This is a genomic window from Pseudomonas sp. 9Ag (genome assembly GCF_902506445.1).
GTDB classification, from domain to species: Bacteria; Pseudomonadota; Gammaproteobacteria; order Pseudomonadales; family Pseudomonadaceae; genus Stutzerimonas; species Stutzerimonas stutzeri_AB.
On record NZ_LR733836.1, the window covers coordinates 3,109,279 to 3,166,609 of the forward strand.

Genomic DNA, 57,331 nt, shown 5'->3' on the forward strand with positions numbered 1-57,331 from the left:
ATGAACAGCATCATCGAGCTGTCCGACACGTTGTTGCTCGGCGTGCTGCGCTCGGCCAGCGAAGTCAGCATCTATTACATCGCCGCCAAGATTGCAGCGCTCTCGACCACACTGCTGTTCATCATCAACGGCACCATCGCCCCGGACATCTCCAAGCGCTGGGCACAAGACGACCGCGCCGGTGCATTCGCCATTGTTCGCAAATATTCGCGTTTCATGCTGGCGCTGGCACTGATGATCCTGCTCGCCATCGGCCTGCTACGCGAATACATCCTTGCCGTGTTCGGTCCCGAATACCGCGAGCAAGGCGTCTATCCATTGCTGGTCCTTGCAGTCGGCTACTTCTTTGTCCTGGCCGCAGGCCCTCTGGGCATCTTCATGACCATGACGGGCAATCACCGCCGATACCTTCACAACAACATCGCGGCCTGCGTGATCAACGTAGCCCTCAATCTGATCCTCATCCCGCGCTACGGCGTCAACGGCGCCTGCTTCGCAACCGCCGTGGCGCTGGCGATCAAAAACACCCTGCTCTACGTGCAGTTCAAGAATATCGAAAGGAGTCCGACGCCATGACCGACCGGATAAACGTAATCGCTTACGGAGCCTATGACCGGCACAACTATGGCGATCTGCTCTTCGCAATCGTCCTCAAGCGTTACCTGGAAGCGGATGGTCGCTTTTCGGTAATAGTTGCCGCGACCAAGAAATCCAATCTCTCGAGCTACGGGGCGTTACCCACCGTTCCGCTGAAAAAAGCGCTTGAGGCCACCCGACAGCAGCCGAAAACGATGCTCATCGTGGCGGGCGGCGAGTGCCTCACAGCGCAATGGGAAAGCATCATCGGCTACCTCGCGCCGCAGGCGATCTACTACCCGATCAAGGCCAGCCCCTATCTGATGGGCCACAAGGCGTTCATTCGCCTGAGCCGTCTGTTCACCTCGATTCCTTCTGACATCCCACTGGTCCTGGGTGAGCGCGACCTGCCCGGCTACAAGGTGATGTACAACAGCGTGGGTGGCAACGAGATCAGCCGGAAGAAGCCGCTGATCCATGACGCCATCAAGCGCAACCTCAAGGACTGCACCTACGTGTCCGTGCGTGACCGGGAAACATCGGCCGAGCTGGACAAGCTCGGAGTCGAGCACAACCTGGTACCGGACAGCGCCATCCTCATATCCGACATTTACCCGCAGCAGGTCGATTCGGGCGAGCCCGGCCATATCGTCTTCCATATTTCCGATCATCACGCCAAGCGGCGCATCGAGGCGATCGCTCAGCAACTGACCGAACTCAACGTCAATACCGGGCTCAAGATCGCATTGCTGACCATCGGCAAAGCGCCAGGCCACTCGGATGACGATCCTCTCGACAAGCTGCACAGCCTGCTCGGCGACGAGCGCGCGTACCGTGTCGATAGTGGGAACATCAATGACATCATCCACTGCATTGCCACCAGCAAGCTCTATTGCGGCACCAGCCTGCACGGCGCGATCACCGCGCTTGCCTACGCTGTTCCGCAAATCGCATTGCTGCCGCAGCGCGTGATCAAGCTGTCGAGCTTTCTGGAAACCTGGGTGCCGAAGCAGTCGTGTGGCTTTGCAGAAGTCCCGCAGATCAGCCAGATCGGCACCAACCTGATCAACGTCTTCGGCGATAACCAACGGGCCGAACTACGCGCGGTCGTTGAAGCCATGAAAGGCCGCGTGCGGGCTAACCTCGATCATATGGTCAATCTCTATGACGCAGCGCCCGCCCGGGGTGAGACGAGCAGTAACCAGCAGCGCAAGCCCGAAGCGGTAGCTGCGAGCTGATCGATCAGCTGCGTTATCTGAACAACAAAGCCCGCAGCAGTGCGGGCTTTTTTGTGGCCATCCGCTTGATCAACAGCGCAACTAGCGGGCCGTGGTCAGCGCCCCGCCTCGAGCCGCGTGAAGCTTCTTGTAGCTGTCGATCAGCCGCAGGTGGCGATCGAGCCCTTCAAGCTTGATGCTGGTAGGCGTCAAGCCAAAAAAGCGCACGCTGCCGTCGAGCGAGCCGATCACCGCGTCCATCCGAATATCGCCAAACATTCTGCGGAAGTTCATCTCGAAATCGTCCAGCTGCAGATCCTCGTCCAGCTCCACTTCCAATACGGCGTTCACCGCCTGGTAAAACAAGCCACGCTCAACGGTGTTGTCGTTGAACTGAAGGAAGGCTTCCACCAGCTCTTTGGCGTCTTCGAATCGCTGCAGCGCAAGACAGATCAACAGTTTCAGCTCGAGAATCGTGAGTTGCCCCCAGGCCGTGTTGTCATCGAACTCGATCCCGATCAGCGTCGTGATGTCGGTGTAGTCATCCAGCTCGCTTTCTTCCAGCCGCTCAACAAGTGCTTCCAGGCCGGCATCGTCCAGGCTGTGGAGATTCAGAATATCCGCCCGGAACAGTAGCGCTTTGTTGGTGTTATCCCAGATCAGATCTTCCACCGGGTAGATCTCGGAATAGCCAGGGACGAGGATGCGGCAGGCCTTTGCGCCGAGGTCCTCGTAGATCGCCATGTACACTTCTTTCCCCATCTCCTCGAGGATGCCGAACAAGGTCGCGGCCTCCTTGGCGTTGGCGTCGTCGCCCTCGGCCGTGAAGTCCCATTCAACGAAATCGAAGTCCGCCTTGGAACTGAAGAAACGCCAGGACACCACACCGCTCGAATCGATGAAATGTTCGACGAAGTTGTTCGGCTCGGTCACTGCGTTGCTTTCGAAGGTCGGTTGAGGCAAGTCGTTCAAGCCTTCAAAACTGCGCCCCTGCAACAACTCTGTAAGGCTGCGCTCCAGTGCGACTTCGAAACTGGGGTGAGCACCGAAGGAGGCGAATACACCGCCGGTTCGCGGGTTCATCAAGGTCACGCACATCACCGGAAACTGCCCACCCAGCGAGGCATCCTTTACCAGCACCGGGAAGCCTTGCTCTTCAAGTCCCTGAATACCGGCCACGATGCCAGGGAATTTAGCGAGCACGTCTTGAGGAACATCCGGCAGCGCCATTTCCCCTTCGAGAATCTCCCGCTTCACGGCGCGCTCGAAGATTTCCGACAGGCATTGCACCTGGGCTTCAGCGAGCGTGTTGCCGGCACTCATGCCATTGCTGAGAAACAGGTTCTCGATCAGATTGGATGGGAAATAAACCTTTTCGCCGTCCGATTGGCGTACGAAAGGCAAGGCGCAAATGCCTCGCTCCACGTTGCCAGAGTTGGTGTCGTACAGGTGCGAGCCGCGCAGATCGCCGTCAGCGTTATAGATGTCCAGGCAGTACGCATCGAGTATTTCTTTTGGCAATGCGTCCTTACGGCCAGGCTTGAACCAAAGTTCGTTGGGGTAATGGACAAATTCTGCATTGGAGATGTCCTCACCCCAGAACTGGTCGTTGTAAAAGAAGTTGCAATTAAGTCGTTCGATAAATTCGCCAAGCGCCGACGCTAACGCACTTTCTTTCGTGGCGCCCTTCCCGTTGGTAAAACACATCGGAGAATGGGCATCACGAATATGCAGCGACCACACATTCGGAACGATATTGCGCCACGAAGCGATTTCGATCTTCATGCCCAGATCAGCCAATAGCCCGGACATATTGGCGATAGTTTGCTCAAGCGGCAGGTCTTTGCCGGCAATATAGGTGCTCGTTTCTGATCCCGTGCCGGGTAGCAGCAGCGCCTGAGCGTCGGCGTCAAGGCTCTCGACTTCTTCGATGACGAATTCCGGCCCCGTCTGCACCACTTTCTTCACGGTACAGCGCTCGATTGAACGCAGGATTCCTTGGCGGTCCTTATCGGAAATATCCGCAGGCAACTCGACCTGAATTTTGAATATCTGGTTATAGCGATTATCCGGATCGACAATATTGTTCTGCGACAATCGAATGTTCTCGGTCGGAATACTGCGGGTCTGGCAATACAACTTCACGAAGTACGCTGCGCATAGCGCCGATGAAGCGAGAAAATAATCGAACGGACCCGGTGCCGAACCATCGCCCTTGTAACGAATCGGTTGATCGGCGACCACCGTGAAATCATCAAACTTGGCTTCGAGCCTGAGGTTGTCGAGAAAATTAACCTTGATTTCCATGCGGGATTACCAGAGCGATACATTTGATCGCTATTATCCGGCTTCCGGACAAGAAGTCTTATCCTTTTCCCAATAGGCGCTCGGTGAACAGCCGCTTTTTCAGCCTCTGAAACAGCCACCCAACGTAGCGCGCTGCGCGATCGCCCTTCGGAAAATGAAAAAGGCCCACATCGCTGTGAGCCTTGATTTCATTGGTGCCGGTGAGAGGAGTCGAACCCCCGACCTTCGCATTACGAATGCGCTGCTCTACCTACTGAGCTACACCGGCGCCGAGCGGCGCATTATCGAATTTCGCCGGTGCGGACTCAAGCCCGCACCGGCGAAACTAGCGCTGTCATCGAACGACTTCGATTCAGCGTGGCGCTGCGTTAGATACCTGTAGAGGTACTACCAGTTGTACCAGTCGAGCCGGTTGAACTGGTCGAACCGGTCGAGCGATTACTGTCGCTATTGCTAACCTCGTGCTTTACACGATTCGCGACTTCCTCGCCTTTGGCCGAGGCCTTCTGGTAACCCTCTTCCGCCTTATGACGAAGCTGGTCGGTCATGCGGTCGCTGGCCTCACCGAGCATTTCGTCTTCGCGACGGGACGGCGGCACCGCAGCAGCAATCAGAGCACCAAGTGCGATACCGATCGCACCGAGGGCCAAGGGTTGCTCCTGCAGCAGCTGGTTGAATCCACCGCGCGCACGGTCCGCGCCGCCACGAATTCGAGCCGATGCCTGGCGCCCTGAGTCACTTGCACGCGTCCGGGCACTGCCCAGCGACTCGGATACGCTATGACTCATCTGGCTGGCCTTTTCCTTCATATTGGCGCCTTGTTGCTTCATACCAGCAGTTTTGGCGTGAAGCTTGTCGCCCATGGAAGGACCGTCCGACCCCGAGCTGTAAGCCGTCGTGGTCACATTGGAATGAGGCTGGCGATTCTGCCCTGCCATCATCCAGATCAGTCCGATCGAGGTCAGGACAGTAGGAACCGGATTGGCCTTTACCGTATTGCTCAAGTTACCGAAGAACTCGCCACCGCCGCCTTTGACATAGCCCAGGGCGGTGTCAATCAACTCGCCGGGAGACAGTTTGTTTTCAAGCGCGTGAACAATGTTGCCGATCTCGGTGCGCGTTTGATCAATCTCGCGCTCAAGCTCGTCTGGATCCTTCTGCGCTTCGGCATCAATCTGATTACGTGTGCTCATGATGTGTGCCCCTTCACAGCTTCTTTATCCTTGTTGACCGAATGAATGGTGCGCTCCGGCTTGAACGAGGAAGCCTGAAACTTCTTCTTCCCGGACGAGACCATGATCATCCCGATAACCACCACAACAGCGCCGACGATGAGCGCAGCGAGCCAAGGCTCGACCACGTTGCTCAGTGCGAAGACAGCCGACATCAATAAAACGATGAATCCGCCGAGGAGCACTGCACCGCCGGTAGCGACGCTGCCAGCACCCGCCTTGGTTGCTCGGATCGACTCGCTCATTTCGGCCTTTGCAAGCGCCAGTTCCTTGGTAATCAAGGACGGCACTTCATGAGTCAGCTGCCGAAGCAGCCCACCTACTGAGGTGTCGTTTTCTGGGCGATGGCCAGGCTCCAAAGTCGCATTGGAGGTCGTGGTTGTGGTCGTTGTCTTACGTGGTTCGCTCATGGGAAAAGTCCTCCGTCGGTACCCTTGCCGTCGCGGCTGGTCGTGGAGCCTGTACTGTTGGAACCAGCATTTGACCCTACGCCCAACCCACTACTGGTATTGGCACCCGTACCGGTGCCCGTCCCGCTGGAACCAGCGCCCAGGCCTGTGCCTACGCCGGTTGCCGAACCAGTTCCCAGCCCCGTAGAGCTGCCGGTTGGCGATCGGGAGGTGCTGGTTGCAGACGAAACACCTGCATTGCTGACGCTGCCAACAGAGCCTGACTCGCCTGTACTCAGGCGATCATTCAGCTCGTGTTGGTCGAAGCTGTGATGGCTGCTGGAACCGGTAACGGAACTGGAACTTCCCTGATAGCTGTGATCACCCTGAGAAGCACGCTTGCTGGAAGCTCGAGCGAAACGAGTCAGCCCGAAGCCAAGCGCGATACTGCCGGTAATGAACAACGCTGGATTGTTTCGCGCCATGCGATTCACATCCTGGAAGAGCTCATCGACGTTTTTTCCGCGCAGGCTGTCAGAGAACTGCACCATGCTTTGCGCCATGTCGGAGACATAATTGGACAGTCCAAGACGGTCCTGACCCTCAAGCTCTTGAGCAGCAGCTTTAGCGCTCTGGGCCACTTTCTCAATTTCATCAGCTGCGGTTTCCCGATAGCCTTCCAACTGAGATTTCCCCTGCGTCTTCACCTGGTCGGCTGCCTGACGTGCTGTTGCCTTCGCGTCGTCAGTGACATGACTGGCCGTGCCGGAGCCGGTGTTTTGGGATGCATTGGATGTATGACTGCCACTCGACCCCATTCCCGAACTTGTCGAGCTGGTGGAGCTAGAGCCGGTGGTGCCGGTAGTGGAATCGGGGCCGGTCTTGGGTTGGCCGCCGTAACCAGTAATTTCGTCGTCGGGTGTAGTCATTTGATTCACCTTTTATATGGCTTGGCCGGAAGACCACGGTCCGTAGGAACACAGCAAATGCGGTGGGCCGCGAACTGTGTAGTTTTCGGTGCGCACATATATGGTGACCGGGGGTACATTTTTGAGTTCCATATTTTCAGGACCGCGGCAAGTGCCCTACTCAAGCTAATAAAACTCAACGCAACTTGGATTAACTGACGGCAACGTGATAGCACTTTGTCCACCATTTCTCGCAATACCGCACCATCACTGAGTTAAAGCAAAGCGATAGAAAACAAGCGAAGCGGCAGTATCAGCGATCGCTGTATGTATCTTTGATTGGAAAACTCCGCGTTATCGTTAGGTACAGCGAAACCGCAGCCGACGAGCTGCATCGCAATTCCCTTGAGAACAAATCGCTAGACAATAAAAAACGGGCCCGAAGGCCCGTTCTTTATATCAGTCGCTATTACAGCGGACCGATGGTGGAGCATGTTCTCTTCGCAGCAGCGTGCTTTTGCAGCGGAGCCAACTGAGGACGATGCTTACCACTCGTTACGTCCAGCGCCATGATGTTCTCACCCCAGCGAGGACCCGCTGCCCAGTAGGTGCTCGGGATGCAGTTCGCGTTCAGGTAAGCCAGCAGGTTGTCAGTCGCGACCACAGCAGATGGAGAGAAGTCCGGAATGCCGTGCTCACCAAGGAAACCGCGCAGCTTGTTGGCCTTCAGCCACTCGACCCAAGGCTTGACCCGCTCGACACCCAGCATCGGCGCGAAGGTTTCAGCACGCTTGGTGTAGGTACCCGAGTAGTCAAAGTCCAGATACTGATGCGCTTCATAGACCAGGTTGTTCTTCGGATCACGCATCCACGGATCGTTGATCAGCGAGGTGTTGTACTTCTGCCAGTGGAAGGCGCTGGAGTAACGGTCACCGGCGATCATGATCCACTTGCTCGGATCGATCTTGCGAATCGCCTGGCCTGCGGCCTGTGCAGTCTGTGGCCAGAGGTTGTTACCGGTGTTGTAGGGCTCGTTCATCAGACCGTAGCCATACAGCGCAGGATGCTTGGACACCGCAACCGCGATCTTGCGCCAGGTCTCGGCGAACTGAGCGCGCGGCACTTCCGGCGAGTTAATGACCTTGCCGTAGTAGCGATAGTAGTTGTGCATATCAAGGACGACCTTGATGCCGTACTTCTGCGCGTAATCCAGCGACTGCTTGATGCGACCCAGTTCAGCTGCATCCAGCTCGGTGCCCAGCTTGGGCTGAATACGTTCCCAGAGGAAGCCTAGGCGGATCAACTTGAAGCCGAGCCCTGCGTGACGCTTGTAGTAGGACTCGTCGGCGTAGGTGTAGCCCTTGTTGTAGATGCCCGGAACAGTGCCCGGATCGAACACACCCGAACCGAAGTTAACACCCACAAGATTAATACCGCTGCCATCACTGACTACCGGAGCCGGAGCCGGAGCTGGCGTCGGGGCCGGTGTTGGAGTAGGCGCAGGTGTAACGGCCGCTGGCGGCGTTGTTGTACCAGTGTTGCTGGACACAACACGAATGGTTTTCGGATAGCCAACGCTAGCCGCCGAAAGCTTCGAGCCACTGAGCATGACGGAAAGATGCGCGCCTACATCATAGACAGCCGCAACTTTACGGACTTGGCCATCGGCCAACTGAACCGATGCGCCGACTTTGAACGCAGCCTTGTTGGCACCGGTGTCAGGGATCGAGAAGCCGGCCGCCTTGCGGTAGATGCCATTCTCCCAATCGGAGTTGGAGAAACTGTTCATCGACGCGGTGTAGGTGTTACTAGGCGCCGGGGCTGCCGGAGCTGCCGGAGCGGTTGTGACCGGAGCTGAAGGGGCTGGAGCGCTCGGCGCCGCAGCGGCTGCAGCAACAGTGCTGACAGTGCGTGGCGCGCCGACTTTGTTGCCATCCAACAGACCGCCATCTACATAAATGCTGAGGTTGGCTCCAACCTTATAGACCCTGGAAATCTTACGTACCTGGCCGTCAGCAAACTTGAGCTGAACGCCCGGCTTGAAGGCAGCGATAGAAGCCGAGGTGGCCGGGACGGAAAAGGCTGCCGTACGACGCCAAACGCCGTTAAGGAAATCGGTACTGGTGAACTTGTTGATTGAAGACGTGAAAGCCACCGAGGTAGCCGTGCTGGCTGTTGTTGCAGCAGCCACTTGGCCTGTGAAAGTAACAGCACTGAATACTGCAGCGAGCGCGATGGAACGAACGAGTGCCTTAGGGGCGCCCATAAATACATTGGTATACATGCAGTCTCTCCGGAACTTAATACTTCAAAAGGCCTAAGCCTTTAAAAAAGTGGCGGGAGTTGTAATTAAGTCGTACAGGCGCTTGGGGCAGATGCATCACTCGCGCAACCGGACGAACCGCGTTGCAACGACGCCGGATCACCAGTAGTGAAACCCGGCAATCCGTTGCGTGGCGTCTTTATAATAGGTTTCCAAAACGATTCAAAATTTATTTGGCGGCTTTAGAACGCCAACTCTACGTCACAATTTTGACCAGCCATTAATCCGCTATTAGTTTGTGGCCTAGTGCCACTATCCAAATAGGGTTTAATCCGCTTTAGCACGTTTCGTTTATGGTCCTACCAGCGTCATTTTTTTGGATTTTATCTATCAGCATCAGTGTTAGCTGCTATCAGACCAGCCGACGAACGGTAGGCGTAAGGAAGCCCTGTTTCCGGTCGCTCATAGAGAGAGAGGAAGTAACGTTTCCCAACAGAAACGTTGCTCGCCACCTTTTTGAGCATCAGGAGCGTTCTATGAGTCGAGAACAGTTTGAAGTGGGCGACCACGTCCGCTGGAATTCGGAAGCGGGGCATGTAACGGGACGTATCGTAAAAGTGCACACCAGCGATACCGAATACAAAGGCCACAAGCGACACGCCAGCCCAGATGAACCCCAATACGAGATCGCAAGCGACAAGACCGATCACGTGGCAATGCACAAGGGCAGCGCGCTGAGCAGGGCGAAATGAGTCCACCTCAGCCGCACCGAATCTGGACCATTGGCCACTCAACACGCACACCTGCGGCCCTTGTCGCCTTGCTGGAGCACTACGGCATACGGGCGATAGCCGACGTTCGACGTTTCCCCGGTTCCAGGCGATTTCCGCAATTCATATCGGCAAACCTGCACGCCACGCTCGCCGAGAATGGGATTGCCTATGAGTGGATCGAAACGCTGGGCGGTCGCCGACGAGCTTCACCGGGTCCTAGCGCGAGCGCTTGGCGCAACAGCTCTTTTCGCGGCTACGCCGAACACCTGCACAGCGACGAGTTTGCGAGCGGGCTAGAGCAACTTTTACGGCTGGCTGCCGAGCAACCTACGGCGATGATGTGTGCCGAATTACTCTGGTGGCGATGCCACCGGTCAATGGTGTCCGACGTCTTGAAGCTACGCGGAGTTGAAGTGCTGCACATCCAGGACGAGCAACGTCTGACAGTGCACCCCTATACATCGCCAGCAAGACTCAATAACGGCAAGCTGGTTTACGACGAAGGCGCTGGCCAGCCACTTAAGACATCGGGGCCGGGCATCGACTGAGCGTGTGGACTACATAGGGATCGAGTCGGCATAACTGGCCGGTTTTCACGGCGCTGCGCCAGTAGGCTTAGCGGCTGAAATCACAATCGGAACCGGCGAGGCGAGGCGCATGGATTGTCCGCTACAAAACAGCACTCGCGCACCAGAACTTTTTCTTTAGAGCGACTTCTTATGGCCGGATGCACTCCAAGCGTCATGCCAACGGTCAACTCGGCGCATGACGCGCAGTACGGAACCGCACACGCTGCCTAGGCAGCTCGCTCATAGGAAGAGGAGTTCAAGTGCAAAGCCTCCGTACGGGCAAACTAATCGCAATCCGGCAAAGACTGGCGGGCGACGCCTCCGCCAAAGTGTTCAAGGGTATGGCGACCCTTGCCGTCGGCAACGGCTTGGCCAGAATAGTTGGCCTCGCCTCCATCCCGATCCTCACTCGAATCTACAGCCCGGAGCATTTCGGCGTCCTGTCGGTCTTTACCGCCTTGCTGCTGATTCTTACGCCGCTGATGACGCTGCGCTACGAACTTGCGGTTCCGCTGCCTAGCCGGCATGGCGCAGCCATGACGCTGATGGCATTGGCTGCAGCCTTCGTTGCGGTGACAACGGTATTGGTGAGTACTGTTCTTTGGCTTGCTGGCCCCGTCTTGTTGACCAGCATCTCAATGGAGGCGCTGATTCCGTATCGCTGGATGCTGGCAGTGGCACTGGCAAGCGCTGGCCTCTACGAAGTCTTGTTGATCTGGGCGGTTCGCCGGCGCGCCTATGCGGCTATCGCCCGCACACAGCTGCAGCAGAGCGCCGTTGGCTCGATTGCCAAGGTAGTGTTGGGATTGCTGGGAATGAAGCCCCTCGGGCTTCTGGCTGGCCAGGTGCTGGGAGCTGGCGCGGGGACGTTCAAGCTGGTGCGGTTGTTCAGCGCGGATGTGAGGCGCTACTGGCGGCAGGTCACCTTGCAGCGGGCGTGGTGGCTGTTCAGGCATTACCGGAGTTTTCCAATCTACCGGCTGCCGTCGCAGCTCTTACAGATCTTTTCCAGCCAGGCTCCACTGCTACTGACTGCAGCCCTCTATGACCCAACAACGACCGGACAACTTGGGCTGGCCATGATGACCCTGGCTTTGCCAATGAATCTACTCGGTCACTCGACCAGCAAGGCGTACTACGCCGAAATCGCCACTATAGGACGTAAGCGCCCTGCAGAAATTCGCACGCTGACCTATTCGGTGATCAAAAGGTTGCTGTTACTCGCACTCGCACCGACGCTGCTGCTGTTGCTCTTCGGCGAGCGATTATTTGCGGTGGCGTTCGGCGCAGAATGGGCCGTGGCCGGTGAGATGGCGTCAATACTGGCGATCTATCTGTTGTTTCAGTTCATGCACGCGCCCGCTTCGCATCTGTTGTCGGTGTTCCAGGGTCAGCGGCGGCTGCTGATGCTGAATGTGCAACGCGCAGTGCTTACCGCTGCCTGCTTTGCCAGCGGGCACCTGCTCGAGCTACCGATCACTTCGGTTGTGTTGATCTACGCGGTCACGCTCTCGGCCCACTACCTGTTCAGCCTGGCGATGACGCTACGGGTGATTCCTCGATAGTCGTCGGCGCCGCCCGCCCCTGCTGCCGCGGCCATCCATGGCGATGCGGCCGCAGCGGGACCGTATCAGGGCTCGCGCTTGAGGGCATTCCAGCCGCCTACACGGCGGGCGCTGGATAACGCATTACGCGACAGGTAGAAGAAGAACACCGGTATACCGATGGCATATCGCTTGAATAGCCGGCGCGGCTCGATGAGCATGCGGAACGCCCATTCCAGCCCCAGACGTCGAAAGACCATGGGCGCGCGCGGAAAGCGCTGCGCTGAAAAGTCCAGAATCGCACCGCCACAGATCAGCAGCGCGCGGGTATCCATGGCCTTTTGCAGATGCAGCGCAACGCGCTCCTGCTTGGGCATACCCATCGCCAGCACAATGATGGGATAGCGGCCTGGCACGTGGTGCCGCTGATAGAACTCCAGGTATTCCTCAGGCGCCTTGAAGCCATCAATAGCGTGGAAACGTCTGTCTCCGAACAGGTTGCGCGCACCTTCGCTTAGCCAGGGCTCTCGCGTGCCCATGGCGAACAACTCATAACGATCATGGGATTCACCCACCAGATCTTCAATCAGCTCAGGGATGAAGTCAGACCCGTTGAGGTTAGCCTTCGGATCGCGGCCATTGAATGTGCAGGCCATCTTGATGCCAATCCCATCGCGCAGCAGGTAGTTGACCTGCATAAAACTATCCAACACCGCCGGCTGACGCTGTGCAATGTTGTAGCCGTGCTGATTGAGAAAACCAAGAATCGTCGGCGCTTCGCGCTTTTTCAATTCGGAAATGAAGGGGCCGGCATCCGATTCTTCCAGCAGTTTCAGCTTCCCTATCAAAGGATCCATCCTTTTGGTGAGGGGATTTTTCATAAATAGATTCTCTGTCTGTAACCCATGAAAGTTGTTGGCACCCGATTCCCATCTTGGTCGTCGTGGGCCGCCAAGCAGAAAGATTCGCCTGACAAAAATGAACAATGCCTTCCGGCACCGGACAAACGAAGCAGCCGCAGCCGCGGCATCGTCCAAAAGAGCAGAAAGAGGTAGTGAGATGTTAAGGACACGCAGCGCTTCGAACCGATCAAAAGGAATACTCCTCGGACTCACGGTTGCGCTCTGGAGTGCCGCCAGCTATGCGGAAAATATCGATCTGGTGGGGCTGAACATTGGCGGAGCCGCATTTTCCGGCAATGTCATCCCCGGAAAATATAAAACAAATTATTTCTTCCCCGCGCCCGGCTATTTTGCCAAGTGGAAAGCCAAGGGAATCGAGACCATCCGCTTCCCCATCATGTGGGAGCGTTTGCAGCCAGCATTGAATGCCGAACTTGATGAGGACTATGCAGAACTGATCGACCAAACCCTGCAGCAAGCCGCCCAATACGACATGCGCATCATCCTCGACATCCACAACTATGCCCGATATCGAAAGCAACTCATCGGCACCGAGGCCGTGCCGATCTCGGCTTATGCCGATCTGCTCGAACGTGTTGCCAAACGCTGGAAAGATGAAAAAGGCCTTTATGCCTACGACATCATGAATGAGCCACATGGCGCCGACGAATACTGGCCGGCAGCCGCTCAAGCCGGTATTGATGCCATTAGAAAACATGACCAGAAGCGGCCCCTGCTCATCGAAGGTAACTTCTGGTCCAGCAGTTATCGCTGGCCTAAATTCAATGATCCGTTGCTGCAACTGAAAGACCCCTCCGACAAGTTGATTTTTTCTGCTCACCTGTACATCGATAAACATGGAAGCGGACACTACAAAGAGCCGCTGGAGAAAAATTTTGACACCATGCTAGGCGTCAAACGAGTCAAGCCCTTCATCGACTGGCTGATCAAGCATGACAAACAAGGCCATATCGGTGAATTTGGCATTCCCGCAGACGAACCTCGTTACCTCGAAGCCATGGATAACTTGCTGGCTTATCTTCAGGACCACTGCATCCCTATTACCTATTGGGCAGCAGGTTCCTCGTGGGGCAAATACAAACTATCCATCGAGCCTACCAAGGACGGCCGAGACCGCCCCCAATGGGAAGTGCTCAGCAAGTACGTCGGCCAAGGTGACTGCAGTCGCATTGGCCCTAATCGCTGACTGAATCATTGAACCGGTGGTTGGTTGCACCTTTTCGGTACAACCAATCCCCCGCTCAACTCTTCGATGATGATGCTACTGGCGCCCATTTGCTCAAAAACGACTTAGCCTTCCCGACCAGTTTCGCTTTCAGGCTGTGAGTTTTCCGCAGTGTATTGGCCTTGAGGTTATAGACCTGCCCAGGCACATACATCTCGTTTGTCTCGATGCAGTACACCGGCTTGCGGCTGAGCTTCATGATCTCGACGGCCTGTCTGACTTCGCTCTCGACGAACAACCGTGTCAGCGGCTGCTTGGCATAGACTTCGGCCTTGAACTTGTGGTGAATGTTCAAACGCCGGCGCTCTTCCGCAGTCGGGAGATCAAGCATGTGCAACGTCCCATATTGCACACCGTTGCGCTGCAGCCACTCCTCCGTTTCGGCGCGATACTTCTCCAATCGGCTGGTCACCAAATGCGCGACCTTGACCGAAGGGATGAACAATGGGCGTGTACAGCTCAGAAACTCCCGGTAGTTCGGTCCGTCATCGTTTTCATCGTTGGTCGGATCGACACAGAGCACGCCGTCGATATCCAGGCACGCCTGAGCCAAGAATGGATGGTGCATGATGTTCCACTCGAACACCCGAGGCTGCTCCACGAGCTCCAGATACATGTCTACGTGGTGTCGATTATGCCGCTCGGCAAAAACCGCCATGGTCAGAACCTGACCGCCATAAACGGCGCGGACTTGTTCATCCGCCGCACGCATCGACTTGGCCGAAGAAATACTGTCGTCGACCAGCAGAATCTTTTTCGCATCCCTCGGCTTTACCAGTTCGGCGTGCTTGTAGGTGCGGGTATTACCCTTCTTCAGGTCGTCGTTACGCAGGAAAGAGTAGAGATCTGTCAGCGGCAGATTCTGTTTCAGTGCGATGATGCTGGCGACCAACATCCCACTTCTCGGTATGCCGACTATAAGTTCGACATCATTGGGAATTTTGCTGGCACATTCCGTGCTCAACCGCGACAGATCATTCAGGCTTCGGTAATTCATAGAACTCTCTCCTGCGCCCTGTTCTTTTGACAGTCCATTTTTATTGGATCGGTTACCTGTGTTCAGCGCCCCAACGACGAACGCAATTGTTTGGAATGCGTATGGACGTAATGCAACATGTAGAGCGCCAACGCATTGGGTTTGGAAAACTTCAAAAACCGCTTTCGGATATCCATGTCTTCACGGATCGCTTCGAAACGGCGTTTATGCGAGACACCCGTGGTGTCGAAAATACATAACGGGAAAGACAGCTGAAGCACCTCGGCCTGCAAATCCAGGCCCTGTAGAAACTCAAGCAGCAGGCAATAGTCGGCTGACAGCTTGTAATCCAAGCGGAATTTGAACTGCCGCAGCCGCTCATTTTCGAAGTACATCGTTTGATGGCTCGCCGGTAGACCAAGCGGTGCTCGCTCAATAGGTCGCGCGGCAGTACGCTTCAATTCACCACTGGCTTCCTTGCGATAGAAGTCGCCATAAACAAATTTGGGTTTGACGGTGGCATCGGTTAATTCTTCGTTTATCCGCTCCAGTACGGTCGGATCGGCAAATGAATCGCCACTGTTAAGGAACAGAGTAAAACCAGGCGTTTCAACAGCCCGCTGACGTCCCTTTTCCATTGCGTCATAGATGCCTTTGTCTGGCTCTATGGTGATTTCAGCTTGGCTGTCCTGCAAATTCCTCAACCACTCGCCGCTCCCGTCTTTGGACGCACCGTCTATCACGATCCAGCGGAAGTTCCGGTAAGTCTGGCTGGCCAAGCTCTGATAGGTTTCCTTCAGGCCGTCAAAATTATTCCAGTTTATAGTTACGATACTGAAACTGACCATAATTCACCTGTTCTAGATTTGCATTTAAAGGAGCATCCGCCATCTGCAACTTGGCGTAATAAAGGAAAAATGCAGCAGCCATTCCATACACATCGCCGGAAAACGTCAGTGCGTTGGACAACGTGATATTCAGCATACTGACCACGAATGACAGCTGTAGCGCGGCGAGAAGATTGCCTTTGTCCGAACATTGCCGCATGACCCAAATGAAGCCGCCATAGAACATCAGGACGACAACTGGGGTCAGGAACCCATAGCGGTGATAAACCCCGAATATGCCGACGTCGGCGAGGTAGAAGTGCGAGTTATAGACCCTTGAAAAACCACCATTCCATTGCAGGGACAGCGCGCCCATACCGAAGTAGTTGTTGGTGCTGATAGCGTCGAGAATCACGGAGACAGTTGTGTCACGTACCCCAGGACCGGATGTCGCATCAAATAGCAAGGCGTCGAAGCGCGCGAACTGCTCTTGATAGAACTCCGGAACCATCAGGTACGAAACCACCAGCACCGCCACGCCAAGCGCACTCAGCTTCATCAACGAGTCGATACGCTTGCGGAAAATCCATACTCCGGCCAGCGCCCAGACCAGCATGGTCTGGCGTGTCTGCATGACCAACCACAGGTAGGCGACGAAGTAGAGAAGAATTGCCAACCGGCCGAGGGTGACGCGGTCTTTCATGCTGTACATCACCATGAATACGGCAATGGTCACGAACGGCGAGCCAATACGGAAGCGGTTCGGTCGCAGCAGATCCTCGTACTGCGTCCAGTCATCGACGGTAAAGGAAGCGATCTGGTTCTGAGGAATGATGCCCAGGTAATACGCAAAGCCCAGCGTCGCGCAAAACAGCGCGATATATAAAAAGTATTTCGCCAGCTCTTCCTGGGTGGGAGAAGCCTTGATCAACAGAAACAGCGTCGGGAAGAACACCAGGTACTGAAAGAAGCGTCGCTCTTCCAGCAAGCCATATGCCAGCGGCTGACCGAAGTTCAGGTTGGCGAGTACCGCAGAGATTACCGGCAGCAGGCAGCCCATGAAGATGATCCACAGGCTGGTCTTCGATTGGTAGACCCACTTCCACGCCACGAACAGACAGGCAGTCGCCGCCACCACCAATAGCAGGAACACCTCTTGGAAGTATGCGATCCCGGCTCGCTTGTCATCCGTCAGGAAGAAGCAGGTCGAGTTCAGCAGTAACAGGATGAACAACAGATTCTTGTACGCCAGAACTTTCCTTAACAAGCGCTCTCTCCAGTATCCGATTGACGTGGCGAAACATAGAACCGAGCAGCCCATCCTGATGACCTGGATGAGGCAGCCCACTGCGGCGAAGAAACATGCGCCATGGATGGACAACAGCAGCGGTAGAAAGGTCCGCTGCTGTCAAATGCATCCATGCCAGTCACTATTTCGGTCAGTGGCGTGCCTGATGCTGGTTTTCCACGAACCAGCGATAGGCGTCGCGCAAGCCGTCTTCCAGGCTGATGCTGGACTGCCAGCCCAGCGCCTTGAGGCGGGAAACGTCCATCAGCTTGCGCGGTGTGCCATCCGGCTTGCTGCTGTCGAACTTCAGTTCACCCTGGTATTCGGTGACCCGGGCGATGGTTTCAGCCAATTCACGAATGCTGCAGTCAACACCGGTACCCACATTGATGTGCGAAAGCATCGGCTGGGTATGGGCCTGGTAGGTTTCATCATCCAGCTCCATCACGTGCACGCTGGCAGCGGCCATATCGTCGACGTGCAGGAATTCGCGCTGCGGCTTGCCGCTGCCCCAGATCACTACCTCATCGTCGCCACGCTGGGTCGCCTCGTGGAAGCGTTTGAGCAGCGCAGGCACGACGTGGCTGTTTTCCGGGTGGAAGTTGTCGTTGGGACCGTAAAGGTTGGTCGGCATTACGCTGCGGTAGTCACGCCCGTACTGGCGGTTGTAGCTTTCACAGAGCTTGATACCGGCGATTTTGGCAACCGCATACGGCTCGTTGGTCGGCTCGAGCACACCAGTCACCAGCGCTTCTTCCTTCATCGGCTGCTCGGCGAACTTCGGATAGATGCAAGACGAGCCGAGGAACAGCAACTTGTTCACATCGTTGCAGTGGGCCGCATGAATGATGTTCGCCTCGACCATCAGGTTCTGATAGATGAATTCGGCCGGGTAGGTGTTGTTGGCATGGATGCCGCCCACCTTGGCCGAGGCCATGTAGACCTGATCAATCTTGTTTTCCGCAAAGAAGGCATTGACCGCTGCCTGATCGACCAGGTCCAGCTCTTCACGGCCGCGCGTGATGAGGTTGGTGTATCCCAGCGCCTGCAAGCGTCGGACGATCGCAGAACCCACCATGCCGCGATGTCCCGCAACAAAAACACGTGCGTCACGATTCATATTCAGTTCTCCACACTCACTGGAATTTCAAAGCCGTGCTCTTTGAGCAGGGCATGTCGCTGGGCAACCTTCAGGTCCTCGCGAACCATTTCGGCGCACATTTCCTGCACGCTGATCTCTGGCGTCCAGCCCAACTTGTTCTTGGCGTTGCTCGGGTCGCCGAGCAATGTTTCCACCTCTGCCGGGCGGAAGTACCGCGGATCGATGCGGACCACGACGTCGCCAACGTTGAGAGCTGGCGCCTTGTCCCCGTCGATACCCGCGACGACCGCGACTTCCTCTACCCCGCTGCCTTCGAAGCGCAACTCGATGCCCAGCTCGGCGGCAGACCACTTGATGAACTCACGCACCGAATACTGCACGCCGGTAGCGATGACGAAATCTTCGGCCTGATCCTGCTGCAGCATCATCCACTGCATCCGCACGTAGTCTTTGGCATGGCCCCAGTCGCGCAGTGCATCGAGGTTGCCCATGTGCAGGCAGCTCTCCAGCCCCTGAGCGATGTTCGCCAGGCCACGGGTGATTTTGCGGGTCACGAAGGTTTCGCCACGGCGTGGGGATTCGTGGTTGAAGAGAATCCCGTTGCAGGCATACATGCCGTAGGCTTCGCGGTAGTTCACCGTGATCCAGTAGGCGTAGAGCTTGGCGACTGCATAAGGGGAACGCGGGTAGAACGGCGTGGTTTCCTTCTGCGGAATCTCCTGAACCAGGCCATAGAGCTCTGACGTGGAGGCTTGATAGAAGCGCGTCTTCTTTTCCAGACCCAGCAGGCGAATGGCTTCGAGGATGCGCAAAGCGCCCATACCATCGACATCGGCCGTGTACTCCGGCGACTCGAAGCTGACCGCGACGTGAGATTGCGCGCCGAGGTTGTACACCTCATCCGGCTGAACTTCCTGGATGATGCGGGTCAGGTTCGACGAGTCGGTCAGGTCGCCGTAGTGCAGCACGAAGCTCTGGTCTTCAACGTGACGGTCCTGATAGATGTGGTCGACCCGCTGCGTATTGAACGACGACGCACGGCGCTTGATGCCGTGTACTTCGTAGCCCTTTTCCAGCAGAAACTCAGCGAGATAGGAACCGTCCTGGCCAGTAATTCCGGTGATCAGCGCGCGTTTCTTTTCCATTTCAGAGTACCTGTAGGTTCCAGATGACGAGAGGGGTGTTGAGTTGATGCTGGGACGGCAGCGCAGCGGCGCCCAAGCGCCCTGCTCTGCCATGCAGCTGATTGAATCGATGGTTGGCTGGCGACGTTAACGAGGCGTTACCGCCCTGCCCGGGGCGGACAGACGGTCCGCTCATGCGAGCATCTCCTCGTACAGCGCCTGGTACTGACGGGCAATGACGGGGCTGTCGAAGGTGGTCAGGATTTTTTCTCGCGCATTGAGCACAAGCTGCGGATAGTCTGCCTCTCCGGTGATCCACTCGACGCCTTCTGCCAGACCCTGGGCGTCAAAAGGCGCAGCCTTATAACCGTCGTGCTTGTGCGTCACGATGTCCTTCGGCCCTGTGGCATCGAAGCACACCACGGGGGTTCCGCAGCCCATGGCTTCGGCCAAGGTCTTGCCGAACGCCTCCATCAGGCTCGGCGCGATGAAGACATCTGCCGCCGAATAAAGCAGGCGCAGCGAGATGCTGTCATGCAGGTAGCCGAACGAGGTGTAATCGAAGCCCAAACCGTCAGCGACGGACTGGTCCAGCTTGCCGAAAAAGCACAGGTGATACTTGGCCGGGTCGAGGTGCGTGAGCATCTCCAGATATTTGCCGAAACCCTTGTAGGTGTCTTTGGCACTGGTGCAGCCGGTCAGGATGATCTTCTTCTCGGTCTCGATACCAAGCAGTTGCCGCGCCAGCTGTTTGTCCAGTGGAAAGAACTCACTGGCATCGACGTTGTTGTGGATGGTGCGCACGTCGAAGTCGCGGAACAGGAGACTCTGCCTGGCCTGCTCGGACACCCAGTCGCTGATGCCGATCATCTTCATCGACTCGGGCAGGTACTTGCGCTTGCGGTTGAGTACGAAACGCGACAGGTCTCGGTCGGAGTTGCTGCCGAGCTGATCGCAACTGCCACAGCCGGTGGTGAATTTTTCACAGCCCATGGCGTAGTGGCAGCCGCCAGTCATCGGCCACATGTCGCGCATGGTCCAGACAACGGGCTTGCGCAATTGGGCGAGGTGCTTCATGTCGACGAAGCCACCGTTGACCCAGTGCAGATGCACCACGTCCGCCTCACGGCATGCTGTGCTGTCAGTGAAATCGGCGCCCATGACACCAGCGCTGAACATGCCGGACTGGCGCTTGCGGTAGACGCTGGCGAACGCCTGGTCAGCCTGACTTCTGGCAATGCTGATGATCTTGTCTTTCTTGCTGCGACTGACCGACACCACCGAGGTGTCGCCATGGGTTTGCTGACTGTTGGTGTAGACGCGCGAGTCGACACCCAACGAGCGCAAGCCCTGGTGCAGCCAGTAAGCGCCACGTGCGGCGCCCCCGGTCAGTTCGCCAGCAACCAAATGTAAAACCTTCATCAATCGAAACTCTCTTCTGAATGCTGGGCGTTCTGCTGAGACGCGTACCACCGGCGCGATGCAATCAGCACGATCACCATCAGCGACGAATAGATGACGATGCTCGCGACGGCGAAGGCCTGCACGGTGGCCAGGGCGCTGCCGATTAACAGCGCACCGCCGAACAGCGACAGCACGCGCAAGCTGGTGCTGAATATTTCGAACAACAGGAAGCGCGCCTGCAGCGACAGCGCCGGGACCGCAACCACGCACGGACGCGAAACGAAGATCACGTACTCGGCCAAGGCCAGCCAACGGGCGTACTCGCCAGCCACATGCCACTGGTCACCAAACACCAGTGCAAACAGCCATGGGCCAAACACTGCCACCAGCGAAAACGGCACCAGGCCAACCAGCCCCAGCGCGGCGGTTGCCTTCAGCAGCATCGCGGCGACCGGCTCGCGGTCGTGGATGGCACGGCTGATGCGCGGGTAGTACACATCGGCGACCGACTTACCGATCAGATTGGTTGGCATCGTCAGCGCCTGCTTGCACAGAGCGAAGAAGCCCGCGGCAGCCGGTCCGAAATAGGCAGCAAGCACCAGCGTCGGCAAATGCTGCGACACGGCGTTGATCAACATCACCGGCGCACGAAACCTCGGGAAATCGCTGTGCCTGCGAGCCAGTTCGAGCATGCCGGGGCTGCTCTGCTCGGCGTCTTCCGCGTGGTTATCCGCATGGGGTTTGGCGCGCAGCATGGCCAACGCGAGCATTGCCGCATGCAACGCTTGTTGCAGGGCGGTGGTGCAGACCAACACCAGAGCAGAGGACTGCACCAGACCCGCGACGGTCCGCATCGAGTTGAAGAACAACGAATGCCCCACCGCCACACTTGCGGTGATACGGAAACGCTGGGTGCGAAACAGCCACTGCTGGCAAATCTCAAGCGCAGCGCCGCAGAACATCACGAACGGGATGAGCATCAGGTAGGGCTGAATGATCTCGATCTCGAGCGTTCGGGCAAGCTGATCGCCAAAGAAGTACAGCGCCAGAGCGACCACTGTCGCCAGCGACAACGCAGTAGCCAGAGCCAATCGCACCAGACCTCGCGCATCGCCATCGCGCTTGGGCAGCACGATGGCAATGGGATAGGTCAGCGCCGCTACCGGAATCAGCATCATCGTGACGCTGAGAAAGGTGCCGAGTACCCCATACGCTTCTGGACCATAAATGCGCGTGATCACCGGCATGAACGCCAGGGTGATCGCCTGCGCACCGGCGGTGCCAGTCACCACGGTCAGGATATTGCGCAGCAGCTTGCTGCGCATGCTTGCCTGCAGCAGCGCAGCCAGTCTTTCCCTGACCGGGGACGAAGTGCGCCGCATGCTGGACTGATCGATGGCGCTCACTCGCTGCCCCTCGCTCAGGCCTGGACCGGCTGACGGCCGATGCCGTAATAGCTGAACCCTTCGCGCTTGACCTGCTCGCGGTCGTACTGGTTACGCCCGTCGATGATCAGCGGTGTGTTCAGCAGGCGCTTGAGCGCACGGAAATCCGGACGGCGGAACGGCTTCCATTCGGTGACCAGGCACAGCGCATCGGCATCGATAGCGGCTTCGTATTGTCCCTCGACGATCTGCAGACGGCCGTCGGTAAACCAGCTCTCGGGGAACTCGCGGCGGGCAGTTTCACGGGCAACCGGATCGAACGCGCGCACCTTCGCGCCAGCATTGATCAGGCTGTTGATCAGCACCACGCTTGGCGCCTCGCGCATGTCGTCGGTGCCGGGCTTGAACGCCAGCCCCCAGACCGCAAAGGTGCGGCCGCTCAGGTCGCCATTGAAGTGGGTGGACAGCTTGTTGAACAGCGAATGCTTCTGCTGATCGTTGCGCGATTCCACCGCCTGTAGCAGCTTTGGCTCGAAGTCGTTCTGATGGGCGATGTTGATCAGCGCCTTGACGTCTTTCGGGAAGCAGGAGCCGCCGTAGCCACAGCCGGCATAGATGAAGTGGTAGCCAATGCGCTCGTCAGAGCCGATACCCAGGCGCACATTCTCGACATCCACATCGAGGCGCTCGCAGAGGCTGGCGATCTCGTTCATGAAGGAGATTTTGGTCGCCAGCATGGCATTGGCTGCGTACTTGGTCATTTCCGCATCGCGAATGCCCATGAACATGGTGCGCGGACGATTTCGGATGAAGGGTGCGTACAGCGCGCTCATGACCTGACGAGCGTGCTCGTTGTCAGCACCGATAACGATGCGGTCCGGGTGCATGAAGTCGTTGACCGCCGCACCTTCCTTGAGGAATTCCGGGTTGGAGACGACTGAGAATTCAATGTCGACGCCGCGCGCCTCAAGACGCTCGGCAACCGCTGCGCGCACGAGGTCCGCCGTGCCGACCGGCACTGTCGACTTGTTCACCACGATTGCGGGAGCAGTCAGCGTGTCACCAATCTGCTTGGCGACCTCCAGCACATAGCGCAAATCGGCGGAGCCATCTTCGCCCGGCGGAGTGCCGACAGCGATGAAAAACACTTCGGACTGCTCGACTGCCTCGGTGAGCGACGTGGTGAAGAGCAAGCGGCCGGACTGATGGTTCTCGGTGACGATCTCTTCGAGGCCCGGCTCATAGATCGGCAGAATGCCCTGCTTCAGGTTATCGATTTTGGCCTTGTCGACGTCGACGCAGTAAACCGTGTTACCCATCTCCGCGATACAGGCTCCGGTAACCAGTCCGACGTAGCCGCTTCCAACGACGGTGATATTCATAGCAGGATCCTCGATTCATACATTGATACAGGCGTGCCTCGGCGCGACCCTTTTCGGTGGCCGATGGCGCAAATTCTTCGCTTGGGCAGATAGTCAATCCGGGGTGGGTCCATCGCATGGTTGGACACACCCCGGTAATGGATTGACGAGCCGGTCGTCAGACCGTCTGTGGCTCGCTGTATCCGTAATGGTCGTAGTAGCCACGGAACTGACCGTTCTTCTTGGCTTTCTCGATATCGACGTAGTTGAGTACCACGCCGGTGACCGGTGCATTGCTGTTCTGCAGTTGGCTCACCCCTTTCTGCACATGTGGGATCAGCGTGCTGTCGGACTTGACGACGTAGATCACCGCATCAGCGAGCGTGGACAGAACAGCCGCATCACTGACCGCCTGGCTCGGCGGCGAGTCGATGATGATGCGGTCATAGCGACCCTTGACCACTTCGAGCAGCTTGGCGAAACGCGGTGAAGACAGCAGCTCCAGCGGATTGGAGGGCACTGCACCGGCAGCGATCATGTCGACGTTGCCAACGGTGTGAATGCACTCCTCAAGCTTGGCGTTGCCACCGATCAGGTTCACCAGGCCCGGCGTGCCCGGCTTGAAATCGAACGCCTTGTCGAGCGTCGCACGGCGCAAGTCGGCGTCGATCAACAGCACGCGATGCAGCTGGCCCATGGCGAATGCGAGGTTGGCCGATACCGAACTCTTACCTTCGCCCGGTGCGGTCGAGGTGATCACCAGCACCTGACGAGGCTGGCTTGCCTCGGTCAGCAGCAGGTTGGTGCGGATAGTCCGTACCGCTTCGCAGAAGCGCTTGTCACCGCTGCGTTCGAACAGATGGCTGACTTCCTTGCGCAGCTTGCGCGGCACCTGCGGGACGATACCCATGACAGGCAGACCCAGCTTGGACTCGACTTCTTCAGAGCTCTTGAAGGTGTTGTCGAGAATTTCGCGGATGATCGCCTGGGCGATACCCAGCACCAGTGCCAGGAACAACGCCACCACCAAGATCAGCTTCTTGTTTGGCGCACTGGCCTCGGTTGGCGGGATGGCGGCATCGACTACCCGAGCATTGGTAGAACTGAGATCCGAGGTCGCGGTGGTTTCCTGCAGGCGGGTCATGAAGGTGTCGTAGAGCGCACGATCACTTTCGACCTCCCGCTGCAGGTCACGTACTTTGAACTCTTTACGGGAAATATCCTGAATCCGGCCCTTGTTCTCGTCGAAGGAGGCCTTCAAGGAGTTCTCATTGGCGACGGCCAGCTGATAGTTACGTTCGATGCTGGCGACGACCTGCTCGACCTGCTGTTTCAGGCTGGCGGTGGCAGCATTGAGGTCTGACCGAGCAGAAACCATCGCCGGATGGCGGTTGCCGTAGCGACGCGAAAGATCTTCGACACGCGAACGCGCATGGGCTTGGTCAGCTTTGAATTGCTGGATCAGCGGATGACCCAGAACCGCCGGCACGCTGGCCAGACGCTCCCAGCCCTGGCTGCGCATGGACTCGACCTGGCGGTACTGGCTTTCGGCTTCGGCGCGCTGACGGCGCGCATCAATCATACGATCACCAGTAAGCGACAGCTCGTTGGCACTGATGGTGCCCACACCATCGAGGTCGACCAGCCCTTCCGCATCGAGATAGGCCTGAAGGCGATCTTCCGAAGCCTGCAGGTTCTCACGCAGCGAAACCAGGCGTTCATTCATCCAGCTGGCAGCGGTCATCGACATGTCGACCTTCGCTTCCAGCTGCGCCTCGATATAGGCCTGCGCCAGCCGGTTGGTGGCCTGTGCGGCGGTCAGGTTATCCGCCATGGATACCGACAGATAAACCAGCTGACTCTTACCTTCGACCCAGACTGAAGTACGCTCCATAAACTGCTGGGTGGCGTAATCCATGACCTGCGCTTCGGTGATCGGCTCTGGCTCTTCGCCTGTGACCATATCGATCAGAGCGCCAACATCGACCAGCGGGCCCGGCTGCTGTCGCAGATCGAACTCGGGGTGTTCGGTCAGATTCAGATCGCGGACGACGCGCTCGGCAACGCCACGGCTCTGCATCAGGCTGAGCTGTGTCTGCAGATACTCGCTGAGCTCAACCGGGGTATCGGCTGCCGGCTGGAACGACAACACTGGCGTGCCCTTGCTCTCGATGAGCACCGTGGCGACAGCCTTGTAGATCGGCGTCATGCGCGACAGCAGGAAAACGGTCAGCACCGCGACGACCGCCACGAGCAGGATGATCCCCCACTTGCGCGACCAGACTGCATGCCAGATTTTTTTCAGATCTATGAAGTCACTATCAGCCGCAGGCCCAGCGGGGCGCTGCCATGGTCGATCCGGGCGAACTGGGCTATTCATCAGAAGAATCCTTCATCGATGTTGATCGTGTCGCCAGGGCGAACCAGGGTGTTCATGGTGGCTTTCTCTTCCTCGCGGCTGCCTTGCGAGCCGCGCACGATAGTCATGCGTTTGGTCGAAGCACGCTCGGTCAGCCCGCCAGCAAGCGCAATGGCGCGGTCAAGCGTCAGGCCGGGCTGGAACGGATAACCGCCTGGAAGCTTTACCTCACCGGCGATGTAGAACTCGCGGTAGTTGGCAACCGATACCGATACGCGCGGATCGATCAGATAGCCATCCTTCAGCTTCTCGACCAGGATGTTGCGCACTTCACCTGGGGTTTTGCCGTTGGCGTCCACCTCACCAATGAAGGGAAAGGTGAAAGTGCCAGCGTCTGTCAGGCGAATCTCTTCGAAGGTCAGGTCCGGCTCACCATGCACATTGATGCGAATGACGTCCCCCGAGCCCAACTGGTATTGCGCAGCGGCGGCACCGGCGCTGAACGCCAGCATCAGCAGCAGTGAAAAGAGTTTGAACATGTTCGGGATGCGCATCGGCGGCTCCTCCTTAGGCACTGGTTAACGTCCTACCCGGGCTCAGAGGCTCAGGTCGAAACTCAGCAGATAAACGTTACGGTCGTAGGTTTCCGAGCTCAGACTGGAGTCGTTTTCCGTCCTGAGGTAGGAAAGGGTCACGTCGATCCAACGATCAGGTGACCAGGTCACGCCTGCGCCGTAGCCGGTGCGCTCATCGTCCCGGTTAATCCCTTCGTACTCGCGGTCCGAGAATCGATACAGCAGCTCGGTCGAGATCCGCGACGTCCATTCGTGATCCCAGGAAGCAATGGTGGTCCAGTCATTGATGGTGCTGGCGCCGTCATCACCTTCGTCGAAGGCACGGCGAGAATTGACTGTGAATGCCGAATAGCTACGCGGCTTGTAGGTAACACCGACTTCCCACATGGGGCTGGTAAAGTCTTCGCGCTGATCGCTGTCGAAGTCCTTCCGCTCGGCGCCCAACTTGACTGTGCCGGAGGTCTTGGAGGTTGCATCCCAGGTAGCACCACCCAGCAGCGCCACGTTGGTGCTATCGCGCAGTGCGCTGGAGAGCTTGTAGTCATGATCGGTATGGCGAACTTCGACCAGCGAACGGGTCTTGGAACCCAGCCGATGGAACCAGATGGAGTTGAACATCAAACTGTCGCGCTCTTCCGACGCGTTGATGTTGCCGCTGTTGTGGTAGCGACGCTGCTCGTAATGCGTGCCGAACTCCAGCTGGTTGCGAGCAGTGCGGGCTCCGAAACGATAAGCCGCCTGGGCAACGGCGGTACTGTACTTGTCGTTCTCGGTGTTGATCTCGGTGTCGGCGGTCTCTTCCACGCGGTGGTAGGCGAGACCCCAGGTCAGGCGATGCCGGGAAGTGAATTCCATGGCGCTTCTGAGGCGCAGATGATGGTCGGTGTTACTGGCTTCGGAATCCGAATGGAAGATATCGCTGTTGAACGAGTACTCAAGCTCATACTCGCTGTTGCGATTACCGGTTCCCAGCACGAACGTTGGATTAATACCGGTGACCCAGGATGCCTGCTCATTGTCCGACAGACCGCGGTAGTTGTCGTCGTAGCTTTCGCGCACAACCAGCGTTGGGGTGAACTCGAACCCTCCCAGCTGTATGTACCGGGGTTCGTCGTCCTGTGCCCAGCTCTGAGTGGCTGCAAGGCACAGTAGCGGCAAGCATGGAAGTGTGATCTTCCTCATATAGAATCCCTTCTCGGAGATAAATTGTGGTGCATACCTACCCTCTGGCTGCGTCGCCTGGCTGCTGTGAGGAGGCATAGACACGCAACAGACCGCAAATATCCCAGACAGTTGCACATTCGCTTAGCAGGGCACTTTTCCGGCGCCAACAGCTTTTATCTCGCACCGGCTCTAATCCGGCCGGTTCCTGCACGCTACCGCCCCGGAGAAATGCTCCCGAGGCGAAACATCCTGTCAACATCCACAGGTGAGCCGCGTCAAGCGTTAGACCCAGGGTCGAACGACGGCTTAATCTGACCTTAGCTTAGGTTTTGTTGTTGGCACGGAAGCATGTACGCGTGCGGCGCGGCCCCAGCTTGTCATCACACCGTTGAATCAAGGCCCAGCATTCAGGCGCACATGAGCTGTACTGCAACGGGGAATAAGAAACAGGCCAAGCCTCTACTCGGAACAGCACCGTTCAGACGCCTGCCATGTCTCGTTGCGCCGCTAAGGGTCTCGCGGGCACATCCAGTCGACCGTCTCAACGCACCTTGTAAAGCACCAGCGACCCTTTCTGGACCCAGCCTGATATGAACGAGTTCCATATGGGAACTCGGACGAGTGCGACGGGGATGAGTGGCAGCGGCTAGTGTTTGATCAGACGAGACAGGCCAAAACCTGGCAGATGAGCGAGGTGCTCAAAAACCCGCGCTAGAGGGGTCGGCAAATCGATACGTCGATTCATGATTGGACGCAGGGCAAAACAGGGGGAAAGGAATGCCAAAGTAACTGGCACGGGCGACCCCGAAGGGCCGCCCGCACACCTCAGGCTCGCTCGATACGGTCGGGATGGATAATGATGCGCCCCTGCTTGTACAGGCCACCGATGGCTTTCTTGAAGTTGCCCTTACTGACGCCGAACAGCCGCGCGATTTCATCTGCGGCGGTCTTGTCGCTGACGGGCAGGCTGCCCTGGTTTTCCTGCAGCTTTTGCAGAATCAGCGCCTGCAATGCATCAGCAGCCTCGCTGCCCACTGGTTGAAGGCTCAGGCTGATCTTGCCATCAGGTCTGATTTCCTTGATGTAGCCTTTCTCGCGGATACCGCCACGCAGGAACTTGAAGGCCTCGTTCTTGTGGATCAGCCCCCAGTGCTTGCCGTTAATGATTGCCTTGTGGCCGAGATCGGTGGGCTCGACCACCAGCAGATCAACGGCTTCGCCGACCTTGTAACGCGCAGGCGTCTTGTCCAGATAGCGGTCGAGGCGCGCCGTGGCGGTAATACGACGGGTGTGCTTGTCGAGATAGACGTGCACGACACAGTAGTCACCCTCGTTGAGCGGCCGCTTTTCTTCCGAGTGCGGCAGCAGCAGATCCTTGGGCAGCCCCCAATCGAGAAACAGGCCGATCCGATTGATTTCGACGACTTTCAAGCTGGCGAAATCACCGACCTGGACCTTGGGCTTCTCGGTCGTTGCGATGAGCTTGTCTTCACTGTCCAGATAGATGAAGACGTTCAGCCAGTCATCTACCTCCGTAGGCGTGTTTTTCGGAATGTACCGGTTGGGCAGCAGAATTTCGCCATCCGGACCACCATCCAGATAGAGGCCGAAACCGGTGTGCTTGACGATTTGCAGACTATTGAAGCGCCCGATTGCGGCCATGTAACGATTCCTCTGGGTCGAAGGTGGCGATTCTAGCAGGCCACCCGCTTACCGCGTGCGCGCCGCTATGGCGCCCACGCGATAACCCTTACTGCGGCAGTGCGTAGGCGATCACCGAGTCCCCAGCTTTGGTGCCGAGCGATCCGTGACCACCCGCAACGACCACGACCATCTGCCGGCCCGAACGGCTTTGATAGGTCATCGGTGTCGCCTGGCCACCGGCTGGCAACCGCGCACGCCATAGCTGCTTGCCAGTGGTGACGTCATAGGCACGCACGTAGTAATCCAACGTACTGGAGAGAAATGCCACGCCGCCAGCGGTCATCACAGGCCCGCCCAGGCTCGGCACACCCATTTCGAATGGCAGCGGGACCGGCGCGCGATCACGCACCGTACCGTTCTTGCGCAGCCAATGGGTTTTACCCGTGCGCAGGTCGGCGCCTGCCACATAACCCCATGGCGGTGCCGTGCAAGGCAGACCAATCGGCGACACGAAGGGCTTCAGGTCGACCGCGAACGGCGCGCCGAAGTTTTCGTTCAGGTACGGCTCGCTGTCGGAAACGTAGGTCGTCTCGTCGTTCTCGCGCGGAATCAGCGTTGAAGTAAAGGCCAGATAGGACGGTGCGCTGAACACCATCTGCCTAACCGGATCAACCGCTACGCTGCCCCAGTTGAACACGCCGAAGTTGCCGGGATAGACCAGCGAACCCTGTGTCGAAGGCGGCGTGTAACGGCCCTCGTAACGCAACGAGTTGAACTTGATGTGGCACATCATCTGATCGATGAACGTCGCACCCCACAGATCGGAATCCTGCAGTTTCGGCGGCTCGTACGACAGCGCCGAAACGGGCTGCGTCGCTGCCACATAATCACCCTTCGCTGCGCCCTGCGGTGCTGGCACTTCTCGTACCGGGAGCACTGGCTCACCCGTCCGGCGATCCAGCACATAGATGTCGCCCTGCTTGGTCGGCTGCACCAGGGCCGGCACCATACCCGACTCGGTCTGGATATCGACGAGGCTTGGCTGCGCTGGCACATCCATGTCCCATAGATCGTGATGCACGGTCTGGAACACCCAGCGCACCTGCCCGGTCTCCAAATCCAGCGCGACGACGGACGAAGCGAAACGCTCTGTGTTCTCGCTGCGGTTGCCGCCCCACTGATCCGGAACCTGGTTACCCATTGGCACGAAGACCAGTCCTAACTCCTCATCAGCGCTCGAAATGCTCCAGCTGTTCGGTGTGCTTTCGCTATAGGTTTCGTCCGGCGCGATAGGTGCGGTCTGTTCCGGATTACCCGGATCCCAGTTCCACTTCAGCTCACCGGTGATGACGTCATAAGCACGGATCACGCCGGATGGCTCGGTAGTCGAGACGTTATCGTTGACTGCCCCACCCACGATGACCAAATCGTTCGCGACTACCGGTGGTGACGTTGAGTAGTAGAAGCCATCGGTGATGTTGGGCATGTTTTTCCACAAATTCACCGCGCCGTTTTCACCGAAAGACTCGCAAACTTTTCCGGTATCCGGATCAAGCGCGATCAGCCGTGCATCGGCAGTCGGCATGAAGAGACGTTGCTGACAGGCCTGCCCCTCGACCGGGGTCTCGCTGGCGTGATAAGACAACCCGCGGCATGTCAGATGCTGCCGATTGGTCGAGTCCGGAACCTCCGGATCGAAGCGCCAGCGCTCTTCTCCGGTCTCGGCATCCAACGCAATCACGAAATTATGCGGCGTGCAGATGAAGAGGCTGTCATCGATCTTGAGCGGTGTGACTTCGTAAGTAGTCTCGTTGGGATCGCCCGGACGACGCATATCACCGGTGTGGTAATGCCAGACCTTTTCCAGCCGCTCGACGTTGTTTGGCGTGATCTGCGCCAGCGGTGAATAGCGCGTGCCGTGCTGAGTACGACCGTAAGCGTGCCAATCGCTGGCTGGCACATCGTCCGCAGAGTCCACCCCGGCTGCAGCCGCCACAGCCAGCGGTGGCGGCAGCATGCCCCTGATGTCGTTACTGTCGGTGGTTAACGCATGCAGAGCTGTCGCCCCCCAGAGGGCCACGGCGACCATCAGGGGAATTGCACTACCGCCCCAAGCGCGCGCACCGAAGTGTTGCCAACCCAGTCGCTGAGCAATCCAGGGCGTCAGCAACCACAACCCAAGTGGGCCGATGATGCTAGCGCGGGGGGCCAGCTGCCACCAGTCGAAGCCCACTTCATAGATGGCCCAACCCAGCGCACCGAGCATTACCAGTGCATAAACCCAAAGCGCCGCGCGACGCCGAGCCCACAGCAATCCGCCGGTTAACAGAAAGCCGACTGCGAGGATCGCGAAATACCAGGTACCGCCGAGCGCGATGATTTTCGAACCACCGACGGCAAGCGCCAGGCCCAGGATGATGCACAGGATTGCACTGATGACGACCGCCACTCTCCGCTCCTTATTCCATTGATGGGGCTGGAGATGACGAAACAAATACTTTGCCGCGAGCGTCCCCTGCCTTGTCTTCGTGTCGTGGCAGACCGCCGCTTCGCCAGACCCGATAGTGTGTGGACCGGATGTGAACGAGAATGCTCCCGGGGGAGGGGAAAAATCGAAGACGCACGTGTGCTGGCGACCCAAGCCCTGCTAACGCATCCGCCGCCGATCCGTTTGCTGCCGGACACAGGCTACGGCAACGAGCCAGGCGAACCTGAGCCAGGTAGCAAGCGGGTAGAGAAAATCGAGTCAAGCGAAAAATCGAACAAAATTTAGCCAGATCTGTATAATGTCCGGTTCGACTGACCAAAGGAACCAGATGACGATGGCCTCCAAGACCACCACCGCCAAGCGCAAACCCGAACCCGCCAGCGAAACCAGCGAATCGCTGGCTAGCCAGATGGCAGCCTTTCTGAAGGCCGGCGGCGAAGTACAAAAGATCCCTAACGGGGTCAGCGGCCAGACTCAGGGCCCGTCGCGCCAGATCACCATCAGCAAGAAGTAATCTCCGCAACACCCGACCTACTAAGCGAGCCCCCACTGCTTTTAGCCGTTTGCAGTGGCTCGCCAGGTTTCCCCTTCCGAAGCACCCGAGCCCACCATGACTGACCCGATACGCTTGTCCAAACGCCTCGCCGAGCAGATCGGCTGTTCCCGGCGCGAGGCCGAGCTGTATATCGAGGGAGGCTGGGTCAGCGTCGACGGGCAAGTTATCGAAGCCCCCTATTTCAAGGTAGGCGAGCAGCGCATCGAGCTGCTGCCCGGCGCCACCGCGGCCGAACTGCCACCGGTCACGCTGTTGCTGCACAAGCCAGCCGGCCAGCCCACCGCAGTGGAACCCGGCGATGCGATGAAGCAACTTGCCGATGCCGGCCATTGGAGCGGCGACGGCTCACGCCTGGCGCCCCGCGAACGCCACTTTGCACGCCAGACTGCCATTCTGCCGCTGGAGCAAGACATCAGCGGGTTGATGGTATTCAGCCAGCAACGCGAGGTGATCCGCAAACTGGCCGATCCACGCGACACGCTAGAGCAGGAGTACATCGTCGAAGTCGCTGGCGAGCCCGAGGAAGGCGGGCTGGCGTTGCTGGGCAAGGGCATCGGCCATTGTGGCAAAATCCTGCCCAAGGCCAAGGCCAGCTGGCAGAACGAGACCCGCCTGCGCATCGTGCTCAAGTCGCCGCAAGCCGGCGATCTGCGTCAGCTGTGCGAAGCCATCGGCTTGCAGATGATCAGCTGCAAGCGAATCCGGATAGGCCGCCTGTCGATGGCCAAGCTGCCGGTCGGCGAGTGGCGTTTTCTCGGCGAACATGAACGCTTCTAGCCTAAAGCCGTCTCTTGCATAACCCTGATTGCTCACGCGTTGCGGCCGCTGGACTATGCTGATGTCGATGGCAACGAAAACAAAGCCAGCCGCAGGCCGTCGTCACAGGCCCTGATCGCCGCCCCTCGCCATCCCGAGATAAAGGTTTGCCATGCACAGACTCGTCCTGTTGCTGACGCTCATCCTGTTGCCTTCGGTCTGCGGAGCCCAGCAACGAGTCGAGGTGTGGACGTATCATTTTTCGCCACCGTTCGTTCTCGACGATGCCCAGGGGCTATCGCAGGCCTTCGTCGAACTGCTCAACAACAACGCCGCCAATGATTACCGCTTTCGCTTCGAGCTGGTCAAATTGCCGCGCAAGCGTGTGGACAAGCGCCTGGAGCGGAAGCGGGCCGGCATTCTGCTATGGGCTACCCCGAGCTTTTTCACAGCCGCGCAGACCGCTGACGGAACCTGGTCGGAGCCGCTGCTGACAGATCAGCAAGACTTCGTCTCATTACCCGACGCGCCCGTTGAGTACGAGAACCCCGCGTCGCTAGACAACCTGGTGTTGGGTGGCGTGTTGGGTCACCGATACGAAGGGCTTGAAGCGGATATCGCCAGCGGTGCAATCAAACGCCAGGACGCCCAGGGCGATCTGCAAAACCTCGAGAAGCTGCTGTCGGGTCGTATCAGCACCTTGCTGATCCCGCGCTCTGCCCTGCTCTACTACCGCAAAGAAAAAATGCTTCGAGATTTATACGTCTCGAACATGCCGCTGTATCAGTTCAATCGCCGCGTGTGGATAGCCGACACCCTTGGTCAGCCGGTCATCAGCTACCTCGACCACTTTCTAGAAACCTTGCCAGAGAACCCCGAGTGGCAGATCCTGCTGTTCCGTTACGGACTGCAGCCCATTGCCGCCGCGCATTGAAACAGGCTGAACAGAAACGAAACACGCAGGTCAGAACACGCGCTGACCCACTAAACAATCAAGAGAATAAGGCAGCAATGAAGAACGCACTGGTGATCGGACTGCTCGTTGTCCTGGGCGGCTGCGCCTCACAGCCATGTGATCAACCTGGAAGCGATAGCGCTTGCCGCGCTGAGCGGTTGCTCTACCAGAACGACCTGCTGCAGGCCAAGATTCTGATTTCCATCGGCGACGAAAATGGTTATGAACTCGCCGAGGCGCTACTTGAGCGCAGCGCTCGGATTGATGATCGTGGCGAGACTGAGTTCTACCAGGCCCTGCTGCTGATCCGTCAGGGCCCGCAAGCCGAGCAGGTCCTGCACTTGCTGGAACAGGCCCGCGCAAAGGGTCACCCGCACGCGGTGGCGCTGCTTTACAAGATTTATCAGGATCCCTACCTGCTGAATGAGCGCAACGCCGTCAAAGCCGAACAATATCGCCAAGCCTACGCCGGACTGGACGTTGCGCAGAGCGGCTATCCTTCGTTCGACAAAGCGTTGGAGCTGGTTTCCCAGCTCGTAGAGCCGCCTCCTCCACTCCCGGAAAGAGACGACCCGTGCGTTAATCGGTGCCTCTGACCACCATCACTGCGGCGTAGGCGTCTGCGAAATCTTGGGGTCCTGCTCCCCATCCAGCACCGCCTGCGCTTCGGCTTCAGTGGCGTACGGCCCGGCAATCGTCTGGCCATCGATCTCGACCACCCAACAGGTGACCCAGGTTGGACGCCAGCCCTGAGGTACTTCGTCTCCGGTCAGATGCTTGATCCTGCGTTGCATATCCACCTCCACTAGTAACTCTCAACGTTAGAGCGCCGCGCTTGCGCTGCTCCCTTGAGATAGGACCACAACCTCGAGCATTTTCTCGCAGAAAAACAAGCCGTTGCTGTTTCGTCTCGAACTGACGGGGCGCTTGCGGCTCTATTGAACAGCGCAACCAAAACCCGTTCAGACATCTCGACACAACCAGACGAGGGCTGCAATGCAGATCAGTCAGGCGCTTGTACGACAAACGATTCTGATCCTGCTGGCGTGTGCCGTTGTGCTTACCGGCTGCAGCCGCATGAATCTGGCTTACCGGAATCTGGACCTGCTGATTCCCTGGTCGCTCAACGATTATCTGGACATGAACCGTGACCAGCAGACGCGCTTTCGTGAGCAGCTGCGCGAGCACATCAGCTGGCACTGCCGTACTCAGCTGCCTGGCTATCTGGATCTCATCGAGCAGTTACAGGCACAGGTTCGCCAGGGTTCGCTGGATGAACCCGCGCTCCGGGAGCACTACGAAATCACCCAGAAGGCCATTCAGACGATCGCGCTGGAAATCACACCGACCACCGTTCAACTGCTGCGCGACCTTGATGACAGACAGGTAGAGGAGCTGAATGAACAACTCGAGAGAGATCGCCAGGAGCGCGAGGACAAATACCTGAAACCACCGCTGGACCAGCAAATCGGTAAGCGCACCGACCGCATGCAAGAGCGCGTCGAGCAATGGCTCGGCAATGTCACTGCGGCTCAACGCCAACGCATCCACGAGTGGGCTGAGGCGCTCAACAAGCAGAATCAGCTCTGGCTCGATAACCGAGCGCAATGGCAGCGTTCAATGGTCGATGCCGTGCGCAACCGGGACCAGGCAAACTTTGACGAGCGCATTGCTCGACTGCTCCAGGATCGCGAGGTCTACTGGACCGCGCCCTATCGAGCTGCCTTTCCGGCCGTTGAACAAGCCACAATCGACCTGATTGTCGACCTGTACGACACGGCCGACGCAACCCAGCGTCGTCATATCAATGAGCGCCTGCAGGACATGAGGCGCGATCTTGGCTCTCTGGACTGCTTACCGGCAACGGCTGACTGACTAGCCGCCGCCGGCACGAAGAAGTGCTAACGGCGTCGACTTGCCAGCAGCAGTCCGACCAAGCCCGCGGCGGCAATGCCACCCGCCAGTAACAAACCACGCTGACTTTTCTCGTCGCTGCGCCAGCCACCATCGATGCGTCGCTCACCCAGCGCGGGATGGTAGAGATTGCCGGCCGACGGCGCGACACGCTCGGCACGCCCCAACGCCGCGCCTGTGAGCAGCCCCGACAACCGATCGAAACCTGGCGTGATGAAGTGCGCAAAACGAAGCAGCGTAGCAGTCAGCCCCACCGATGTTGTGTGCCGCGGGTGCAGGGCGAGACTGACCATCGCCTCGGCCACCTGGCGCGGATCACAAAGCGGTGGCGGCGGTTGCAGCGAGCGGCCTGCAAAATTGCCACCGTCCCGAAAACCGGGGGTATCCACCATCGAGGGGTACACATCGCAGACATGGATACCCGGCCACCGCGCCAGCTCGCCCCGCAGCGCATGGGAAAAGCCGCGCAGTCCGAACTTGCTTGCCGAATAGGCCACTGCGTACGGCTGCGGCACCCAGCTGCCCACCGACTGCGTGTTGATCAGCACGCCGCCGTTCTGTTGTTTGAAATACGGTAGAACAACATGGGCACCGCGCAGATAGCCGATCAGATCCGTCTGCACGACCTGTTCGTGGGCATCCAGCGGCGTCTCGTCGAAAGCACCGACTGCACCAACCCCGGCGTTGTTGATCCAGATATCGATACGGCCTCGACCGAACTCGGCCGCCGCACTGGCGAGCTGTTCGACCGAATCGCTGCGCGTCACGTCCGTCGGCACCACCAGTGCCTCGGCGCCCAGGGCTCGGCATTCATTGGCCACTTCGTGCAACGCTTCCTCGTCACGCGCCGCCAGGACGACTCGGGCCTGCTCCCGCGCAAAGGCTTGCGCTGTGGCACGGCCAATACCGCTGGAGGCGCCAGTGATGACCACCACCACGCCGTCGAGTCTGGATTCGCTCATGTTCGCTTCTCCGGTTTGCTGTCAGTCATAAGCTGACACTCACGGCGAGGCAAACATTCCCCCGCACCACGCGCGACGCTGAGTTTCAGACCATCTGCAAAGGCTGGGATCGGGACGGCGGCGGGAAAGCCTTGTCGAGAAGCGCCAGGTCGTCGGCGCTCAATGTCAGCTCCGCTGCGCTGGCGTTAAGTCGCACATGAGCTGAGTTTGATGACTTGGGAATCACCAGCACCTCCGGCTGGCGCAGCGACCATGCCAGCGCAATCTGGGCAGGTTCCACATCATGCCGCCGGGCAATGTCGAGTATGGCCTGATGACGCAATAGACCTCCGCCCTGCCCCAGCGGACAGTAAGCCATGACCGGCATGCCCTGCGCCTGGCACCAGGGCAACAGATCAAACTCGATGCCACGCTCCTGAGGGTTATAGAGCACCTGATTGACCGCACAGTCCGGCGCATCCAGCTCGCGCATGTCATCCAGGTCCAGGTTGGATACGCCCCAACGGCGAATCTTTCCGGCCTCTTTCAAACGCTCGAACGCCTCAACCGTTTCCGCCAGCGGGTATTGGCCGCGCCAGTGCAACAGGTAGAGATCGAGGCAGTCTGTACCGAGACGACGCAGGCTGCGCTCGCAGGCCTCAGGAACACCCTTACGGCTGGCGTTGTGGGGGTAGACCTTGCTGACCAGAAACACCTGGTCGCGGCAGCTGCGGATCGCCTCGCCTACCACCTCTTCGGCACCGCCTTCAGCGTACATCTCTGCGGTATCGATCAGAGTCATGCCCAGCTCGATACCCAGTCGCAACGCAGCGATCTCATTGCCACGCTCTGCGGGATTCTCGCCCATGTGCCAGGTGCCCTGCCCAACCAAGGGAACCCTGGCGCCATCGGCTAGTTTGAGGCTACGCATCAGCAGTCTCCTTGTGGGGCGTTCTGCTCGGCAACCGGCTCGGCCCAGGGATCATAGGTGCCGAAGTTCCACAAATGGCCCTCAAGATCGCGGCAGCTGAAACCACGCCCGCCGTAATCCTGGTCTTTGAGCTCGATGACGATCTCGGCGCCAGCCGCCTTGGCCTTGGTATAAAGGGCGTCGGCACTGTTGACGATCACATAGATGCTCTGAGTAGAGAGGCCTCCCACCTCATCCGGCTGTTTCACTTGGCGGCCGTATTCCGAATCCGCTACCGGCCCGACCATCAACATGCCGCTGCCGAAACTGAGCTGGGCATGAATGACGCCGACCTGCGCATCTTCGATCACACGCTGCTGCTCGAAATCGAAGACCTGGCAAAGCCATTTCAGCGCCGCGGGCACATCCCGATAGCGCAGACAGGGAATCAGATTGGACGTGGTGTTCTTGCTGTACCGAGACATGAGCGCTCCTTTCGGTTGCTGCGGCTGCGTCTATAAAAGCGCACCGCATATTCTTAAGACCGAAACAGGCGCTGACGTTCCCATGCATGGGCTTGTTGCTTACGCTCGCTCAGCCAAGCCGAGACGGATACCCAGCCCGATTAACACCGAGCCGAGCACGCGGTCGAGCCACAGACTCAAACGATGGTTACTGCGCAGTGCCGAACTTGCCCGAGCCGCCAGGAACACCATGGCGCATTCCACGACGACCGCCACCAGCACCACCAGCACACCCAATACCAACAATTGCAGTGCGACGGCACCATGGTCGGGTCGAACGAACTGTGGCAGAAATGCCATGAAGAAAATGGCCGCTTTCGGGTTGAGGACATCCACGAGGATGCCTTGACGATAAGCCTGCCAAACGCTGACTTTCGGCGCCGCTTTTAGGTTGAACGATGCGGTGGCTCCGGCAGAGCGCAACGCCTGAACACCGAGGTAAAGCAGATAGGCTGCCCCCACGTACTTGACCACAGCAAAGGCCAACGCTGAGGTGGCCATGATGGCTGAGATCCCCAGAGCAGCGGCCGCGACGTGCACCAACGCTCCGCTACAGACGCCACATACCGAGGCCACCCCGACCCGCCTGCCGCCGGACAGCGTGCGCGACAGAACGAACAGCAAGTCGGGGCCAGGCGACACATTCAGCGCCAGCGCAGCCGAAAAGAACACTAACCAAAACGTCGGCTCTGGCATTTACCTGCTCTGCTCGATTTGAAAAAAGGAGATTAAATCTAGTTCAGTCTGTTCTCGAAAGCCAATCGGCCACGCGCGTTTATCAAATGCGGCTCGTCGGAAAACAGGCACCACTTCTCGTTTACGACTTTTTTTTGTCACCTCTCTGAACTACCTTTCTTCACACAATGTCAAAGCGCCAGTCCCGCGAGGATCACGGGCGCTCCTAGATAGATCTCATTGCAAAGGATATGCGTATGTTCGATGAAGCCACTGCGGTGCTCGTCGCCTCGTCCACTCGTCTTGCCCTGCTGTCTGACAGCGAGGAACTGGACGCCCTGCTCCATCAGCATTTACAGGGCTGCCCACAGGCTCGCCTCACTCGCAGCAACATGTTCCGTTCAGGGATTACCGACGCCGATCTGGTTCTACTCGATGTCTGCAGCTTTGCACACGAGGAATGCCTGCGCCTGCTTCGTCAATTGCGGGATACGCCGACGGCGCTGGTCAATGCCCCGGTCGATCAGGCCCGTCGCTTGCTGGTTCAGCACCCGTGGATCAAAGGTGTGTTCTACCCGAACGCCAGTCGCACCAACTTCAGCCGCGGCGTCGGCGTCATCCTTGAGGGCGGCGACTGGTTACCCCGAGCGTTGATGGAGAAGCTATTGGGCCGCTACCGTCAGCTGACCCACGCTTCGCGCGCCATCGACGACTTGTCGGTACGGGAGAAACAAATCCTGGCGCTTGCCGGAAAAGGCCTTTCGAACTCTGAAATCGCCGAATCCCTACATCTGAGCACCCATACGATCAAGAGTCATATCCATAACGCCTTGGGCAAGCTGGGCGCGTCCAACCGCGCGCAGGGCGCGTCGCTCGTGCTGGGGCACGTCGGCGAGTCCGGTATATGAGGGCGGCGTGCCTAGGCCTGCTGCTGCTGTTCAGCATCCAGGCCTGTGCCGATGAAGCCGAACTGAAGGGATTCATCACCAACAACACGGTTTCCCGATCCGGACAGGAGTTCTACCGCAAATTCTGTGAACGTCTGAACGACACCAGCGCGCTGGATTTCAACCTGGCCGTCAAGGAACGCCCCTCGGCGCGCTGGGGAATTCTCGTCTGGGTGGAGCAGAACAATCAGCCGCTGTATCGCCGCTTTTTGCAACCAAACGTCAGTGACATGGAGCAAACCGCCTATGAAGCGGCGGATTTCGTGCTGCAAGAGATAAACCGTAGGAAAGTCGAAGCACTATTCGAAGACACCATTGACCTCGCGAAGGATGAGTTATGAACCGGCCACAACAAAAAATCACCGGCGTCTTCCTGGCCGGATTGCTGCTTAGCTCCGGCCTCAGTGCCACCGAACTGGTCTATACCCCCGTCAATCCATCGTTTGGCGGCAGCCCCCTCAACGGTGCGTGGCTGCTGGGCAGCGCCCAGGCGCAGAACGACAAGAAGGATCCGGATGCGATCGACCGCTCCATTTATGAGCGGCCTTCAGATCTGGAGCGCCTTACCAGTCAGCTGGAATCAAGCCTGCTGAGTGAGCTGCTTAGGGACGCGCAAGCAGGCGAAACCGGTTCGCTCACGACCACGGACTTCTTCGTTCGGGCCTACAACGGCGATGCTGGCTTACTGATCGTCGAAATTACCGATCGAGTGACCGGTGAAATCTCAGAAATCATCATTGGGCAATAACCAGGGAGAGAAAGGCCATGAGAAGCCTATTTGTAGCCATCGGGATGATGGCTGTTCTACAAGGCTGCGCCGTACGCGAGCCAATGTCGGCAGACCAGGAAACCCCAACACTCACGCCGCGTACCTCGACCTACCAAGATCTACTTGAGCTGCCCCGCCCGCGAGGCCCACTCGTGGCAGCGGTCTACGGCTTTCGCGACCAGACCGGGCAGTACAAGCCCAGCCCGGCCTCCTCCTTCTCAACAGCAGTAACCCAGGGCGCAGCAAGCATGCTGGTCGATGCCATGCAGGCCAGCGGCTGGTTCATCGTGCTTGAGCGTGAGGGTCTGCAGAACGTGCTGACCGAGCGTAAGATCATTCGGGCTTCGCAAGCCAAACCGGACGTGGCGCCAAACATTCAATCCGAACTGCCCTCGCTGCTGGCCGCCAACATCATCATGGAAGGCGCCATCGTCGCCTACGAAACCAACGTGCGCAGTGGCGGGCAAGGTGCTCGCTATCTGGGTATTGGGGTATCGCAGGAATACCGGGTCGATCAGGTCACAGTCAATCTGCGCGCCATCGATGTACGCAGTGGTCAGGTGCTATCCAACGTGATGACCACCAAAACCATCTACTCCATCGGACGCAGCGCCAACGTCTACAAGTTCATCGAATTCAAGGAACTGCTCGAAGCCGAGGCCGGCTACACCACCAACGAGCCGGCGCAGCTCTGCGTGCTGTCAGCCATCGAGGCGGCCGTCGCCCACCTCATCGCTCAGGGTGTCGACCGTCGTCTGTGGCAAACCGCCGACAGCACGCCGGCAGTCGACGCTCAGTTGGCCAAGTATCTCAGCACGCCGGCCAACCCCTAGCAAACGAAGCGGTTTCAGCCGTTAGATGGATTTGTTAAATCGCGGTTTAGATCAGGATGACTTACCGCGACTTAACCAGGGATGACTGATGTTCGACGCGCAAAGGATTGCTCGCAAAGCGCTGCTGCCGCTGATACTGACAGCATTCAGCTGCTCTGCCCTCCAGGCCGCCGGCCTTTCGACCTTGGCCGATCTGGCGCCTAATGAAGTCGCCTTCTTGCGACCTCACGCCGCCACACTGGCGCATGCCGAAACCGGCCTCCCCAGCAGCAACCTAGCGCTCATCGCTCAAGCCGGGGACAGCCTGAGCGGGGACATCACACAAACCGGCAACGCACTGGAGGCCTATATCCTCCAGAGCGGCCACGCGCTCGATGCATCCATCGAGCAGTACGGCAGCCACAACCAGGGATCGATTGTTCAATCGGGCAGCTACAACCAGGCCCGTATTGAGCAATACGGCGCATACAACAACGCGCTGATCGAACAGACCGGCACCGGGCATAGCAGCAGCGTTACGCAGCATGGCCAGGGTCTGAGCGTGCTGGTCCGCCAGTACCGCTGAAAAAGCACCACCAGGAAGTACCGCTGAAAACATTCCATGGAGATACAACAATGTTCAAGATCAAACCCCTTGTAGCTGCCCTGCTGACCGTTGCCGCCGCTCAGGCTATGGCCGCCGATCACACGTCCGAACAGCGCCAGAACGGTGTAAACAATGTTGCCGAGGTAGCCCAGAGCTTCGGCAGTTCCAACATGGCCAAACAGGTGCAGAGCGGCTGGGGCAACGACGCAATGGTCGAGCAGACCCGGTCCTCTTACTCCTCAGCCATGCAAACCCAGGACGGCAGCTTCAACGAGGCGGACGTCGCCCAGAACCTGTCTGTAAACAGCAGCTCTGTGCAATCGCAGGACGGCCATCGCAACAACGCCAGTGTCAGCCAGCGTGCCGTGGTGTACAGCAGCGCCGACCAGCGCCAGGATGGAAGCCACAACGTTGCCAATACCGAACAGAACGGCACCTATGGCGTTGAAGCCTTCATCAAACAAAAAGGAGACGGCAACGCTGCGGCCAGCTACCAGTTCGCAGCCAGTGACAGCAAAACCGCTCTGTACCAAAACGGCGACTCCAACGACGCGACCGTCAGCCAGTCCTTCAGCTCCAGCGATCGTGCCCTGGTTGATCAGCGGGGTGGACAGAACGATGCCAAGGTCGTCCAGAAATGGAGTGTTGGCTCGGTCGCCGAAGTCGAGCAGGTCGGCACCGGCAACGATGCCTACGTAAGTCAGACAGGTTCAAGCCAGGAGGCCTATACCTATTCAAGAGGTGACTACAACGACCTGACTGTCTACCAAAGCGGCAGCAGTCAGAATGCATTCGTATACCAGCAAGGTAACGAAAACCAAGCCGATGTGGCTCAGAAGGAAAAGGGCAACATCGCAAACGCCAGCCAGTATGGGGTGGGCAACGCTGCCTTGATCGACCAGGACGGCCGCGACCAAATCGCCACTGTCGATCAGCGCGGTGGCTATAACGACGCTACCGTCGATCAGCAGGGCCGGAGCAACTCGCTAGACTTCGATCAGTCAGGTATCGGCAACACACTTGCCGCCGTACAGGAAGGGACTGGCAACCGCATCACCGGCTCCAGCAGCGTCGCCAACAATGACGTCGATATCGTCCAGGACGGTAAATACAACCTCGCCGACGTCAACCAGTTCGGTTACGGCAACGATGCCACCGTCTCCCAGTATGGCGACAACCTTCGGGCTACGGTTGCGCAGAATGGCGTAGGAAACGAGGCATTGGCCGTCCAGAGTGGTTTTGGCAACAACGCTCTGATCAGCCAGACCGGCCTCAGCAACATGGCAATCGTCACGCAACACTAATACCGCCACAGGCAAAACTGCCGGCCCTGTGCCGGCAGTTTCGTTTCAATCTGGCGTTAAAAAATTGATCTTTCGAGCAGCGTAACTATTTCTCGTCTGTGCCACGGCCTGGCTGTCTGTCGCCAGAGCTTCATCTGGACGGTCTCTCAGACAGGGTCGCTCGCGCCGGTTACCTATACTCGATACTGCTGACTAACTGCCGTCCCGCCGGATTGACAGCAAAATGCTCCCCTCTTCACGTCCTGATTCGCCTCCGCGCAAAGCCACCGCCGGCAATGAGAGCACAGGTCCAATGCGTGCAAAACGTGCAGTTCGCAGCGGGCTAGGTAAGCAATACTCTGGTCACTTCCGCGCTCGCAGGAACTGCTGCGTCTAGGGCTGGCTGCGGGTGAAAACCAATGCCTTGAGACCACTGTCGGGGCTGATGTCGGGGAACTCCGGCGGGTTTTCCAGGCGCTCCTGAAACATCAGCTCCGGCGCTTCGGCCGCCATGCCCTGAATGAGAAAATCTGGTCCGGTGTCCGGATCATTAATGCAGGCCAGCACCGTCCCGCTTTCGGTGAGCAGCTCGGGCAGACGCCTGAGGATCTTCTGATAATCGCGGCTCAGCGCAAAGCTGCCCTTCTGGAAAGACGGCGGGTCGATGATCACCAGGTCGTAGGGGCCGGTCTTTTTCACCTTGCCCCAGGATTTGAACAGCTCATGGCCAAGGAAACTGACCCGACTCAGGTCATGGTCGTTGAGCCGATGGTTGTCCCGCCCGCGACTCAACGCGGCGCGTGCCATGTCGAGGTTGACTACATGCTCAGCGCCACCCGCGATCGCAGCGACGGAAAAGCCGCAGGTGTAGGCGAAAAGATTGAGCACGCGCTTGCCGGCGGTTTGCTGCTGAACCCAGCGCCTGCCGTAACGCATGTCGAGAAACAGCCCGTTATTTTGCTTGATGCCCAGGTCAAGCTTGTAGCGCAGGCCGTTCTCGCTGATCAGCCATTCCTCGATAGGCTCGCCCAGCAACTGTTGCATGTGGCTATCCGGCAGATAGCGGTGTTGCAGCAAAAGCGTATGCGCCCCGCTCGTCTTCCAGGCCTGACCTCTCGTCAGGACAGAAAGCATCTCGACCAGTGCATCCAATTCCGATGCGGCCGGCTCGCGAAACAGCGAGACCAACACCACCCCTTGCAGCCAGTCCGCCGTGACGTGCTCAAGCCCGGCCCAGCAGCGCCCTCGCCCGTGAAATATCCGTCGGGTTTCGTCGGGCACCTGGGTCAGGGCTTGGGTGAGGTGCTGCTGGAGGGTAGCGAGGGCGTCGGGCTGCATGATCGGTCGTCTCGAAAAAGGCGCGCGCATTCTAATCGCGAACCGCTGGCGCTGCTGAGCCGATGGCAGTTTAAGCAAGCCCTGTTTCTGGACAGTCGCTGGAGAGACTACAAGCAGAGCGCCGGTTTAGACTGCTTCGCTCGGTGCGACAAGCGCACCATGGCGCGAGCAAAAGGACAGCAATAGATGGAAGCCACCGCATACCGCCCCTTCGACGCCTTGCGCCGGGTCGCGCCCGCTGCGCTGGCAATCATCCCGGTCAGCCTGTTGTTCGGCGTGCTGGCCGGACGCTCGGACTGGAGCCCGCTCGACGTCGCCCTGATCGGCCTGCTGGGTTTTACCGGAAGCGGACAGTTTGCCGTTTTACCACTGGCTGATTCCGGCGCCGGGTTCCTCACGATGTTGCTGCTCACCGCCTCGATCAACAGTCGTTATCTGCCGATTGCCTACGTCTCGGCAGCGCGCCTGCCCAGGAGCCGGGCACCACGCGCGCTGCTGGCTCACATGCTCGGCGACGAGGCTTATGCCAGCGAGCGCGAACAGGACTCCTGGGCTCAGCTGGCGATGATCCGCGGCAGCCTTTTCCTGACCTGGGTGATCGCCGGAGTGGCGGGCGCCTTGATGGGTCGCCTGATCCCTTCAGCCTGGCTCGACGCCGACCTGAACCTCGGGTTTCCAGCAAGCGTGGTGTTGATGTATCTCTCGATCAGCCAGTTGCGTGCTCGGCTGCCACAGTTTGATGCAGGCAAAGCGCGCCTTTTGTTGGCAGTGTTGCTCTGTGCAGCACTCGCCGTGCTGCTGATCCTGCTACTAGGTCCGCTGTATTTCTGGATCCCCAGCGTGCTGCTCGCCACTTTTGTGCTTTCGAAGGTGCGCGCATGACGACTTCCGTACTGCTGGCTATCGCGGCCCTATTCGCCACCAGCTGCCTGGTCCGCATCCTGCCGGTATTCGTCAGCATCGACCTGACCGACACAACCCGGCGGCTACTCGAACGCGTACTACCAACCGCCGTGTTTATCAACTTTGCCGTGTACATCCTCTATAGCGAGGCCACCAAGGCGCCATTGGCTGCCGGGGTTGCGTTGGCACTGGTCGCGGGCATCGCCGTGGCAACACGGCTGGGCCTGATCATGATAGCCGTGCTGGGTAGCGGCTGCTACTACCTGCTGCAGTCTCTGGCCTGACGCTGGTTGAGCCTCACGCCGGGCTCGGTGATCTGGCCGCCCGGCCCTTTCGCGGCGCCGTTTTGCGTCCAGCGCCCTTGCGCTTTTTCCAGGGTGCGCCGCGCCCGCCAGGCATCGCCGGCCCAGTGATATTCAAGCGAACGCCCTTGCAGCGCTCCACCTGCTTGCTCATCCACGCCGATTGTTTGCTGACGAACTCTTCCAGGCTCATCTCACCGCTCTGCACCATATCCAGGGCCTGTTCCCATATCGCAGTGGTGCCGGGGTCGGCGATGGCGCGCGGTACGGCGTCGATCAGGCTGAAGGCTGCTGGGGTTGCGGCCAACGCCTTGCCCTGTTTGGTCAGGTAGCCACGGTCGAGCAAGCCTTGGATGATCCCCGCGCGGGTCGCCTCGGTGCCAATACCAGTGGTGTCCTTGAGCTTTTGTTTCAGCTTGGGATCATCCACCAGCTTGGCCACGTTCTTCATTGCCTTGATCAGGTCGCCTTCGGTGAAGGGTTTGGGCGGCTGGGTCCAGAGGTCCTTGAGCACGATATCAGCCACCGGATACACCTGCCCCTGTTGCAACACCGGCAAGCTTTGCGCGGACGCATTCGCCGCATCAACGTGTCGCCCACGGCTGGCCGCAAGCGCTTCAGGCAAGGCGCGTTTCCAGCCCGGTTCGACAACTTGCTTGCCCACCGCTCGCAGCGCCTCGCCGGCGCAATCGAAGTCAGCCTGCGTACGGTCGTATTCGTGGCTCGGCAGAAACTGCGCCAGGTAACGAGCGCGAATCAGCGTGTAGACGGCACGCGGCTTGCCTGCCAGCCGCTCCAGCGAGCGCGCCGCCGCGGTAGGGATGATGCCGTGGTGCGCGCCTACCTTGGCGTCATTCCAGGCGCGCGACTTGCGCCGCGGATCCAGATGCGGCTTGAGCGCGGCCAGTGTCGAGTCAGCCCCGGCCAGCGCTGCAAGAATCGCGGGCGCCTCGCTGTGCTGGCTCAACGGCAGATAGCCGCAATCGCTGCGCGGGTAGGTGATCAGCTTGTAGGTTTCGTAAAGTGACTGGGCGATATCAAGGGTTTCCTGAGCGCCCAGCCCGAGCTTTTTCGAACAGATTTCCTGAAGCGTTCCGAGATCGAACGGCAGTGGTGGCGCTTCTCGCATACGCTCGGTCTTGAGTTTCTGCAGCCTCGCCTCCCCCGCCTGACGCATGGCCTCTGCTGCCCGCTGCGCAAGGTGCTGGTCGAGGCAGCGGCCCTGATCATCGCAGCGATCGTCCGCTGCTCGCCATTGCGCGGTGAACGGCACCCCATCACCCAGCAGCTGCACATCGATGGCCCAGAATGGCAGCGGCACGAAGCCGGCAATGCTGCGATCGCGATCGACTACCAGCCGCAGCGTTGGTGTCTGCACGCGGCCCACTGGCAGCACGCCCTGATAGCCGGACTGCTGTCCGAGCAACGTGAACAACCGGCTCATGTTCATGCCGATCAGCCAGTCCGCCCGCGAACGGCCCAGCGCCGACTGATACAGATTGAAGGTATCCGCGCCTGCGCGCAGTCCCCCGAGAGCCTTGCGAATTGAGGCATCGTCCAGTGCCGACAGCCACAGCCGCTGAATCGGCCCGCGATACCGGCAATGCTCGACCAGCTCTCGCGCGATCATTTCGCCTTCGCGGTCGGCATCAGTGGCAATGACCAGCTCGCTCGCTTCGCCCAGCAGCCGCTTGACCGCCTTGTACTGGCTCGCGGTCTTGGGCTTGACCTGCATCTTCCAGCGCTCGGGCACGATGGGCAGATCCGCCAGCACCCAGCGTTTGTACCGCGCGTCATAGCTGTCTGGCGGCGCGGTTTCCAGCAAGTGGCCTATGCACCAGGTGACGGTAACGCCCGCGCCTACCCAGCAGCCATCTCCACGCCGGGTGGCACCAAGCACCTGGGCAATGTCCTTGGCCTGGGAAGGTTTTTCGCAGAGAAACAGCCGCATCGGGTCGTCACTAGGTCAATCGTCGATAACGCACAGCATGCGCAGCGGTGATGCCTGAAGCAAGATTTATCTGTATGGATATACAGCCAATAGTGACTCCACTATGCGGAGACGTAGCGCCTTTACTCAATTTAAAGGGTACAGAGCACCGCCTAATTCAAACGGTTACTTGATCAGCCAACGTCTGGACGCCGGACATCACAACGGGCTCTGCTTGGCACACGCGATTGCGCCCGCTTTTCTTGGCGTCGTACAGCGCCCTGTCGGCGCGCCCCAGCGCGGTTTCAATACTCTCTTGCTCGATATTGATCTCCGCGACACCAATGCTTGCCGTTACCTGAATGTTCTCGCCTATGCTGACAGTGACTTCCAGCGCCTGCACTGCAAGACGGATACGCTCAGCACACTGGCTGGCTTCCAACAGGTTGGCACCTGGCAGCAGGACGACAAACTCTTCGCCGCCCAAACGAGCAACAAGGTCAACAGTGCGACTTTCCTCTTTCAGTGTTTTCGCCAGATACATGATGACCTTGTCACCACAGGCATGGCCGTGGGAGTCGTTGATGCGCTTGAAGTGGTCTATATCCAGGGTCACGATCGACATCGGAGTGCGGGTCTGTCTGGCCAACTCCAGCAAATAGTCTGATTCTGGGAAAAAGAACCGTCGGTTATACAACTTGGTTAGCGGATCGGTGGCGGCCTGCTTCTTCAGGTCCTCCTGGGAGGCACGCATGTCTTCAAGCAGCTTGATACGGTGAGAGATGATGAATGCCAGGGTCAGCGCTTCGAGCACGATACCGATACCCACCCCGTGGCTGCTTACGTAACTCGGCGAAAGTAGCCCCTTATAGGTGAGCACGGCGAGGATGTTGAACAGTACGAAGAAGCTATGACCGACCAAGAAATACTTCACGAGCGGATGGCCCTTACGGTACAGCGAGATGCTGACCGAAAAGGTGACCAGCATCATAAGCGCCGCCAAGCTGCTCGCCGGTTTGAGCGCAGCGGAGATATCGAATACGGACCAGACAAGGGTCGCTGTTAGGAGTGCAATCAATCCCTGTAAAAAACGGTGCTCGGTCGGGTAGAACAATTTGGTTTCGAAGATAGCCATCATGAATAGCAGCAGGAAGATCGGCATTGTGATTAGTGACATGTTCAGCTGGAAAACGGCGTCACCATATCCGTTGAACACACTGGCGATCAGGCCGTAGGACAGTGCAATCCAAGTCAGTCCGGAAATCAGATACAGCGAGTAGTAAATATTTTCCCGATTACTGGTAGCGAAATATAGCAACGCGTTGTAAAGCACTAGCGCGAGTAGCATTCCGACCATCAGGGCTATATCGGTGTTTATACTGACCAGTGCTAGGCGCGAGGCTTGTTCATCAAAGATTTCGACTGCAAACCACTGATGCGAATAAGAGAAGCTGCGCACGTAGAGCGTGGTGGACTGGTGCGCCGCCAGCGTCAGAGGGAAAACTACAGTCCCGCGATACATCAAATCGGAACCGGCAGTTTGGTTCAGGTCTAGCACTTCGTGCCGCAGCAGCTCGCCGTCTCGCTCCTGATAAATACTGACTGAGCGTAGATGGTAGGCGTGTGGCAGATGGACAAACAGCTTTTGATCCGCGCTCGATGCATTCTTCAGAGCCAGCCGGTACCAGGCAACCCGCGCATCAGTGCCCAAGGAGGTCCGGTTGCTGGTTTCCTTGAACGGCTGGGTTCTGGCCTGCTCAAAAGTTAGGGTACGCGAAGGATCGACGAGGTAGCCCATATTAAAGTCGGTCAGTTCGACTGGGCCCTGGTCAATTACCAACTGTGATGCGGCACATGTCTGTTCCACTGCCAGCAGAAACATAAGTGCGAACAGCACCTGCTTGTATAGATCCATCTGCCAAAGCCTGTCTTATGTTCGCGTGTGCCGGGGTTTATCTGTGCGCTGCGGTTCCCTCGAAGCGAATATACTCAAATCCGACCGCCAATCCCATGTTGACCTTTGTATACATAGTATTTTCCTGATATATGCGCGGATCCTGGATCAGGCGGATGGTAGCTGCATACTTTGCCTTCGCTGGCTGCCTCGGCATATGTCCCGTGGCGCTCAACGGTAGCGCTGGCTTCTTGCAGATTCTTGAACCCTGCACGCAAGATGTTCCGCGAAGTTAAGTCGTCACGCTCCTGCTTGAAATTTGGCGCTGCTAATGTGGTGGTGGTGCAGGATGATTTGTCTGCTTTGACCTAAAGCAGCCGCCCGCCCATCAGACCCGAGCAGACATATATCTGTCTTCAGCAGAACGGCAGCCCCTTCCCGGCTCGCCCCGACAAGCAGTGATTACCACGGCAACGCCTCTCCGCTATACGCATAAAACCCACCACTGGCCTCCGGCCCCAGCCCGTCGATGACGCGCAGCAGGTCATCGGCCGCCTCGCTGGCAGGCCGGCCTATTTCGCTGCCGCGGAAAGGTTGTGAAAGGCGGGAGTTAACGGTGCCAGGGTGCAGCGCCAGCAACACGGCATTCGGCTGGCTGCGCTTGACCTCGATGGCAGCCGTCTTGATCAGCATGTTCAGCGCGGCCTTGGAAGCGCGGTAGCTGTACCAGCCGCCGAGGCGGTTGTCGCCGATACTGCCGACCTTGGCTGAGAGCATGGCCAATACACCGCGCTGGCGGTCGAGCAGCGGGCAGAAGTGCCGCAGCAACAGCGCGGGGCCGAAGGTGTTCACCTGAAAGGTATCGAGCAGCTGCTGGTGATCGAGGTCGGCGAGGCGCTTTTCCGGCATGAAAGCGTCGTTGTGCAGCACGCCGGCCGCATTGATGATGAGGTGGAACGGGCCCTGCCCGGCTACCTCCGCCGCGGTCTGTCCGATGCTGGTGGGGTCGGTTAGGTCCAGCGGCGGTGTGGTTGAGCGCGCCAGTTCGGTTACCGAGGCGCAACGCGGGTCCGCCCGTAACGTTTCGACCAGCGCAGCACCGATGCCGCCAGAGGCACCGATGACCAGCGCGCGATATCCCTCGGGGAAAGAATCCATCTGCATCCTGTTTGCCTCTGGCCGCGATCAGGCCTGATTGGAATGGTCGGGGCCGACTTTAGGGTGAGCGCTTAGCCTGATTTGTTGGGCAAACCGGTGCGCCATTGCTCGATGTGCTTCGCCAGCAGGTCGGCCACCGGCAGACAGGCGCCGAGCCGGTAGAGGTTCCAGTAATGCCCTTCCAGCGTTCGATTGACCAGTAGCGTACCGGACGCCGGTTGCAGACTGCCGAGTGCGGACATCAGCAAAGGCGAGAGCTCGACCAGCTGCTGATGCAGGGACGCGCCGCGGAAATCCCATTCCGCGCCCGGTTGCAGCAGCGGATGCAGCAGCAAATGGATGCGTCGATACAGGCTATGCGGCGGCGCGCTGCCGGGCTGGCGCCCTCCGAGTGCCTGGAAGCCCGCCTCCAGCGCCTCGCTGGAGGGACCGCGCAGGGCGTCGAAGATCTGTACATAAGCACGCAGCAAGCGCTCCGGCAGCGGCACGACGCTGCCGAAGTCGTAGACCACCAGTTCCCCGGTCTCGGTCCAGGCGAGATTGCCTGGGTGCGGGTCCGCGTGCAGCAGTCCCAGGCCGAACGCCTGCTCGGCAAGCCAGTCGCACAGCGCTTCGGCCAGCTGTTGCCGGACCTCGAGGGCCGCCTGGTCGACCTCGTTCATTGAGCGCCCCGGCACTTCCTCCAGCACCAGCACGCCCGGGCGGCACAATGCTGGGACGGCATACGGGATGCGCAGGCCAGGCCAGTTGCTGAAATGCTGGCGAAAGCGCTCGAGGTTGTTGCGCTCGGCCTCGTAGTCGAGCTCCTGGTCGATGGCGCGCTGCAGCTCACGGTAGACGGATTCGAGTCGCGTCGAGGGCGTCCCGAATAGCCGCCCCAGCGGCATCAAGCGACGCAACTGTCGAAGGTCAGCGTCGCAGATGCCGCGAATGCCTGGATACTGGATCTTCATGATCAGCGCCCGCCCCTGCCGATCACGTGCGCGGTGTACCTGCCCCAGTGACGCCGCCGCAGCGGGTTGGGGTTCGATGGCTTCGAATAGCTCGTACAGCTGCCCTTCATAGAGACGCTGCAGGTAGGACTCTAGCGAGGCGAACGGCAGCGATGGAACCTGGTTCTGTAGACGAGACAGCGCCGCGCTTATCGGCTGGGGCAACACGTCCTGCCATTGCGAAGCCTGTTGGCCGAGCTTGAGCACCGGGCCCTTCATCTGCCCTAGCGTCTCGCCGAGCAATGAGCCGACCGGCTCCCAGTCGATACGCGCCTTGCCGGGTGTGATGCGCTGCACCAGCAGATTGCCTGCTATCCGGGCGCCAGTGCCACCAAGGTTGAGGAAGCGCCCCAGCGCTGACGTCGATGGGCGAGAGAAACGAGACATGCAGGCTACCTGTCACAGGCAAAGGATGATCATGGAGCAGCCGCCCAGGTGAACCAAGGGGCAATGGTTGCAACCTGTTACATCATCAACACGTCAGTAGCCCGTTCGGAGCAACTGGCGAAACGCCAGCGACCGGTGGCGTGGCAGGCCATTACCCGCATGAAAAGCCCTCCTGAGCGCAGCTGGCAAAGAGCCTGACACGGAACGGGCCGCGGAAAAGCGAGTCGGATTAGCTGACTACGCCCCTCGGCTATCGTCCGCCGAACAGCTGTAATAAGCTCGCTCGGCACGCCTCTGACGATCGTTCGAGAGGTTTTTTGCCCGACCCGCCTACCAGGCATTTTACGGGCGTGTTCCGCATGGCCTTGCCTGGATTCGGGGACTTGGCCGGCAGGAACAACCAACGCGGCTTCCTTTGAAATAGAAGCCTGCGTAAGGAGTACGGAATGACCGATTCAAGTGATCTTTCCTTCAACGCGGACGACGAACTCCCACGTATTTCCACCGGCAGCGAAGGCCTGGACGACATCCTCGGCGGCGGCCTCGATGCCAATCGCATGTACCTTTATGAAGGCAGCCCGGGCGCTGGCAAAACCACCATCGCCATGCAGTTTCTGCTCGAGGGCGTCCGCCAGGGTGAGCGCGTACTCTACGTCACCCTGTCGGAGACCAAGCAGGAGCTGGAGTTGGTCGCCAAGCGTCACGGCTGGTCGCTCGAGGGTGTCGACGTATTCGAGCTCGTTACCCCGGAAGACAGCCTCGACCCAGAGCTCGAGCTAACGGTGCTGCACCCGGCAGAGATGGAGCTGAGCGAAACCACTCAACAAGTCTTCGACCGCGTAAGACAAACCAATCCGACCCGAGTGATCTTCGACAGCCTGTCGGAAATGCGCCTGCTGGCGCAGAGCCCGCTGCGCTATCGGCGCCAGGTATTGGCGCTCAAGCACTTCTTCACCACGCGCCGTTGCACCGTGATTCTGCTGGATGACCAGACCTCCGAACTGGGCGACCTGCAGCTGCACTCGATCTCACACGGCGTGGTCATGCTGGAACAGTTGGCCATCGACTATGGCGCGGAGCGGCGGCGTCTGCGCGTCGTGAAGATGCGCGGTATCCAGTTCCGCGGTGGCTATCACGACTTCGTCATACGCAAGGGCGGGTTGCAAATCTTCCCTCGGCTGATCGCCTCAGAGCATCATTCGAATTACATCGGCGAAGCGGCTTCCTGCGGGAATGCAGCGCTGGACACCATGCTCGGCGGCGGACTGGAGCGGGGCACCAATGCCCTGTTCGTGGGTGCTGCCGGTGTCGGAAAGTCTTCATTGGCATTGAGCTTTGCGGTCGCAGCGTGCAAGCGCGGTGAGCAGGTGTCCTTTTTCGTCTTTGACGAAAATATCGGCACCTTAATGGCACGTGGACGCTCGTTGGGTCTCGACGTCGAGCCGTGGGTCGAGCAGGGCCTGCTGCATTTGCAACAGGTCGACCCGGCCGAGCTGTCGCCCGGCGAATTCACCGCAGCCGTGAGGCGCGGTGTGGAAGAGCAAGGCTCGCGGCTGGTGATTCTGGACAGCCTCAACGGCTACCTGCATGCGATGCCGGACGGCCGTTTTCTGATCCTGCAAATGCACGAGCTGCTGAGCTACCTAGGGCAGAAAGGTGTGATCAGCATCATGGTGCTGGCCCAGCATGGCCTGGTGGGCCCGATGGATACGCCCATCGATATCAGCTATCTCAGCGATGCGGTTATCATGCTGCGCTACTTCGAGCACGCCGGTATCGTTCGCAGGGCCTTGTCTGTTGTCAAAAAGCGCAGCGGGCGGCATGAGAACACCGTTCGCGAGTACCGCCTCAGCGCCAGCGGCGTTCAGGTCGGGCCACCGTTGAGTCACTTCAGCGGCATTCTATCGGGCACACCGGAATACACCGGTGATGCGACTCAGCTACTGACAGACGAGCATGACAACGCCCACTAAATCAGAGCATCCGCGGATCGTTGTCTATGCCCCCATTGGCCGGGATGGCCCGGCCACAGCCGAGCTGCTACGCCGCAGCGGCATGGATGCGATGGTCTGTCACGGCGTCGATGAAGTGCTGCAACGCGCCGAAACCGACGCGTCTGCCGTGTTCATCGCTGAGGAAGGCCTGTTCGGCCATGACCTTCAAGCACTATCCGACTGGGTCGATCGACAACCGCCCTGGTCGGATTTTCCTTTCGTGGTCCTCACCAGCAAGCACCAGCAACCCGCCGTTGCCGCCTGGCGGCAACGCATGGTCGCGGCGCTGCGCAATGTTTCGCTGCTCGAACGTCCAGTGCAGAGCATCACCCTGACCAGTGCCGTGCAGGCCGCGGTACGCGGACGGCTGCGCCAGTACGAAGTGCGCGCCTTGATCGAGGCTCGCGAACGGGCGTCGCAGGAGCTCGAAGCACTGGTGGTCGAACGCACCAGCGAGCTGGAACGCACCAACCTCGAATTGCGCACGCAGATGGCCGAGCGCGCGCACATCGAAGAAACCCTGCGGCAAACGCAGAAGATCGAAGCGATCGGCCAGCTTACCGGCGGCATCGCACATGACTTCAACAACCTGTTGATGGTCATCTCCGGCGGGCTCGACATGCTCGACCGCCGCGACGACATGGAGCGACGCAAGCGCCTCATGGATGGTATGCGCCAAGCCGCCCAGCGTGGCTCCGCGCTGACCCGCCAATTACTGGCCTTTTCCCGCCGTCAATCCCTGGCGCCCGAGGCTGTCGATCTGGCTCAGCGGATCAGCCAGATGCGCGAGCTGCTCGACCGTAGCCTGCGCGGCGACGTGCACGTCAAGGAAGAGTTCGCGCCCGATCTCTGGCCCGTGGAAGTCGACCCAGGGGAGCTGGAGCTGGTCATCCTCAACCTTGCCGTCAATGCGCGTGATGCCATGCCTGAGGGCGGCTCGATTCTTCTGCAGGCCTGCAACGCGCCAGATCAGCAAGTGCTCGGTCGCAGGGGCGATTTCGTTCGCCTGGCGGTCATCGATTCGGGCGTCGGCATACCTGATGACGTTCGCAACCGGGTCTTCGACCCGTTTTTCACCACCAAGGAAATTGGCAAGGGTTCGGGCCTCGGATTGGCGCAGGTCTATGGTTTCGCACGTCAATCCGGCGGCACGGTGTGGATCGATTCCGAATGCGGCCAGGGCACCAGCGTCGTGATGCTGCTGCCGCGCTCGGTGAACCTGCCGAACCCCACCAAGGATCAGCCACCGGTGGACGAACCGGCCCGGCGTTCGGCCGGCAACGTACTGCTGGTGGATGACGATGAAGAGGTAGCGGCGCTGGTCGGCGAGATGCTCGAACACCTTGGCTACGAAGTGACCTACGCCGCCAGCGCGGCGGCAGCGCTGGGTGCGCTCGCCAATGAGCGCGAGGTCGATGTGGTGTTCTCCGACGTGATGATGCCCGGCGGCATGAACGGGCTGGACCTGGCCCGCGAAATCCGTGCGCGTCAATTCGGCGTGCCCGTGCTGCTCACCAGTGGTTACGCCGAAGCGATCAAACAATCGGCCGAAGCCGAAGGCGTGCAGGTGTTGGCAAAACCCTATCGGCTGGAAGAGCTGGCTGCGGCGCTCAAGAGCGCAGTCGAAGTCATCGAGGCCTGATCGTTCTGCCTTGGCGCATGCCGTGGACGAACGCCGTTTCCCGGACGACGGCAGCATGCCTGGTGTAGGAGCGAGCTTGCTCGCGAATCGTGTTATTGGTCCTCTCCGAACGCGCACTCCGGTCATCGACCGGCTTGTCGCTTTGAAAGCCTGTTGATCCGCGCTGCCCCACTGCTCGCGACGTGTATCGTCTTGATGGCTTGCACATCCCTCCAGAACTAAGCGCCTCCCAGGTCGTCGAAACGCCAGCCCTGCGTTTAAGGTACGCCGCAAGCTCCCGTACCCCCTTGCATCGCGCTCGTTTGCGCTTCAATCACAAGGACCCGATCGATGCCCTTTGCTTCCAACCAGTCCCGCCGAGCCATCATGCTCCCTAGAAATCCGATCGTTTATGCCGCTTTTACCGGCCTCCTGCTTTCAGGCGCCCCACTGCTAGCCCACGCCGATGAACCGGCCATCGCTGCGCGCGATGCCCAGAACAAGCGCTGGAGCCAGGAAATGATCGAGCAGCCCAAGCATCAGCCGCCGGCCCTCGATGCGAAGTACAACCACGTCATCACTTTCGGCCAGTCGCTGGCATCGGCTGCCGAGGGCTGGCCTGCGCTATCCAAACAGCCGGGCTATGACAACCTCATGCTGGGAGATTCGACGCGCTCGGCCACCTTTAGCGGCGATCGCTTCGTCCCGGTCGGCGGCGCCGCGTTCAAGCCGCTCCAGGCGGTGGTGCAACTCAAACGCGACCCGAAGGTTCTGCTCGATGCCGACGCCGTTGCGCAGCTGGAAGAAAAAGCCCAGGAAGAAGGCGAGTCGGTGGAAGTCGGCGCATTGAACATGGCCCGACGGCTCTATCTCGATAGCAAAGGCATCGAGGCCGACCCGGAGCATTTGCTCGTCGCCAGTAACGCCGCCACCTCCGGCCGTTCCATTGCTCAGCTGTCCAAGGTCGGCGGCACCCACGAATACAAGCGCGTGCTCCAAGCGGTGGATCACGCCCGGCAGGTCGCACAGGCCGATGACGCCAGCTACAACCTCAGCGCCCTGTTCTGGCTGCAAGGCGAATACGACTATGCCGAGGTACAGGGCGGCGTCAACGACAAGGCCACCTACAAGAAGATGCTGCGTCAATTGCGCAACGACCTGAACGAGGACACAGCCAAGGCCATCGGCCAGGAGCGGATGCCCGCGTTCATCAGCTACCAGACCGACGCCAAGACATCGGTCGTCGATGGCAGCCTGGACATCGGCCTTGCGCAGTGGGAGCTGGCGAAGGAAGAGCCCAACTGGTACCTGGCCGGCCCCGTCTATCCCTACGTCGACAAAGGCACGCATCTGTCGGCCAATGGCTACCGCTGGTTCGGCCAGATGCTAGGCAAGGTGTTCCATCAAGTGGTAGTCGAGCAGCGCGGCTGGCAACCGCTATCACCGCTGCACGCGACGGTCGAAGGCCGTGAAATCCTGATGGACTTCCACGTCCCACATCCGCCGCTGGCCTTCAGCGAGCCCTATCTGGGGCACAAGG

Annotated in this window: 52 protein-coding genes and 1 tRNA gene (2 of these 53 running past the window's edge); 22 read left to right on the forward strand and 31 right to left on the reverse strand. The window is 58.9% G+C overall.

What is annotated here, in order from left to right; translation table 11 throughout:
- Together ALTERO38_RS14040 and ALTERO38_RS14045 are read left to right on the forward strand one after the other, a co-directional pair.
- Positions 1-576, forward strand: partial view of a polysaccharide biosynthesis C-terminal domain-containing protein gene (locus tag ALTERO38_RS14040; RefSeq protein WP_159968749.1) — the 3' portion only. Its footprint begins 696 nt before the window's first position; only the last 576 of its 1,272 coding nucleotides appear in the window; its start codon lies off the left edge, out of view; the stop codon is at positions 574-576.
- Positions 573-1,814, forward strand: coding sequence for a polysaccharide pyruvyl transferase family protein (locus ALTERO38_RS14045; protein ID WP_159968750.1), 1,242 nt, complete (start codon positions 573-575; stop codon positions 1,812-1,814). Before ALTERO38_RS14040 ends, ALTERO38_RS14045 begins: the two co-directional genes overlap by 4 nt.
- 81 nt (positions 1,815-1,895) lie before the next feature.
- Here the strand turns inward: ALTERO38_RS14045 and ALTERO38_RS14050 are convergent, their stop codons facing one another.
- The 6 genes from ALTERO38_RS14050 to ALTERO38_RS14075 all read right to left on the reverse strand — a co-directional run bounded on the left by ALTERO38_RS14050 (position 1,896) and on the right by ALTERO38_RS14075 (position 8,913).
- Positions 1,896-4,100 carry an OsmC domain/YcaO domain-containing protein gene (locus tag ALTERO38_RS14050; RefSeq protein WP_159968751.1) on the reverse strand — a complete coding sequence of 735 codons (2,205 nt, stop codon included), beginning with the start codon at positions 4,098-4,100 and terminating at the stop codon, positions 1,896-1,898.
- Between the two features lie 192 nt (positions 4,101-4,292).
- Positions 4,293-4,368 (reverse strand) — tRNA-Thr (locus tag ALTERO38_RS14055).
- 100 nt (positions 4,369-4,468) lie between these two features.
- Entirely contained in the window at positions 4,469-5,293 is an 825-nt protein-coding gene (locus ALTERO38_RS14060; RefSeq protein ID WP_102835866.1) for a DUF3618 domain-containing protein, read from the reverse strand.
- Positions 5,290-5,742, reverse strand: a complete 453-nt coding sequence (locus ALTERO38_RS14065; protein WP_102835865.1) for a phage holin family protein — start codon at positions 5,740-5,742, stop codon at positions 5,290-5,292. The genes ALTERO38_RS14060 and ALTERO38_RS14065 overlap by 4 nt, the downstream gene beginning before the upstream one ends.
- Entirely contained in the window at positions 5,739-6,650 is a 912-nt protein-coding gene (locus ALTERO38_RS14070; RefSeq protein ID WP_178114595.1) for a hypothetical protein, read from the reverse strand. The genes ALTERO38_RS14065 and ALTERO38_RS14070 overlap by 4 nt, the downstream gene beginning before the upstream one ends.
- Before the next feature lie 448 nt (positions 6,651-7,098).
- Positions 7,099-8,913: a glycoside hydrolase family 5 protein gene (locus ALTERO38_RS14075; protein WP_159968752.1), complete on the reverse strand. Its 1,815-nt coding sequence runs from the start codon at positions 8,911-8,913 to the stop codon at positions 7,099-7,101.
- A gap of 515 nt (positions 8,914-9,428) precedes the next feature.
- Between ALTERO38_RS14075 and ALTERO38_RS14080 the strand changes: the two genes are divergently transcribed.
- The 3 genes from ALTERO38_RS14080 (at position 9,429) to ALTERO38_RS14090 (ending at position 11,799) form a co-directional block, all read left to right on the forward strand.
- Positions 9,429-9,644: a DUF2945 domain-containing protein gene (locus ALTERO38_RS14080; RefSeq protein ID WP_159968753.1), complete on the forward strand. Its 216-nt coding sequence runs from the start codon at positions 9,429-9,431 to the stop codon at positions 9,642-9,644.
- Positions 9,641-10,213, forward strand: a complete 573-nt coding sequence (locus ALTERO38_RS14085) for a DUF488 family protein (protein ID WP_159968754.1) — start codon at positions 9,641-9,643, stop codon at positions 10,211-10,213. Before ALTERO38_RS14080 ends, ALTERO38_RS14085 begins: the two co-directional genes overlap by 4 nt.
- A 281-nt stretch (positions 10,214-10,494) precedes the next feature.
- The gene (locus tag ALTERO38_RS14090; RefSeq protein ID WP_159968755.1) at positions 10,495-11,799 is read left to right on the forward strand and encodes a lipopolysaccharide biosynthesis protein; all 1,305 of its coding nucleotides are present in this window, start codon (positions 10,495-10,497) and stop codon (positions 11,797-11,799) included.
- A 65-nt stretch (positions 11,800-11,864) separates the two neighbouring features.
- Here ALTERO38_RS14090 and ALTERO38_RS14095 read toward each other — a convergent pair whose 3' ends face one another.
- A complete protein-coding gene (locus tag ALTERO38_RS14095) occupies positions 11,865-12,635 on the reverse strand; it encodes a WecB/TagA/CpsF family glycosyltransferase (protein WP_159969716.1) in 771 nt (256 codons plus the stop codon).
- A gap of 121 nt (positions 12,636-12,756) precedes the next feature.
- Here ALTERO38_RS14095 and ALTERO38_RS14100 point away from each other — a divergent pair, with 121 nt between their 5' ends.
- Positions 12,757-13,887, forward strand: a complete 1,131-nt coding sequence (locus tag ALTERO38_RS14100) for a glycoside hydrolase family 5 protein (RefSeq protein WP_306109789.1) — start codon at positions 12,757-12,759, stop codon at positions 13,885-13,887.
- Between the two features lie 55 nt (positions 13,888-13,942).
- On the opposite strand, the gene ALTERO38_RS14105 is transcribed toward ALTERO38_RS14100, so the two are convergent.
- The 14 genes from ALTERO38_RS14105 to ALTERO38_RS14170 form a co-directional block, all read right to left on the reverse strand.
- Entirely contained in the window at positions 13,943-14,923 is a 981-nt protein-coding gene (locus ALTERO38_RS14105; protein WP_159968756.1) for a phosphoribosyltransferase family protein, read from the reverse strand.
- 62 nt (positions 14,924-14,985) lie between these two features.
- On the reverse strand, positions 14,986-15,750 hold the full coding sequence (locus ALTERO38_RS14110) for a glycosyltransferase (protein WP_102835993.1): 765 nt from the start codon (positions 15,748-15,750) through the stop codon (positions 14,986-14,988).
- A complete protein-coding gene (locus ALTERO38_RS14115) occupies positions 15,713-17,050 on the reverse strand; it encodes a hypothetical protein (RefSeq protein WP_256663902.1) in 1,338 nt (445 codons plus the stop codon). The genes ALTERO38_RS14110 and ALTERO38_RS14115 overlap by 38 nt, the downstream gene beginning before the upstream one ends.
- Positions 17,051-17,168: 118 nt before the next feature.
- Entirely contained in the window at positions 17,169-18,137 is a 969-nt protein-coding gene (locus ALTERO38_RS14120; RefSeq protein ID WP_159968757.1) for a GDP-L-fucose synthase, read from the reverse strand.
- Between the two features lie 2 nt (positions 18,138-18,139).
- On the reverse strand, positions 18,140-19,264 hold the full coding sequence (gene gmd, locus ALTERO38_RS14125) for a GDP-mannose 4,6-dehydratase (protein ID WP_159968758.1): 1,125 nt from the start codon (positions 19,262-19,264) through the stop codon (positions 18,140-18,142).
- Position 19,265: 1 nt separating this feature from the next.
- Positions 19,266-19,439: a hypothetical protein gene (locus ALTERO38_RS14130; RefSeq protein ID WP_159968759.1), complete on the reverse strand. Its 174-nt coding sequence runs from the start codon at positions 19,437-19,439 to the stop codon at positions 19,266-19,268.
- On the reverse strand, positions 19,436-20,665 hold the full coding sequence (locus tag ALTERO38_RS14135; RefSeq protein ID WP_159968760.1) for a glycosyltransferase family 4 protein: 1,230 nt from the start codon (positions 20,663-20,665) through the stop codon (positions 19,436-19,438). Before ALTERO38_RS14135 ends, ALTERO38_RS14130 begins: the two co-directional genes overlap by 4 nt.
- Positions 20,665-22,053, reverse strand: coding sequence for a lipopolysaccharide biosynthesis protein (locus tag ALTERO38_RS14140; protein ID WP_159968761.1), 1,389 nt, complete (start codon positions 22,051-22,053; stop codon positions 20,665-20,667). The genes ALTERO38_RS14135 and ALTERO38_RS14140 overlap by 1 nt, the downstream gene beginning before the upstream one ends.
- A gap of 14 nt (positions 22,054-22,067) precedes the next feature.
- Complete coding sequence (locus ALTERO38_RS14145; protein ID WP_159968762.1) at positions 22,068-23,414, reverse strand: UDP-glucose/GDP-mannose dehydrogenase family protein; 1,347 nt, start codon at positions 23,412-23,414, stop codon at positions 22,068-22,070.
- Between the two features lie 157 nt (positions 23,415-23,571).
- Positions 23,572-25,773 carry a polysaccharide biosynthesis tyrosine autokinase gene (locus tag ALTERO38_RS14150; protein WP_102835852.1) on the reverse strand — a complete coding sequence of 734 codons (2,202 nt, stop codon included), beginning with the start codon at positions 25,771-25,773 and terminating at the stop codon, positions 23,572-23,574.
- On the reverse strand, positions 25,773-26,306 hold the full coding sequence (locus ALTERO38_RS14155; protein ID WP_102835851.1) for a polysaccharide biosynthesis/export family protein: 534 nt from the start codon (positions 26,304-26,306) through the stop codon (positions 25,773-25,775). The genes ALTERO38_RS14150 and ALTERO38_RS14155 overlap by 1 nt, the downstream gene beginning before the upstream one ends.
- 42 nt (positions 26,307-26,348) lie before the next feature.
- Positions 26,349-27,509, reverse strand: a complete 1,161-nt coding sequence (locus ALTERO38_RS14160; RefSeq protein ID WP_159968763.1) for an outer membrane beta-barrel protein — start codon at positions 27,507-27,509, stop codon at positions 26,349-26,351.
- Between the two features lie 807 nt (positions 27,510-28,316).
- A complete protein-coding gene (locus tag ALTERO38_RS14165) occupies positions 28,317-29,153 on the reverse strand; it encodes a S1 RNA-binding domain-containing protein (protein WP_159968764.1) in 837 nt (278 codons plus the stop codon).
- 88 nt (positions 29,154-29,241) lie between these two features.
- Positions 29,242-31,584 (reverse strand): glucose/quinate/shikimate family membrane-bound PQQ-dependent dehydrogenase, encoded by a 2,343-nt coding sequence (locus ALTERO38_RS14170; protein ID WP_159968765.1) that lies wholly within the window; start codon positions 31,582-31,584, stop codon positions 29,242-29,244.
- Between the two features lie 373 nt (positions 31,585-31,957).
- On the opposite strand from ALTERO38_RS14170, the gene ALTERO38_RS14175 reads away from it, so the two are divergent.
- From ALTERO38_RS14175 to ALTERO38_RS14190, 4 genes are all read left to right on the forward strand, one after another.
- On the forward strand, positions 31,958-32,137 hold the full coding sequence (locus tag ALTERO38_RS14175; protein ID WP_019342315.1) for a hypothetical protein: 180 nt from the start codon (positions 31,958-31,960) through the stop codon (positions 32,135-32,137).
- A gap of 96 nt (positions 32,138-32,233) precedes the next feature.
- Positions 32,234-32,956, forward strand: a complete 723-nt coding sequence (locus ALTERO38_RS14180) for an RNA pseudouridine synthase (protein ID WP_159968766.1) — start codon at positions 32,234-32,236, stop codon at positions 32,954-32,956.
- Positions 32,957-33,107: 151 nt separating this feature from the next.
- The gene (locus tag ALTERO38_RS14185) at positions 33,108-33,869 is read left to right on the forward strand and encodes an ABC transporter substrate-binding protein (protein WP_159968767.1); all 762 of its coding nucleotides are present in this window, start codon (positions 33,108-33,110) and stop codon (positions 33,867-33,869) included.
- Positions 33,870-33,946: 77 nt separating this feature from the next.
- A complete protein-coding gene (locus ALTERO38_RS14190) occupies positions 33,947-34,486 on the forward strand; it encodes a hypothetical protein (RefSeq protein WP_159968768.1) in 540 nt (179 codons plus the stop codon).
- A 6-nt stretch (positions 34,487-34,492) separates the two neighbouring features.
- Here the strand turns inward: ALTERO38_RS14190 and ALTERO38_RS14195 are convergent, their stop codons facing one another.
- Positions 34,493-34,684, reverse strand: coding sequence for a hypothetical protein (locus ALTERO38_RS14195; RefSeq protein WP_102835844.1), 192 nt, complete (start codon positions 34,682-34,684; stop codon positions 34,493-34,495).
- A 202-nt stretch (positions 34,685-34,886) separates the two neighbouring features.
- Between ALTERO38_RS14195 and ALTERO38_RS14200 the strand changes: the two genes are divergently transcribed.
- The gene (locus ALTERO38_RS14200; RefSeq protein ID WP_159968769.1) at positions 34,887-35,765 is read left to right on the forward strand and encodes a DUF6279 family lipoprotein; all 879 of its coding nucleotides are present in this window, start codon (positions 34,887-34,889) and stop codon (positions 35,763-35,765) included.
- Between the two features lie 26 nt (positions 35,766-35,791).
- On the opposite strand, the gene ALTERO38_RS14205 is transcribed toward ALTERO38_RS14200, so the two are convergent.
- The 4 genes from ALTERO38_RS14205 to ALTERO38_RS14220 form a co-directional block, all read right to left on the reverse strand.
- Positions 35,792-36,766 (reverse strand): SDR family oxidoreductase, encoded by a 975-nt coding sequence (locus ALTERO38_RS14205; protein WP_148926580.1) that lies wholly within the window; start codon positions 36,764-36,766, stop codon positions 35,792-35,794.
- Positions 36,767-36,851: 85 nt separating this feature from the next.
- Positions 36,852-37,676 carry an aldo/keto reductase gene (locus ALTERO38_RS14210; protein WP_159968770.1) on the reverse strand — a complete coding sequence of 275 codons (825 nt, stop codon included), beginning with the start codon at positions 37,674-37,676 and terminating at the stop codon, positions 36,852-36,854.
- Positions 37,676-38,140, reverse strand: a complete 465-nt coding sequence (locus tag ALTERO38_RS14215; protein ID WP_102835840.1) for a VOC family protein — start codon at positions 38,138-38,140, stop codon at positions 37,676-37,678. Before ALTERO38_RS14215 ends, ALTERO38_RS14210 begins: the two co-directional genes overlap by 1 nt.
- 99 nt (positions 38,141-38,239) lie before the next feature.
- Positions 38,240-38,875, reverse strand: coding sequence for a LysE family translocator (locus ALTERO38_RS14220; RefSeq protein WP_159968771.1), 636 nt, complete (start codon positions 38,873-38,875; stop codon positions 38,240-38,242).
- A 236-nt stretch (positions 38,876-39,111) separates the two neighbouring features.
- Here ALTERO38_RS14220 and ALTERO38_RS14225 point away from each other — a divergent pair, with 236 nt between their 5' ends.
- The 6 genes from ALTERO38_RS14225 (at position 39,112) to ALTERO38_RS14250 (ending at position 43,293) form a co-directional block, all read left to right on the forward strand.
- Positions 39,112-39,762, forward strand: coding sequence for a response regulator transcription factor (locus ALTERO38_RS14225; RefSeq protein WP_159968772.1), 651 nt, complete (start codon positions 39,112-39,114; stop codon positions 39,760-39,762).
- Positions 39,759-40,142, forward strand: a complete 384-nt coding sequence (gene csgE, locus ALTERO38_RS14230; RefSeq protein WP_148926585.1) for a curli production assembly/transport protein CsgE — start codon at positions 39,759-39,761, stop codon at positions 40,140-40,142. Before ALTERO38_RS14225 ends, csgE begins: the two co-directional genes overlap by 4 nt.
- Positions 40,139-40,549, forward strand: a complete 411-nt coding sequence (locus ALTERO38_RS14235) for a curli assembly protein CsgF (RefSeq protein ID WP_102835836.1) — start codon at positions 40,139-40,141, stop codon at positions 40,547-40,549. The genes csgE and ALTERO38_RS14235 overlap by 4 nt, the downstream gene beginning before the upstream one ends.
- Before the next feature lie 17 nt (positions 40,550-40,566).
- Positions 40,567-41,403 (forward strand): CsgG/HfaB family protein, encoded by an 837-nt coding sequence (locus ALTERO38_RS14240; protein WP_102835835.1) that lies wholly within the window; start codon positions 40,567-40,569, stop codon positions 41,401-41,403.
- A gap of 88 nt (positions 41,404-41,491) precedes the next feature.
- Positions 41,492-41,968 (forward strand): curli production assembly protein CsgB, encoded by a 477-nt coding sequence (locus ALTERO38_RS14245; RefSeq protein ID WP_159968773.1) that lies wholly within the window; start codon positions 41,492-41,494, stop codon positions 41,966-41,968.
- 50 nt (positions 41,969-42,018) lie between these two features.
- The gene (locus ALTERO38_RS14250) at positions 42,019-43,293 is read left to right on the forward strand and encodes a hypothetical protein (protein ID WP_159968774.1); all 1,275 of its coding nucleotides are present in this window, start codon (positions 42,019-42,021) and stop codon (positions 43,291-43,293) included.
- Between the two features lie 372 nt (positions 43,294-43,665).
- On the opposite strand, the gene ALTERO38_RS14255 is transcribed toward ALTERO38_RS14250, so the two are convergent.
- On the reverse strand, positions 43,666-44,610 hold the full coding sequence (locus ALTERO38_RS14255) for a class I SAM-dependent methyltransferase (RefSeq protein WP_159968775.1): 945 nt from the start codon (positions 44,608-44,610) through the stop codon (positions 43,666-43,668).
- 186 nt (positions 44,611-44,796) lie between these two features.
- On the opposite strand from ALTERO38_RS14255, the gene ALTERO38_RS14260 reads away from it, so the two are divergent.
- A complete protein-coding gene (locus ALTERO38_RS14260) occupies positions 44,797-45,492 on the forward strand; it encodes an AzlC family ABC transporter permease (protein ID WP_159968776.1) in 696 nt (231 codons plus the stop codon).
- Positions 45,489-45,797, forward strand: a complete 309-nt coding sequence (locus ALTERO38_RS14265) for a hypothetical protein (protein WP_159968777.1) — start codon at positions 45,489-45,491, stop codon at positions 45,795-45,797. Before ALTERO38_RS14260 ends, ALTERO38_RS14265 begins: the two co-directional genes overlap by 4 nt.
- 13 nt (positions 45,798-45,810) lie before the next feature.
- Here the strand turns inward: ALTERO38_RS14265 and ALTERO38_RS14270 are convergent, their stop codons facing one another.
- From ALTERO38_RS14270 to ALTERO38_RS14285, 4 genes are all read right to left on the reverse strand, one after another.
- Entirely contained in the window at positions 45,811-47,766 is a 1,956-nt protein-coding gene (locus tag ALTERO38_RS14270) for a DNA topoisomerase III (protein WP_159968778.1), read from the reverse strand.
- Between the two features lie 157 nt (positions 47,767-47,923).
- Entirely contained in the window at positions 47,924-49,660 is a 1,737-nt protein-coding gene (locus ALTERO38_RS14275; protein WP_159968779.1) for a diguanylate cyclase, read from the reverse strand.
- A gap of 441 nt (positions 49,661-50,101) precedes the next feature.
- Complete coding sequence (locus ALTERO38_RS14280; RefSeq protein WP_159968780.1) at positions 50,102-50,803, reverse strand: SDR family NAD(P)-dependent oxidoreductase; 702 nt, start codon at positions 50,801-50,803, stop codon at positions 50,102-50,104.
- Between the two features lie 65 nt (positions 50,804-50,868).
- Complete coding sequence (locus ALTERO38_RS14285; RefSeq protein ID WP_159968781.1) at positions 50,869-52,176, reverse strand: AarF/ABC1/UbiB kinase family protein; 1,308 nt, start codon at positions 52,174-52,176, stop codon at positions 50,869-50,871.
- Positions 52,177-52,622: 446 nt separating this feature from the next.
- Here ALTERO38_RS14285 and ALTERO38_RS14290 point away from each other — a divergent pair, with 446 nt between their 5' ends.
- From ALTERO38_RS14290 to ALTERO38_RS14300, 3 genes are all read left to right on the forward strand, one after another.
- The gene (locus ALTERO38_RS14290; RefSeq protein WP_159968782.1) at positions 52,623-54,149 is read left to right on the forward strand and encodes an ATPase domain-containing protein; all 1,527 of its coding nucleotides are present in this window, start codon (positions 52,623-52,625) and stop codon (positions 54,147-54,149) included.
- Positions 54,133-55,812 carry a response regulator gene (locus tag ALTERO38_RS14295; RefSeq protein ID WP_102835823.1) on the forward strand — a complete coding sequence of 560 codons (1,680 nt, stop codon included), beginning with the start codon at positions 54,133-54,135 and terminating at the stop codon, positions 55,810-55,812. The genes ALTERO38_RS14290 and ALTERO38_RS14295 overlap by 17 nt, the downstream gene beginning before the upstream one ends.
- A gap of 366 nt (positions 55,813-56,178) precedes the next feature.
- A protein-coding gene (locus ALTERO38_RS14300; RefSeq protein WP_372239421.1) for a sialate O-acetylesterase crosses the window boundary here: on the forward strand, positions 56,179-57,331 show its 5' portion. 341 nt of this gene lie beyond the right edge of the window; the window shows 1,153 of its 1,494 coding nt (coding positions 1-1,153); its start codon is at positions 56,179-56,181; its stop codon lies beyond the right edge, outside the window.

Bases quoted from the DNA above. Each gene is read 5' to 3' on its own strand.
- ALTERO38_RS14205 (WP_148926580.1), bottom strand. From the start codon at position 36,766: ATGAGCGAATCCAGACTCGACGGCGTGGTGGTGGTCATCACTGGCGCC.
- ALTERO38_RS14110 (WP_102835993.1), bottom strand. From the start codon at position 15,750: ATGGTCAGTTTCAGTATCGTAACTATAAACTGGAATAATTTTGACGGC.
- ALTERO38_RS14250 (WP_159968774.1), top strand. From the start codon at position 42,019: ATGTTCAAGATCAAACCCCTTGTAGCTGCCCTGCTGACCGTTGCCGCC.
- ALTERO38_RS14210 (WP_159968770.1), bottom strand. From the start codon at position 37,676: ATGCGTAGCCTCAAACTAGCCGATGGCGCCAGGGTTCCCTTGGTTGGG.
- ALTERO38_RS14150 (WP_102835852.1), bottom strand. From the start codon at position 25,773: ATGAATAGCCCAGTTCGCCCGGATCGACCATGGCAGCGCCCCGCTGGG.
- ALTERO38_RS14085 (WP_159968754.1), top strand. From the start codon at position 9,641: ATGAGTCCACCTCAGCCGCACCGAATCTGGACCATTGGCCACTCAACA.
- ALTERO38_RS14185 (WP_159968767.1), top strand. From the start codon at position 33,108: ATGCACAGACTCGTCCTGTTGCTGACGCTCATCCTGTTGCCTTCGGTC.
- ALTERO38_RS14220 (WP_159968771.1), bottom strand. From the start codon at position 38,875: ATGCCAGAGCCGACGTTTTGGTTAGTGTTCTTTTCGGCTGCGCTGGCG.
- ALTERO38_RS14290 (WP_159968782.1), top strand. From the start codon at position 52,623: ATGACCGATTCAAGTGATCTTTCCTTCAACGCGGACGACGAACTCCCA.
- ALTERO38_RS14045 (WP_159968750.1), top strand. From the start codon at position 573: ATGACCGACCGGATAAACGTAATCGCTTACGGAGCCTATGACCGGCAC.
- ALTERO38_RS14175 (WP_019342315.1), top strand. From the start codon at position 31,958: ATGGCCTCCAAGACCACCACCGCCAAGCGCAAACCCGAACCCGCCAGC.
- ALTERO38_RS14080 (WP_159968753.1), top strand. From the start codon at position 9,429: ATGAGTCGAGAACAGTTTGAAGTGGGCGACCACGTCCGCTGGAATTCG.
- ALTERO38_RS14100 (WP_306109789.1), top strand. From the start codon at position 12,757: ATGAACAATGCCTTCCGGCACCGGACAAACGAAGCAGCCGCAGCCGCG.
- ALTERO38_RS14050 (WP_159968751.1), bottom strand. From the start codon at position 4,100: ATGGAAATCAAGGTTAATTTTCTCGACAACCTCAGGCTCGAAGCCAAG.
- ALTERO38_RS14225 (WP_159968772.1), top strand. From the start codon at position 39,112: ATGTTCGATGAAGCCACTGCGGTGCTCGTCGCCTCGTCCACTCGTCTT.
- gmd (WP_159968758.1), bottom strand. From the start codon at position 19,264: ATGGAAAAGAAACGCGCGCTGATCACCGGAATTACTGGCCAGGACGGT.
- ALTERO38_RS14115 (WP_256663902.1), bottom strand. From the start codon at position 17,050: ATGGGCTGCTCGGTTCTATGTTTCGCCACGTCAATCGGATACTGGAGA.
- ALTERO38_RS14135 (WP_159968760.1), bottom strand. From the start codon at position 20,665: ATGAAGGTTTTACATTTGGTTGCTGGCGAACTGACCGGGGGCGCCGCA.
- ALTERO38_RS14235 (WP_102835836.1), top strand. From the start codon at position 40,139: ATGAACCGGCCACAACAAAAAATCACCGGCGTCTTCCTGGCCGGATTG.
- ALTERO38_RS14245 (WP_159968773.1), top strand. From the start codon at position 41,492: ATGTTCGACGCGCAAAGGATTGCTCGCAAAGCGCTGCTGCCGCTGATA.
- ALTERO38_RS14065 (WP_102835865.1), bottom strand. From the start codon at position 5,742: ATGAGCGAACCACGTAAGACAACGACCACAACCACGACCTCCAATGCG.
- ALTERO38_RS14240 (WP_102835835.1), top strand. From the start codon at position 40,567: ATGAGAAGCCTATTTGTAGCCATCGGGATGATGGCTGTTCTACAAGGC.
- ALTERO38_RS14280 (WP_159968780.1), bottom strand. From the start codon at position 50,803: ATGCAGATGGATTCTTTCCCCGAGGGATATCGCGCGCTGGTCATCGGT.
- ALTERO38_RS14095 (WP_159969716.1), bottom strand. From the start codon at position 12,635: ATGGATCCTTTGATAGGGAAGCTGAAACTGCTGGAAGAATCGGATGCC.
- ALTERO38_RS14190 (WP_159968768.1), top strand. From the start codon at position 33,947: ATGAAGAACGCACTGGTGATCGGACTGCTCGTTGTCCTGGGCGGCTGC.
- ALTERO38_RS14265 (WP_159968777.1), top strand. From the start codon at position 45,489: ATGACGACTTCCGTACTGCTGGCTATCGCGGCCCTATTCGCCACCAGC.
- ALTERO38_RS14075 (WP_159968752.1), bottom strand. From the start codon at position 8,913: ATGTATACCAATGTATTTATGGGCGCCCCTAAGGCACTCGTTCGTTCC.
- ALTERO38_RS14145 (WP_159968762.1), bottom strand. From the start codon at position 23,414: ATGAATATCACCGTCGTTGGAAGCGGCTACGTCGGACTGGTTACCGGA.
- ALTERO38_RS14270 (WP_159968778.1), bottom strand. From the start codon at position 47,766: ATGCGGCTGTTTCTCTGCGAAAAACCTTCCCAGGCCAAGGACATTGCC.
- ALTERO38_RS14160 (WP_159968763.1), bottom strand. From the start codon at position 27,509: ATGAGGAAGATCACACTTCCATGCTTGCCGCTACTGTGCCTTGCAGCC.
- ALTERO38_RS14195 (WP_102835844.1), bottom strand. From the start codon at position 34,684: ATGCAACGCAGGATCAAGCATCTGACCGGAGACGAAGTACCTCAGGGC.
- ALTERO38_RS14260 (WP_159968776.1), top strand. From the start codon at position 44,797: ATGGAAGCCACCGCATACCGCCCCTTCGACGCCTTGCGCCGGGTCGCG.
- csgE (WP_148926585.1), top strand. From the start codon at position 39,759: ATGAGGGCGGCGTGCCTAGGCCTGCTGCTGCTGTTCAGCATCCAGGCC.
- ALTERO38_RS14165 (WP_159968764.1), bottom strand. From the start codon at position 29,153: ATGGCCGCAATCGGGCGCTTCAATAGTCTGCAAATCGTCAAGCACACC.
- ALTERO38_RS14295 (WP_102835823.1), top strand. From the start codon at position 54,133: ATGACAACGCCCACTAAATCAGAGCATCCGCGGATCGTTGTCTATGCC.
- ALTERO38_RS14070 (WP_178114595.1), bottom strand. From the start codon at position 6,650: ATGACTACACCCGACGACGAAATTACTGGTTACGGCGGCCAACCCAAG.
- ALTERO38_RS14285 (WP_159968781.1), bottom strand. From the start codon at position 52,176: ATGTCTCGTTTCTCTCGCCCATCGACGTCAGCGCTGGGGCGCTTCCTC.
- ALTERO38_RS14255 (WP_159968775.1), bottom strand. From the start codon at position 44,610: ATGCAGCCCGACGCCCTCGCTACCCTCCAGCAGCACCTCACCCAAGCC.
- ALTERO38_RS14060 (WP_102835866.1), bottom strand. From the start codon at position 5,293: ATGAGCACACGTAATCAGATTGATGCCGAAGCGCAGAAGGATCCAGAC.
- ALTERO38_RS14200 (WP_159968769.1), top strand. From the start codon at position 34,887: ATGCAGATCAGTCAGGCGCTTGTACGACAAACGATTCTGATCCTGCTG.
- ALTERO38_RS14215 (WP_102835840.1), bottom strand. From the start codon at position 38,140: ATGTCTCGGTACAGCAAGAACACCACGTCCAATCTGATTCCCTGTCTG.
- ALTERO38_RS14275 (WP_159968779.1), bottom strand. From the start codon at position 49,660: ATGGATCTATACAAGCAGGTGCTGTTCGCACTTATGTTTCTGCTGGCA.
- ALTERO38_RS14130 (WP_159968759.1), bottom strand. From the start codon at position 19,439: ATGAGCGGACCGTCTGTCCGCCCCGGGCAGGGCGGTAACGCCTCGTTA.
- ALTERO38_RS14120 (WP_159968757.1), bottom strand. From the start codon at position 18,137: ATGAATCGTGACGCACGTGTTTTTGTTGCGGGACATCGCGGCATGGTG.
- ALTERO38_RS14155 (WP_102835851.1), bottom strand. From the start codon at position 26,306: ATGCGCATCCCGAACATGTTCAAACTCTTTTCACTGCTGCTGATGCTG.
- ALTERO38_RS14180 (WP_159968766.1), top strand. From the start codon at position 32,234: ATGACTGACCCGATACGCTTGTCCAAACGCCTCGCCGAGCAGATCGGC.
- ALTERO38_RS14105 (WP_159968756.1), bottom strand. From the start codon at position 14,923: ATGAATTACCGAAGCCTGAATGATCTGTCGCGGTTGAGCACGGAATGT.